This is a genomic window from Corynebacterium sp. 045007 (genome assembly GCF_040743205.1).
Taxonomy (GTDB): domain Bacteria; phylum Actinomycetota; class Actinomycetes; order Mycobacteriales; family Mycobacteriaceae; genus Corynebacterium; species Corynebacterium jeikeium_D.
Genome location: NZ_JBFLKW010000007.1, coordinates 57,672 through 103,360 on the forward strand (window position 1 = coordinate 57,672; position 45,689 = coordinate 103,360).

Below are 45,689 nucleotides of genomic sequence, written 5' to 3' on the forward strand. Positions count from 1 at the left end.
CTGCGTTGACCTTCTGGATAGCGCGAGCATTACCCTGTGCCTCAAGGTAGGTAGCGGCGCGAGTACCCTCAGCGCGCAGAATGGTTGCCTGACGCTCAGCCTCAGCAGCCAGAATTGCTGCGTGCTTGTTACCTTCGGCGGCCAGAATCTGTGCCTGCTTACGGCCCTCAGCAGTTTTAATATCGGCTTCGCGGGTACCTTCCGCAGTCAGAATCATGGCGCGCTTCTCGCGATCGGCCTTCATCTGCTTTTCCATCGACTGCTGAATCGACGGTGGCGGCTCAATGGCCTTCAGCTCCACACGAGCGATACGAAGACCCCACTTGGCAGTGGCCTCGTCCAGCTCGCCGCGCAGACGGCGGTTGATGTAGTCACGGGAAGTCAGTGTCTCTTCCAGTGTCAGGCCACCCACGACGTCGCGAAGCGTTGCGGTGGTGATCTGTTCGACGCCGAAGATGTAGTCATCGATACCGTAAATTGCCCGATCCGGTTCATTGACCTGGAAGGTCACGACGGTATCGATAGCCACAGTCAGGTTGTCTTCGGTGATCACTGCCTGTGGCGGGAAGGTAACCATACGCTCACGGGTATCGACCTTCTCGCGCACTCGGTCAATGATCGGGATGATGAAGTTCAGGCCGCTGTTCAGTGTCTGCGTGTATCGTCCCAGTCGCTCTACGATTGCCGCTTCACCCTGAGGAACCAGGACAATCGCTTTGAGAACCAAGGTAACAACCACGAGAATGAAAACGACGAGGATGATAAAGCCTTCCATGGGATTCCCTCGTAGCTAGAAACTGTGTGGTCAGTTATTTAATGGTCAGTAACTAAGAGTGCTCCGAGCGCCCTTTAAGTGAGTTGGCTGCTCAGAGCAGCTTGTCCACTACTGCGGTATTGCCCGAAATCTCTACAATCGTGACTCTTTCCTTCGCATCGAAGGTCTGCGCAGTCAGAAGACTGCGCGCGCTCCACAACTCGCCATTGACCTTAATCAGACCCGCTGACGAGGAAACTGGCTCGATGACCTCAGCATGACGGCCCGCTAGCAGTTCCGGACGCGACTCCAGTTCGGCGGACTTGTCCGGTTTTGCCATCTTTTTGCGCAACACAGGGCGAACTGTCAGCACAAGTGCGGCGGACACAACGGCGAAGATGACCACTGATAGCCAAAGCGGCGCTCCAAGCTGGCTCGCACCGGACGCTGCCAGTGCGCCACCTCCGAGCATTAACAGTGCTAAATCTCCGACTGCGAGTTCACCGAGAACCAGTAGGAGGCTTGCTCCGAGCCAAAGGAGAGGAATCACGCCCTCACCCTACCTACTTTGCAGAACAAATGTGGGGCGAGTGGAGCCAGTATTCCGGGGTCAGTACTGCATATGTGGCTCAGTTACGAAGTCGACCAGGCGCTCAACTGCGCCAATCAAATCTGACTCCAGATCACGGTAGGTGTGTACACCTGCGTAGACACGTCGCCAGCCCTCCTTGGGGTCGTCTCCCCAGCCCAAGCGACGGCAGATTCCTGTCTTCCAGTCCTCCCCGTAGGGAACTTCCGGCCATGCCTCGATGCCTACCGACGAGGGTTTGACCGCTTGCCAGACATCGATAAACGGGTGGCCTGTGACCATCACGTGCGGGCCGAGCTGCTGAGTCATGCGGCTTTCCTTACTGCCCTCCACCAAGTGGTCTGCCAGGACTCCGACGCGGCGCTTCGGACCCGGACCAAATTCGGCCAAGCGTTCTGGAAGGTTGTCCAAGCCCTCCAGATACTGCACGACTACGCCTTCGACACGCAAATCGTGGCCCCATACCTTCTCGACAATTGCCGCGTCATGAATACCCTCGACCCAAATACGGCTGGGGAGAGCAACTTTCGCCTTGACGTTGTGAACCTTGCGCGAGCCCGATGCCGATAGATCCTGTGAGGGCTTTTTGGGTTGTGCCTTCGGACGCACCAGAGTCACAGGTTTGCCGTCGATGAGAAATCCGCGCTCGTGCATGGGAAATAGCCGCGACTTGCCGTGGCGGTCCTCCAGCCGGACGCACCAGCCGTCGAAAGTTTTCTCCAACCCGATAATCGCACCGACGAATCCGTCATAGGACGCCTCGACGACAACACCATTTTCTGCTGTCACCTCGCGTGCCGGCTGTGGGATACGACGGCGGTGGCCACGTGCGCCAGCGAACACGTCCTGATTGCGGTACGGGTCTTGAAAGCTCATGGGTACTGAGATTAACAGCATCGGTTACGGGACCAACGACACGCTGCACTAGGATGAGCTGCACTATGCAGCGCAGTGTTCTCGACCAGGTCTGGAGTCCAACTCAGCACATCGCCCTTTGGCTGGGCGCGTGGTTGTCGGGTTTGGAAAACTACGATCATCTCCTCGACGCGCTAGACTCGCTCGGCGGGCCTACGTCAGTTCCGGGGACGTTCGTGCTTGCCGACGCCACGGTTCCGAATGTCATCGATTGCGACGCTGATCTCGATCGAAGCGACATGCTCCGCCTTCTTCGAGCGGTTACTGAAGCGGGAGATTGGCACAGTGACCACCGTCCCCTCGTCCGCCTCATTCTCTCCGGGCCCGGTGATGCACCTGCACTGCCTGCGGGAACCGACGCCGCTGAAGCTGCACGCGCAGCAGGCTCGGCCATTGTGATTGCGGATGCGGAGCCGGGCTGGAACCATGTGCTCATACCAGTGACAACGCCGGTGCCAGGCCTACAGCAGTGGCATTGGTACACACTGGAAGGCCACATTCCCGAGCCGGCCTATCTCTCCCCTGGCGAGGCGGATTTACAGCTGGCAGATGCGGCGCGGGTTGCGGCTGCCACGATTGCGGCGATGCCGCGTTCACCGCTGACGTCGTCAAGCAGTGGTGCCCCGAAGGTGGATCCCCGGCTGATGGTCGGCATGCTCGATGATCACCTGGACATGGCTTTTGTGCCGGATGATGTGCCGCGCCGTGCACTGGGAGTGCTCGCCAGAGCTGATCGGGTGTCGTCGATTCTGGCGGTGGCACAGGGCAGCGAGTCGGGGCACGGCAGCGCCGCGTTTGATGCGCAGCTCATCCCGCTGTGGCGAAAGATCCGGCAGGCGCGGATGAGCGCGGTGGAATACGCGATTCAGGAGTGGACCCGCTAGGGATTTGCCTTGCCCTGCGGCCCAATTGAAGCCAAAGGAATCAGTGTGGGCGGCGCTTTGCCGGGGTGCAACAGGCTGCGGCGCAGGGGGCGCCGTTGCAGGCCGAGCCGAGTAGCGGTTCACTTCCCAGGCGGCGGGGTTCGGCATCTGCGATGCGCTCTTCGATGAGCTCTACGAGCATGTCAGTGAAAGTAGCCGTCGGGCCAGGCGTTGCGACACGCTCGATGACGATGTCGTGATGAGCCATTTCATCCTGAAGCTCGGCATCCAGATCCCAGGCGACCTCAACATGGTCCGAGATGAAGCCAATCGGGCACACTACTGCGGATCGAAGGCCTTGGGTGACCTCCGCTTCAACGTGGTCGACGATGTCAGGCTCCAACCACGGCACGTGCTCCGGGCCAGAGCGGGACTGCCAGACGACGTCAAAGTCGGTGATACCCACTGCATCGGCGACGAGCCGTGCTGCTTCGTTGACCTGGCGGGAGTAAAGATTTCCGCCGAGCTCTACCGGCCCGGATGCCTTGTCCGCCGAGACCGGAATAGAGTGAGCGGTGAAAATAAGCCGGGCCTTGTCACGGCGGTCATCCGGCAGCTTGGCAAACGCCTCACGCACTGCGTCTGCATAGGCTTCTATAAAGAGCGGATGATCGTAGAAGCTCCGGATTTTCTCCATGTCAAAAGCACGGTCGCCCAGAGATTCGCGCATCCGAGCAATGTCTTCGTGATACTGGCGGCAGCCGGAATAGCCTCCCCAGGCGCTAGTGGCGAAAACGAGCGCTCGCTTAACGCCGTCATCAGCCATCTTCGCCGCGGTGTCTTCAGCCATCGGATGCCAATTGCGATTGCCGAAATAAACAGGCATGTCATAGCCACGGCGAGTCAGCTCAGCCTTAAGGTTGGAGACAATTTCGCGGTTTAAATCGTTGAGCGGGGACTTACCACCAAAGTGCGCGTAGTGAGCACCGACTTCGTCCAACCTCTCCGGCGGAATTCCGCGGCCGCGGGTGACATTCTCCAGGAAGGGACGCACATCGGCCATCTTTTCGGGACCGCCGAAAGACAACAGCAAAATAGCGTCAAAATTATCAGAAGACATAGGCAACCATGTTAGTAGCGCAGTCTGAGGACTCCATAAGACGACTGCTCAATGCCCCCGGCGTCTCCTGCCAATCGGGTTCCATACCAATCGCTTGACGACGGCACCCTAACCGCGCCCTACTGCGGAATTCGACGATTGGTTACAAGCAGTGAGCCCACGGTCACTAGCAGCATCGTGAAGGCTGCAATCAGATAGGGCCTCGGATTCTCGGCCCGCTTGAGTTCGTAACCGATGTCATCTTCCAGTGAGCCATAGGCATCGCGGAGCTGCTCGAGGGAACCAGCGCTGAAGAACTCACCTTTTGTTCGACGGGCGATCTCTCGCAGCGAATCGTCGTCGTTAGGCACTGGAATCAATTCGCCCTGAACCGTGATTGCGCCTTGCGCGGTACCGAACGAAATCGTGTTGACAGGCACCCCGGCCTTGGCGGCTTCGGCGGCGGCGGTATACGCGCCGCGGGGATCGTCGAGTTCTTGTGGGACGGTCTGTTTGCCGTCGGAAAGCAGCACAATTGTCGCTGGCGGGGCGCCTTCTCCCCCGCCCTGAACCGAATCGCTGAACTGATTGATGGCATCCAGCGCGGCAGCGATAGCATCACCGGTCGCAGTCGCCTGATCTAACTCAGCAGCCTGGAGCGCTCGATTCACGGTGTCATGGTTGGTAGTCGGGCTGACAGCAGTGCGAGCGCGACCAGAGAACGTCACCAGGCCGATATTGAGGTCGTCGGGAAGGTTCTCCACGAACTCTTGGCCGGCTTCTTTAGCTGCAGTGATGCGGTCTGGCGCAACATCTGTGGCCGACATGGACAGCGAAACGTCGACCACCAGCATAACCGTCGCTCGGTTGCGGGCGACTTTGGTCTCCGAAATCGGACCAGCCAATGAAATGATGACCAGAACAAGTGACAACAGCGCACTGATAGCTACGACATGGCGCAGGCGTGCCGACGACTTATTCCCCAGTGACCCAACGATGGTGAAGTTGCCAAAGGCAATGGCACGTTGCTTTCGCTGCTTAGTGCTGATCCAATAGGCCACGGCTGCCACGAGAGGCAGAGCGAGTGCGAGCAGCCACCCTGGGTGCGCAAAAGTTGAGTTTAGGAACGTCATCGCGGTATCAGTTTCCTCACATCCAGTCGCCTAAACAGTCGCGTATAAACCAGTGGCTATAGCCGGTTAGTCGGTGGCCCAAAAAAGATAGCACTAACAAGCGGTTACTCAGACGCTAATGTTGGCCAATTTGTCGAGCAAAATCCAGTACCCAATCTGAATCCGTACGCAAGGTAATAACGCGAGCACGGCATTTGCGCAGTTCATTGATTACACGCTCGTGGTGGGCACGAGCCTGAGCCGCATACTCGGCGCGGGTCTTGTCGTTGATGTTGAGTTCAATGGTCTCGCCGGTTGCTGAATCCGCCATGACCACCGGGCCTTCGCCGGGTAAGGCTTCATCGGCTGGATCTACCAGGCGAATCGCCATAATCTCTGTCGAGGCCGAGGCAACGCGCAGCGGGCGCGCCCAATCGAGTGATCCAAGGAAATCCGAGATGACAACCAACAGCCCAGCGCGCGGAGCCTGAGTCATTACTGTGTCAATATCCGCTGCGAGGTTATGCTCAGCAGTCGCGTCAGCCAACTGCTTGAGCAGCATCAAGCTGTGGGCACGGCCCTGGCCCGCGGGCACTGGAGTGCCACCGGCGATTAATCCAGTTCGGGACCCCGGGGCGTCGTTAAGCATCGTCACAGCGCCGGCAGCGGCGGTGAGCAGATGTCGTTTGGTGGTATCGGTCAATCCCGTGGACAGACGTGCGGCGGGTTCGGCGACGATCCAGCACTCCAGCTCACGCTCGGCCTCGGAGGTGCGAACGTGCGGCACTCCAGTGCGGGCTGTCACTGCCCAGTTCATCTGGCGAACATCATCGCCGATGACATATTCGCGGGAGCCAACCGGCTCAGAGCCATCTCCAGTAGCGGTGGAGAGAAAGCTGCCGCGCAAAAGTCCGTTGAGCTTACGCGTAACAGTTAGCTCTAAGTACGCCAGGACGCGTGCAAGATCGTCTTCACGAGCTGACATTAGGAGGCAGTGCCCTCATCGGAGCCAGTGCTCCCGCCTTGGGGAAGGCGCACGTGAGACAACACGATGTCAATAATCCGTTCGGGAGTAACGCCATCGGCCAGGCCCTCATAGGACAGGACCAAGCGATGACGCAGCACGTCGGGAAGCACGGAGACCACATCGTCCGGCACGACATAGTCGCGACCGGAAAACAGCGCGTGGGCGCGGGCGGCCGCGACAGCACCAAGAGTTGCACGCGGTGATGCGCCATAGGAAAGCCAGCGGTCGACATCCTTCAACTCCGCCCGCATCGGATTGCGGGTGAGTTCGATGACGGCCACGATGTAGTCAATCAGTGAGTGGTGGACAAAGACTTCGCGGGTAGCGCGCTGCAGTTCCCGAACACTCTCTGGGGTGAGAATCTGCTGCGCGACTGGAGGGGTGGCTCCCATGCGGTAGACAATCTCCCGCTCTTCCGCCGGAGTGGGGTAACCCACGAGGACCTTAAATAGGAAACGGTCCCGCTGGGCCTCCGGCAGTGGGTAGACACCCTGGTTTTCGATTGGGTTTTGCGTGGCCAGAACCAAAAACGGCTCCGGTACTGGCGTGGACTCCCCTGCGATGGACACCTGGTGCTCTGCCATGACTTCCAGCAGTGCCGACTGCACCTTCGCCGGTGCGCGGTTGATTTCATCAGCGAGCACGATATTTGACATGACCGGGCCGGGCTCGACAATGAACTCCGAGGTGTCCTGGCGGAAAATCCGGGTGCCGACAATATCTGATGGCACCAAATCCGGAGTGAACTGGATGCGGGAGTAGGACCCACCCATCACTGTGGCAAAAGTAGACACTGCCAGAGTTTTCGCAACACCCGGAACACCTTCGAGCAGGACATGACCTCCTGCGAGCATCGCGATGAAGAGCTGCTTAATCAGGTGCTCCTGGCCAACCACAACCTTCCCCAGCTCCGCGTATGCGCGCTCGAGGTCCGTGTGGTCAGTGGGCGTTGGGTAGGTCACAGAGAAACCCTTCTTTAGGTCGGTCGCCCGACCTGTAGAACACGTCGTTAGAAACTAGACGAGGCGGACAACGTTCGGTGTCATTCCGTTATAACGGACTGGCGAGATCTTAACCACAGAACCGGACTGCGGTGCCTCAATCATCTTGCCATCGCCCAGGTAGATAGCGACGTGGCCATGACCATTCGGGCCCCAGAACAGCAGGTCACCACGCTTCATCTGAGATGCCGGGTAGTGCTTTCCGCGCTGGTACTGGTAGCCGGTGTAGTGAGGCAGGTCAATGCCGACAGCGGCGTAGGCGTACAGAGTCAGGCCCGAGCAGTCGAAACCAATCTTGTTGTAGTCGCCGTGGGAGTCAGCTACTCCGCCGTCACGGATGCCCTTGGTCGGGCCGTTGGCGTTGCCACCGCCCCATGCGTATGGGACACCGAGCTGCCCCATCGCGCGTGCGATGACAGTCTCGACCTTCTGGCTGGAAGAACCCGAGGTGCTCTGACCGGTCTCCGGATTCGTCGGCGCCACAGTCTGTGCCGGGGTGCCGCTTGACGACGAGCTGCCGGTGCTAGACGAATCCGAGGTATCGGTGGACTCAGAGGAATCCGAAGATTCGGTCGTCTCAGAGGAACTGGTGGAGCCGGTGGAGCTGTCAGAGCCAGTGGAGCCGGTGGAGCTGTCAGAGCCAGTGGAGCCGGTGGAGCTGTCAGAGCCAGTGGAGGCCGTAGAACCAGTCGAGTCGGTAGAGCTAGTGGAATCAGTCGAGCCCGTAGAACCAGTGGTGCTAGAGCTTTCATCTGTGGACTCAGAAGAGGAATCCTCATCAGTCTGGTTCGACTGCGCCTCGGCGCGAGTCTTAGCTGCGGCTTCCTCAGCGGCCTTCTTGGCAGCGGCGTCTTCCGCTTCCTTGCGGGCCTGCTCGTTCTCATAATTCTGGCGCTGGGAGTTCAGCTCGTTGACCGCGTTTCGGGCTGCATCCAAAGATGCCTTTGCGGCATCGCGATCGACCTGAGCCTGCTGGTAATCAGCTTGCTCCTTCTGAAGCTCCTCGTTTGCCTCGGAGTACGCGTTCTGAGCATCGGTGTTTCGCTGATTTGCGGTGGCCTCCGCCTGCTGAGCCTCGTCACTCTTCTTGCGAAGCGTGGACTCCTGGTTAGCAGCCTCGGTGCGATTCTTATCCAGAGAGTCAACGGTCTGCTCTTGACGATCCGCTTCGCGACGCAAGGCGGACAGGCGGTTAATAGCCTCGGATGCATCTCGCGCACCCTCGAGAATCGAGCCACTGGAACGTCCCTGGCGCATGATGGTGCGGGCTAGCTCGTCGAACTGCTTCTGGGCACTAGCGAGCTCAGCGCGGGAACGGTCGAGTTGGGTTCGCGCCTCGTCGACCGCCTCGCGCGCACGGTTAGCGGCATCTCGAGCGTTCTCAAGGTCCACCATGGCCTTGTTGACATCCTCGCGGAGAGTGCCCATGCGTAGCTCGAGGTCAGATACCCGGCGCTCGCTGGAAGTTACCTCGGCGACCAGGGACTGCAAGTACGACTCGGCGTTAGAGGCCGCCTCACGCGCTTGACGGATCTGGGCGTCGCTCGGATTCAGTGGTTGTGCAGCTGCGACCTGAGTGTTCGTCGCCAGAAGACCCGCCGTGATAATACCGGCAATTGGACGAGTCCAATATGATGCACGGACTTTGCGATTACTCGGCACCGCGTTACTCCTACATTTCTCCTATGGGTGCGTTCACGCCTCAGAATCGACACCAGCGACTTCCCCATCGTTGGATATCTTCCCATTGTTGCCTCCAGGTCTTGAGTGGAACTTCGAAAAACGTCGAACCGAAACCAGAACCAAAAGCAACAGCGGCGCTCCCGCGAGTTTTCATTGGTCAATACTGGACCCTTGAGTCCACTATTGGCATCACGAAGCACTTTACGGGTCAAAAAGCTCTAAAAAAACATAAGTAACAAAATTACCAACTGTCCCCCACTTTGTAACCGTTTCGTTATATGCCGTGGCCTGCGGTTATGATGAGCCCCAGTTTTCTGTGTGAATTATGTCACTATGTGATGACTTATCGGCGTGCCGGACTGCCGCGGACCTTTACCTGGGGTACCGGACATAAGAAAAGGTCAAGCGCTCATGCTTGACCTTGGCGAAAATCGTTGACACGGTTACGGCGACTGCAACAGTGTTATCCAATTGAGATAGTGACTGAGTTCTCCACTGCTACCAGTTTTTGGGGCATTTACCCTGTCCCTTGCCGTGAGGTGGAAAACCGGGGACGGTGAATGTGTTCAGTGGGGCCGTTAACTCCAGCGTCCGTCGTAAAGCGAACTCTTAGGCGGTTGGGCGTGTGCGTAGCCAGTAGAACGTCAGCCCGACGAAGAGTGCGACGATAACGACGCCTGCGATGAGGCTGTAAAGAGTCCACGGGACGACGTAGTTAGTGAGCTCGTGCAAATAGGCATCGAGACCCGCCGGATAGTCTCGTGGAGTCTCCATCATTGCGTGGTCGGCGCGTTCAATGGCTGCGCGGGGGAAATCGGCAGATGCGGTGGCCACATTGCCCGGTGTGCGCACGACAGTGGTGCCGCCGACTTGGTCCGCTACTTGGCGGGCAAAGGAAAAGATGTCGGTGTTCTTTTGTTCGGCGACGGGGTAAATCTTCTCGCTATCTAGGTAGATGATATTGAAATTGGGCACCCCCCGATTTGCTGCATCGTCGACAATTGGCTTGACCGCTTCTCGGAGCTGTGGGTTATTTGTCACGATGTTGTCGGTGCGTAGCTGAGCGACCACCTTCTCGACGGTTTCTTTCGCTGCCTGTGAATCTGCTGGCGTATGCATTAATTGCCTTCCGTATCGTGCTCCTGTTTTGCGTGAGAATGGTTTCCACGCGCCCCAATTTGGCGGAGATGCTGCTTCGTTTGTCCTATCTATAATGGCCTGCTCTGGATGTGAACGGGGGTAGCGTGACTCGGCGCGCCGCGAGCAATCTACATACAGAACGTTCGTACTGTTATTGTTGATGCAAGGACGGTAACGCTTCCTTAAAAACGTGTGTGTGGGCTCGTGTGCCCCGCGTCGTGATTATTGCTTTAATTGGTTGATAAGGGGCGGCGTGATCGCACCTATGCCTTGTGGAGAGCCGAAATTCGAGTGCCGGACTCTTCAGTTAAGGCGACAATTCACCCGAATAGAAATGGAGCTGACTGTGGCTGAAAGCAAGAACTCTTTCAACGCCCTGCGCAAGCTTGAGGTCGGAGACAAGTCTTATGACTACTTCGCTCTTGACGCCGTGCCGGGTATGGAGAAGCTGCCTTACTCGTTGAAGGTTCTCGGTGAGAACCTGCTGCGCAACGAAGATGGCGCCAACATCACTGAGGAGCACATCAAGGCTGTCGCCAACTGGGTTCCTTCGGCTGATCCGTCGATCGAGATTCAGTTCACCCCTGCTCGCGTTATTATGCAGGACTTCACCGGCGTCGCCTGTGTTGTTGACCTGGCTACCATGCGTGAGGCTGTTAAGACTCTCGGCGGCGACCCGGATCAGGTTAACCCGCTGAACCCGGCAGAGATGGTCATCGACCACTCGGTCATCATCGAGGCCTTCGGTAGCGAAGACGCTCTGGCTAAGAACGTCGAAATTGAGTACCAGCGCAATGATGAGCGCTACAAGTTCCTCCGTTGGGGTACTGGCGCATTCTCCAACTTCCGCGTTGTTCCTCCGGGAACCGGTATTGTCCACCAGGTCAACATCGAGTACCTGGCTCGCGTTGTCTTCGAGAACAACGGCCTGGCATACCCGGACACCTGTGTTGGTACTGACTCTCACACGACCATGCAGAACGGCCTGGGCATCCTGGGCTGGGGTGTCGGTGGTATTGAGGCTGAGGCCGCAATGCTTGGCCAGCCAATCTCCATGCTCATTCCGCGCGTCGTTGGCTTCAAGCTGACTGGCGACATTCAGCCGGGTGTTACCGCAACCGACGTTGTGCTCACCGTCACCGATATGCTGCGCCAGCACGGCGTCGTCGGCAAGTTCGTAGAGTTCTACGGCGCTGGCGTCTCCAAGCTGCCGCTGGCCAACCGTGCGACCATCGGTAACATGTCGCCAGAGTTCGGTTCCACCGCCGCAATCTTCCCGATCGACGATGAGACCGTCAAGTACCTGGCCCTGACTGGCCGTGACAAGGAGACCCTGGAGCGCGTCGAGGCTTACGCCAAGGCTCAGGGTATGTGGTTGGACGAGAACACTCCGGAGGCTGAGTACTCCGAGTACCTCGAGCTGGACCTGTCCACCGTCGTTCCGTCCATCGCTGGCCCGAAGCGTCCGCAGGACCGCATCGAGTTGGCTTCCGCCAAGGAGCAGTTCCGCAAGGACCTGCACAACTACTCCGACGGCGAGATTAAGGGCGCTGTCAAGGCTTCCGCACCGACCTCCGAGCTGGCCGCAGACTACAACGAGTCCCGCGAGGGCCACGGCGAGTCCGCCGCTAACGGCGCTGAAGGTCGCCCGAGCTCCCCGATTACCGTCACTTCCCCGAAGGGCGGCGAGTACACGCTCGACCACGGTATGGTCGCTATCGCTTCCATCACCTCTTGTACCAACACCTCCAACCCGTCGGTCATGATTGGCGCTGGTCTGTTGGCACGCAAGGCTGTCGAGAAGGGCCTGCAGGCAAAGCCGTGGGTCAAGACCATTTGTGCTCCGGGCTCCCAGGTTGTTAACGGCTACTTCAAGCGCGCTGACCTGTGGAAGGACCTCGAGGCTCTGGGCTTCTACCTGTCCGGCTTCGGTTGTGCAACCTGTATCGGTAACTCCGGTCCGCTGCCGGCTGAGATTTCCTCCGCCATCAACGAGGCCGACCTGGCTGCTACCGCGGTTCTGTCCGGTAACCGTAACTTCGAAGGCCGCATCTCCCCTGACGTGAAGATGAACTACCTGGCTTCCCCGATCCTGGTTATCGCCTACTCGATCGCCGGTACCATGGACTTCGACTTCGAAACCGACGCCCTGGGTCAGGACGCAGAGGGCAACGATGTCTTCCTGCGCGACATTTGGCCGTCCACCGAAGAGATCGAAGCAACCATCGAGGCCTCCATCTCCTCCGAGCTGTACGACGAGGACTACAAGGATGTCTTCGCTGGTGACGAGCGCTGGCAGAACCTGCCGACCCCGGAGGGCAAGACCTTCGCTTGGGATGACAAGTCCTCCTACATCCGCAAGGCACCGTACTTCGACGAGATGGAAATGGAGCCGGCACCGGTTTCCGACATCAAGGGCGCTCGCGTCCTTGCTGCCCTGGGTGACTCGGTGACCACCGACCACATCTCCCCGGCTTCCTCCATTAAGCCGGGCACCCCGGCTGCTCAGTACCTCGACTCCATGGGCGTTGAGCGCAAGGACTACAACTCCCTGGGTTCCCGTCGTGGTAACCACGAGGTCATGGTGCGCGGCACTTTCGCTAACATCCGCCTGCAGAACCAGCTGCTTGACGGTGTTACCGGTGGCTACACCCGCGACTTCACCCAGGAGGGTGGCCCGCAGGCCTTCATCTACGACGCTGCCATGAACTACAAGGAGGCTGGCACTCCGCTGGTCGTCGTTGGTGGTAAGGAATACGGCACCGGTTCCTCCCGTGACTGGGCAGCTAAGGGCACCCTGCTGCTGGGCGTCAAGGCTGTTATCGCTGAGTCCTTCGAGCGTATCCACCGCTCGAACCTCATCGGCATGGGCGTTGTTCCGCTGCAGTTCCCGGAGGGTGAGTCCTGGAAGTCCCTGGGCATCGATGGCACTGAGACCTTCGACATCGCTGGTCTGGAGGAGCTGAACAACGGCTCCATCCCGAAGACCGTCAAGGTTACGGTTACCAAGGAAAACGGCGAGTCCTTCGACTTCGACGCTGTGGTCCGCATCGATACCCCTGGTGAGGCTGACTACTACCGCCACGGCGGTATTCTGCAGTACGTCCTGCGCAACATGATCAAGGGCAACTAGTTTCCCTTTGACTCGTGCGCGCTAGGGCTTGTTACAAGCAGCGCTTCTAGAGGCCGGTAGGTAGCGCTAGCCCGCGGATTCATACCCCACGGGCTAGCGCCCTGCCGGCCTCGGGTTTCTCTACCCCAACCAAAATGAGGCTTGGGAAGTATAGGAATGGCGCTGCCACGTCATGCAGTGAAACATGTCCCTGGGCGTCGCCGGCAAGAAAAGAGTTTCCTTATGCCAAAAGTGAGTAACCAGGATTTAGCTCAACGGCGGCACGAAATTCTCGACGGCGCTCGGCAGTGCTTTGCAGAATTCGGCTACGACGGCGCAACGGTCTCTCGTCTGGAGTCCGCTACCGGTAAGTCTCGCGGTGCTATTTTCCATCACTTCGGATCCAAAGAAGGTCTGTTCTTAGCATTGGCCGAAGAAGATGCCGCAAATATGGCGGAAGTCGCGGAGGCTTCCGGCTTAGTGGAAGTAATGCGTGATATCGTGGCGAACCCAGACAAGCATGGCTGGCTGGGAACTCGCCTTGAGATTGCCCGTCGCCTTCGCAGCGATCCGGAGTTTAAGGGCCAATGGTTGGGCCATCAGGATCAATTGGATGACGCTGTTGCCCACCGATTGACCCAGACATCCTCATCCGGCTCCCTACGGTCGGATTATTCGGTTCGCACGATGCAGCTTTTTCTCGAGCTGATGCTCGATGGCATCATCGTTCGTCTGGCATCTGGTCGCACTGTCGACGAATTGGATTCCGTGCTTGATTTAGTTGAAGACAGCTTACGGCGCAAGGACTAGCCACTCAGGCTAGGCCTGATAGCGTTACGTACCACCCGCTCCCCTAATACGGGAGCGGGTTTCGGCTTTCTGCCGTGCATTTACCCCGTTTGACCGGTGACAATGCATAGATTTCACCCAATATGGACTAAGCTGTCTATTTATGAGTGTGGGTAAGTTTTTGTTGGTGGCGCTCCGCCCCGCAGATGGTGCGGGGCAAGCCGAGTACCAGGACTTTCTGGATTCCACCGGGCTTGAGCCCAGCCAGTTGGATCTGTTTACCATCGACGCTGTCGGCGCTAAGTTGCCCGACCTGACCTCCTATGACGGCGTATTCGTCGGAGGCAGCCCATTTAACATCACCGACCTTGAGCATTCGGGGCTGCAGAAGTATTCGCACGATGTGCTTTACGACGTACTTAGGAGTCCTGTCCCCGCACTGCTTATCTGCTACGGCGCTAGCTACACGGCCTTTACTTCGGGCGGTTTGGTTAACCTGCGTCACGGCGAAGTAGCGGGTTCTACCCGGGTAGAGCTCACCGAAGCTGCCACTCAGGATCCAATAGCTTCGGTGTTGCCTCCGGTTTTTTATGCGTTGACTGGCCACAAGGAATCCGTTGCGGAACTTCCAAATCACGCGACTTTGCTTGCCACAGGCCCAACCTGTCCGGTGCAGATGTACTCGATCGGATCGAATAACTGGGTTACCCAATTTCATCCGGAGATGAATGCCAACGGACTGCTCCGCAGAATGTCTTTCTACACCGACGTCGGTTACTTTGACCCGGAGGAAGTCGATGCGATTCGACTAAAGGTATCTGATGTGGACCTCCAGGCCGTCTCGTCAATCATCCCCCGATTTATGCACGTATGTACGCATGCAGCCAATCCGAGCCTGCTAGTGGTGCAGTAGTCTCCGTCCCCCTCTAGCTCCCTTTTTCACGAAATTTGTTCCCGCAAATGTCTACCTCCGCCAAGCCCTTCCTCTTGCTTTCCACACGCGGCGAAGATGCCGCAGCTCACGCTGAACATCTCTCATTTGCCAGGAGGTGTGCATTGGCGCCGGCAAAGTTGCATCAAATTCGCCTGGAACAGTCTCGTCCGGGGAATCTGAATCTAGATAACTACTCGGGCGTAATCGTTGGCGGAGGTCCCTTTAACGCCTCTGATGACGATAAGAGCTATCTACAGAAGGAAGTCGAAACCTGGTTCGAGGATTTGTTGGCAGAAGTGCTCGAACGAGACTTCCCCTTCTTCGGAGCTTGTTATGGCGTCGGCCTGCTCGGTACTGCTGGCCATGGCCGTGTCTCCCGCAAGCACGGGGAGCAGGCAGCTGTAATCGAAGTAGCTGCAACTCCAGATGGCGAATCAGATCCAATTCTTGATGGTTTACCGGCCCACTTTCACGCCATCGTCGGCCACAAGGAGGCCATCGAAGAACTGCCTGGCGACGCTACGTTGTTGGCAACTGGAAAGGACTGCCCCGTACAGATGTTTCGGTTGGGCCGCAATGCATATGCGACGCAGTTTCACCCGGAATTACATGCCAACACGTTTGCCCAGCGTCTCCAGATTTACGCAAATGAGGGCTACTATTTACCAGGAACAGATCTTGAAGCGGTGTCGGCCGCGCGACAGTTGGATGTTGCTCGAAGTGGGCGTATTCTTCAGAATTTCGCTCGGCTTCATACCGAATGTAGAGACTAATTAGTTTTATCTAGTGGCAATAAGCAAAAGGAATGTGATTGTCGCATGGAGAGGTGGAATCCCGATTCGGCACTTGCCGGACAGTCACCATCAATTGAAATGTCTGTGCTGCGATCCGGCGCGATTATTATTGCCGTCACCGGCTTTTTGTGGCAGGTTGAATCGGCTGTTCGTTCTGTCCCCTTTGAAAACTTTCTGAGACACTGGTTCCCTTTTGCATCACTGCTCATATTCATTCTCAGCGATATGTTGCTGATTTGGGCTGTGATTAATAATACGCGGAGAGGCCTTATTACCGCACTGCGTGTGCCGATGTACATCATGTTGGTTTTCCTGATGTTGGTTTCAACCTATTGGGATCTCCCTCATAACCTCGTTGGAAATGCGCTCTGGTATAGCCCATTTTCAGGTTTAGCCCTCGCTGCATTTGCTCTGACAGTGCCACTCCACATCAGTTTGTCCGTGATGGTATTTGTTCCCGGACTTATTGCGGTCATTAATTCGTGGTTGCTGGGACACACTTTTTGGCTCGACATGTTGTCGGATGTTGGTTTCAATCTCATCAACACTTTTCCATTTGTGATTATTGCAGGCTCTGCACAACCCGTCGCAAGGCTTATTGACTTCACCTACGAGAACTCTCGGAAGGTCAATGAGAGAGCGGAGCGTATGCGTGTCCGCGGCGAGGCGATGAGCAGCTTCAACGCCTATGTCCATGACTATGTATTGGCCGCACTGTCTGCAATCGGTAAGGGCTCTAAGATTGACTTCTCGCTAGACGAGCAGACTGGGCTGTTTTTCTCGCCTCGGCAAACAGTAAGCGGTAGAACTTTTGCTGAGGCTGTACGGGCGCAATTGATGTCGGTGAGCCCCGACATTTCGGTAACGCTAGACACCAGCGAAGAAGGCGGTCCAGTTCGGCTGCCAGGAGAAGTTGCTAACACGTTCCTATTAGCCGCAACCGAGGTGGCAAATAATGCCAAGCGTCACGCAGGTGCCGCAGCGGAAAAGAAATGCCACATTCGTGTTGCCTCGGGAGAGGTGTCCATTGATTTTCGTGACGATGGCACCGGGTTCGACCCCGAGGGAATTGACCCGCATCGTGCAGGTATCCGGTTGAGCGTTAAAGGGCGAATGGAGGCCCTTCGCGGTGGAGATGCTCTCGTTAATTCAAAGCCTGGGAAAGGTACTCAGGTTATTCTCAAATGGCACGGTAATACCTCTCCTGTGGAAGAGGAAGATGTAGTCGATTCCTCCGCTCACACGACATCGCTGTATGACCTCATGGGAATGTCAATTGTTTTTTCCTGGCAGTTCTACGGCGCGATCGTCGGCGTGTTGTTCATGGTTCTAGTCAGTAATGGACAATTATTTACCGCGGCCGGGCAAATCAGTCTGGCATTAGCGATCGGCCTTCTCGGGCTGATTATGTATGGCCGCCATTCACAATTGCCGTTAGCCCGTGCAATCGTAACTGGTGTCGCGATCGTTGTATTAGCTGTGGTGGGGCTCTACCAGCCCATTCCAAATAATTTGGAATGGTCGTATTTCTGGCACTTTAGCTTAATTTCTTTTGCATCTGCATTGCTCGCCATCCGCGGCCGCCCCTGGGTTGCGCTGAATTCAGTGCTCGGTGGCGCGATCATGGTGGAGCTTCTCAAGTTCTTCCCCTTTGCCCCCTCGGATACGACCCACATCAGTATCTCTGGAGTTGACCTGTTAGTTCGCTCCGTGATGTTGGTCGCGGGAATTTTGACGTCCATCATGGTCCGCTTTTTTATGCGCACCGTTCCGCAGTCTATTCAGGATTATAATCGTGCGCTGTACGCTGCCGGGGCCGCAAAAGAGTACGAAATTAGCAGCCAGAGTAACTACGAATGGCTGCAGCGCCGGGTCGGCCCCATTTTTAGCGCCGCTGCAGTTTTGGAAGAACCGACCCCGCGACTGCAGTTGCGTGCGCGGCTTACAGAGCAGCTTCTCCGAGACGTCCTACGTTCGCCGCATCTAAATGTTGGGTCCCTTCACCAAGCTGTTTGGGATGCCCGCGCAAGAGGTGTTCATGTCCGGCTCCTCGATGACCGCAATCACACGCAGGCCGTTTCCGATAGCACCGATGTGCGCCGTATTCCGCTTGTCGACGACGATTCCGCGGTGGCCAAGTTGATGCCGAACTTCCTCGAAGCAATCGATAACGCCGAAGAAGGATCGGTAACAATTCGCCTATTGCCCCCGGGCAGACGTGCATTTGCATCTATTTCTGATGACAATGGAGTGCAAAGGTTTGATGAAGCCGGTGAGAGGATAGTGATGTCACGTGACTAGGGAGAATATTGCGGGAATGAGCAATGCTTCCATCGACGTCTCGGCTGCAATTGACTCCGACAACATCGGAGATTACAGCGTGCAGTCGGATCGTTTGCTTCGCGTTGCTGCGATTGATGATCATGCCTTGACTCTGCAGGGGCTCGAAACCCTGCTTTCTGCAGAGCCAGACTTTGAGCTCGTCGGCTGTTATCAAACTGTGCCGGAGCTACTGGCCGATGTGGGCACCGATGACCGCCTGGATGTGGTCGTGCTGGATCTACGGCTGGCGGATAATTCAGATCCAGCGCAGAACGTTCTGTCGCTGGAATTGGTTACCGATCACGTGCTCATCCTCTCGTCAGCTGAAAGCCCATACCTTGTCCGAAAGGCAGTGCGTACCGGAGTGATGGGGGTTGTGCAAAAATCGGAAACCCGGGAGACAATCGTGTCTGCAGTACGGCTGGCGGCACTTGGCAAGGGTGCGCTGACTACAGAATGGGCATCGGTAGTTGACTCTGATCCCCTGCTCGACTCTGTCGATTTGTCGGAACGCCAGCGTGAGGTACTGGAGCTTTACGCCTCCGGTGAGTCGACGAAGCGAGTCGCGTCGATGACAGGGCTGACACCGAACACCGTGTTGGACTACTTGGGTCGTATTCGAGCCAAGTATGCGGCAGCTGGCCGGGCCGAGAACAGCCTTAACAAGTCGGAGATGTATAGGCTCGCTCAGCAGGACGGTTACCTGCCAGGGCCAATGGATCCGTCTTAAGCCAGCTCGACGATTTCCATGTAGTCGTCGCTCCAGAGGTCTTCGGTGCCGTCGGGAAGCACGATGACGCGCTCGGGCTCTAGCGCCTTGACCGCACCTGGATCGTGGGTAACCAGAACGACGGCCCCGGTGTAAGTGCGAAGTGCATCGAGAACCTGTTCGCGGGACTGCGGGTCGAGGTTGTTAGTGGGCTCGTCGAGAAGCAGGACGTTTGCGCGGGAGCTAACCAGCGTCGCCAGCGCCAGACGTGTCTTCTCACCACCGGAGAGGGTTCCCGCTGGCTGCTGCAGCTTGTCGCCGGAGAACATAAAGGCACCGAGCAGGCTCCGCAGTTCCGGCTCGTTGACGTCAGGGCAGGCGTAGACCGTGTTTTCCCAGACAGTCTTGTCCGGGTCAATCGTGTCATGCTCCTGGGCGAAATAGCCGATGCGCAGGCCGTGGCCGGAGACAATGCCGCCTTCGCCATCGGTGCGCTCCACACCGGCGAGTAGCTTCAGCAGCGTCGTCTTACCAGCACCATTGAAGCCGAGGACAACCACGCGGGAACCCTTGTCAATCGCAAGATCAACACCGGCGAAGACCTCCAACGAGCCATACATCTTGGTCAGTCCCGTGGCGTTGAGCGGAGTCTTGCCACAGGGGGCCGGCTCTGGGAAGGAAATGTGGGCGACTTTATCCTCGACGCGGACCTCGTCGAGACTGTCCATCATGCGCTCAGCACGAGCCACCATCTGCTTGGCCGCACGAGCCTTCGTCGCCTTCGCGCCTAGCTTCTCGGCCTGCTTGCGCAGTGCGCTGGCCTTCTTCTCCGCGTTAGCGAATTCACGGCGACGTCGAGCCTCATCGGTCGCGCGTGCCGACAGGTAGTTCTTCCAGCCCATGTTGTACACATCAGCTTCGGCGCGCACCGCATCGAGGAACCAGACTTTGTTACACACGGCCTCGAGCAGCTCAACATCGTGCGAAATCATAATCAAGCCGCCCTCATGCTTACTGAGGAATTCGCGCAGCCAGGTAATCGAATCCGCATCGAGGTGGTTCGTCGGCTCGTCGAGAAGCAGCGTCGTGGCGGACTTGCCCGAGCCTTCGGTAGCGGCGAAGAGAATCTGAGCAAGCTCGACGCGGCGGCGCTGACCACCCGAAAGCGTCTTCAGCGGCTGGTCGAGTACGCGCTCCGGCAACCCCAGCGCGTCGCAAATGCGGGCTGCCTCGGCGTTCGCCTCGTAGCCGCCGAGGTCGTGGTAGCGCTCCTCGAGACGCGAAAACTTCCGAATCGCCGCATCGCGCTTCGTGTCAGTGGTCGCGGTCTCCATGATCTCCTGTTGGCGATCCATGCTGCGGCGGATTTGGTCAAGGCCTCGCGCCGACAGCACACGGTCACGGGCGGAGATGTCGATGTTGCCCTCGCGCGAGTCCTGTGGCAGGTAACCAATCGAGCCAGAGCGCACTACTGAGCCACCGTAGGGCTCAGTTTCACCGGAGAGAATACGCATAGTCGTCGTTTTGCCAGCACCATTTCGCCCGACGAGTCCAATCCGGTCTCCCGGCTGGACGCGCAGCTGCTCACCCGGCGCAGTGAGCAGGGTACGGGCGCCGACTCGGACTTCAAGGTCATGGGTCACAATCACGAACGAGTAGCCTACCAGTTATGGCTTCATTTCCCGTGACCGCCTCCGTCGTCGGCCTCGGGCCCGCCGGAAGAATCGCCGCCCACCGTGCATCCGCTCGCGGCTGGGATGTCACCGCTTATGACCCAGCCGGTGGCACACTGCCCTCGACGATTGGTCTCTGGTGCGACCAACTCCCCGACTGGTTGCCCAGCGACTTCCTCGCCGCCACTTTTCAACCCAGCGTCATTCTTGCCGACGGCACCGAACGTCAGCTCACCCGTAACTACGGCGTTGTTAACAAGGACTGCCTGCAAGAACTTGGCGGTTTCCACATCGAACGCCGCGCACTCACCGATTCCGAAACCACGGGTACTGACATCACAATTGTCACCACCGGGCGCACGCACGCCGCAGTCGGGCGAGGTGGGCAGGTACGGCAGCTCGCCATCGGGCACATCTTTTCGCTTGACGACGTCCCCAGCGCCCACCGCCGCGCAGTCCTCATGGACTTCACTCCGGCCGAACCGGTTGCCCCAGCGACAGAGCCGGCTAGTTTCTCCTATCGCATTTTCTTGGATGACAGGACCTTCCTCATTGAAGAGACTATCCTCGCTACTCCGACTCCTATGGTTGACGGGTATCGTGGCGAAGCCGGTGCGCCAGTCGGCAGCGGCGGTGAGGCCGATGACTCCGTACTTCTAGCGCTGTTGCGTAGACGCCAAAGTGTACGGTTGAAGTCCCTGGGGCTTTCGGAAGATCTGGCCATCGACGAAGAAGTGGTGTCCTTTCCCCTATTGGCAAACCTTCCCTCTCGCTGTGGCGCCTTGACGCACAGTGGACCATCCATGGGCACCCTCTTCGGCTTTGCTGGTGGTTGGATGCATCCTGCCACTGGTTACTCGGTGGGTTCGGTTATCGAAGATGTCGACCGCTTCTTGGCCGATATGGAAAAGAAGGGAAGCCGGACGCTGGGGACGTCGTTAAGCATGCGATTGCAGCGATGGCTACGCGAACGTGGGCTCGCGGCGTTGCTGGGGTTCGATGCACGACAGACGGGTGCGTTTTTTCGGGCGTTCTTTTCGTTGCCGGAAAAGGACGTGTTTGCCTATTTGATAGGGACATCCCCACTGACGACGCTTCGCGCTATGGCGAAAGTGGCCGTGCCTTTGCTGAAAATGAGTCCGCGTACGTGCGGAAAGCTCATCGCAGGGTTTGTGCGGGGACCTGGGAGATGGAGAACTCGTTGACCGGGAGTATATACATCAGCCGATTTGTGGGGTGATACCAACAATTAAAGCGGTGTGGTTTTTGCATTCACCGGAGTACAAACGCTTATGATAAATGAATGACTTCGACGCAATCTGAGGAGACTTCCTCACAAAACCATAAGCTTCAGCGCAGGCTGAGAGCTCGCCACCTGAACATGATTGCCATTGGTGGTGCCATTGGTACGGGCCTGTTTGTTGCCTCCGGTGCGACCATTTCGCAGGCCGGTCCAGGCGGTGCGCTTATCGCTTACGCTCTTATCGGCATCATGGTGTGGCTGGTTATGCAGTCTCTCGGCGAGATGGCCGCTTACCTGCCGGTGCCCGGTTCCTTCCAGGAGTACGGTCGCCGATACGTCTCAGAATCCTTCGGCTTTGCCATGGGCTGGAACTACTGGTTTAACTGGGCGATTACTGTGGCCGCAGAGCTCGTCGCTGCTGCGCTGGTGATGCGCTATTGGTTCCCGGATGTGCCTTCAATCATCTGGTCCGCGCTCTTCCTCGCGATTCTATTCGGGCTGAACGCCCTGTCCGCACGTGCATTCGGCGAGGGTGAGTTCTGGTTTGCGACCATCAAGGTCATTACCGTCATCGTCTTCCTCGTTCTTGGTGTCGGCATGATTTTCGGCATCTTGGGCGGCTCCTCCCCCGGCTTCGAAAACTGGACCACGGGCGACGCCCCATTCGTCAATGGCGGAATGGGACTGTTGGCTGTCTTCGTTGTAGCCGGATACTCCTTCCAGGGCACCGAGATGGTTGGCGTAGCAGCAGGTGAGGCTGAAGATCCTGAGCGTACGATTCCCCGCGCGATTCGCACTATCTTCTGGCGTATCCTGCTGTTCTACATCGGTGCCATCGCTGTTATTGGTTTCCTTATTGCGTACACGGACCCGAATCTTCTGAATGCCGCCGAGGACAATATTTCCATTTCACCGTTCACCCTGGTCTTTGAACGCGCAGGTATCGCGATTGCCGCTGGCCTGATGAACGCCGTTATTCTGACTTCGGTCTTGTCCGCGGGTAACTCCGGTATGTATGTGTCCACTCGTATGCTGTTTTCCCTGGCCCGTCAGGGACACGCTCCGCGTTACTTTGGCAAGCTTTCTGGGCATGGCGTTCCGCTGCGCGCTCTGATTGCCACCGCTGTCATCGGTATGGCTGGCTTCATTACCTCATTGGTAGGCGATGGTGTGGCGTACACCTTCTTGCTGACGCTGTCTGCGCTCGCGGGCTTTATCACCTGGTTTGGTATCTCTTTCAGCCACTACCGCTTCCGCAAGTGTCTGAAGGCCCAGAATATCCCGTTGGATTCGCTTCCCTACAAGGCGAACTTTTTCCCCGCCGGTGCTGTGCTGGCACTGATTATGTGCTTCTTTGTGGTGGCCGGACAGGCACTTGATCCGATTCGCACTGGCGAGAATATCTTCGCTATCCTCACTCCGTACCTGGGTATCCCGGTCTTCGTCCTGCTGTGGTTTATCCATAAGAAGGTCACGGGCTCCAAGCTCGTTGACCCGGCCACCGCAGACATGACTCGCGAATAGCTGCGAAGAGCTGTGAATAGATGCGAGTAGCTATGCATCTCGCATCTAACTCTCACAACTTGGATTAGCAGTCGAAGACAATAGCGACCCCGCTTGGCACTTTTCAGTGCCAGGTGGGGTCGTTTTTAACTCCGAGTCGGACAGCTTGAAAAAATTGCGGGGATGCTCGTGTGAATACGGGCTGCAGATGTGAAACTGTGCAAGTTTATGACGCTTTCAGGCCATTTTTTGAGCCATTTTTGACATAAATGCAGTCAGTAACTCGCATCGCCCTACCGATCCCGGCCATAAACGCAGTCAGCAACTCAAAAAAACAAACGAAAAAGTGCCTAGCTGAACGAGCCAGGAGCTCGTCGCCAAGCACTTTTAGCGTAGCGGTTCCCTAATCACCGCTGTCACTGATCATCTAGACCGAGAAACCGAGAGCGCGCATCTGCTCGCGGCCGTCCTCAGTGATCATGTGTGGGCCCCATGCCGGGGACCAGACCCAGTTGAGGCGGAAGTCGCGGATACCCTCGACCTTCATAACCTCGGAGGCAGTCTGGTCGGTGAGCATATCGGTCAGCGGGCAGGCCGGGGACGTGAGTGTCATGAAGATAGCGGCAATGTCGCCTTCTTCAATCCAGATGTCATATACCAGGCCCAGGTCCACGACGTTGACTCCGAGTTCCGGGTCAACAACCTCGTACATTGCCTCTTCAACCTGGATGGCCAGCTTGTTATCGGCTTCGGTCTGCTCCGGTGCCGGCGGGACGGTGATGGACTCGTACGCATCCCCCTCATCAATCGGAGCACCAGTGGTCATGGTGTCCTCGTCGACAGCATCAGGCTGTGCGGGCGAGGTGGCGTCATTAGCGATTGGTTCAGTCATGGCGATGGCCTTCCTCGTCATTGGTAACGGTTACAGTCGCGGTACCAACGCCGTTGCCTTCAGCGGCGTTGGCCAGAGCCTCAGCGGTCGCGGCCTGGAAAGCCTTCCAACCGAGAAGAGCGCACTTCACGCGGGCGGGGTACTTAGAAACTCCAGCGAAGGCAATCCCATCGCCGATAATGTCCTCATCGCCCTCAATCTTGCCTCGGGACGTTACCATCTTCTCGAACTCGGCAAGCTTGGCCATGGCCTCGTCGACAGTCTTGCCGACAATCTCCTCAGCCATAACTGAGGTGGAGGCTTGCGAGATAGAACAGCCCACGGCGTCATAGGAGACGTCATTGACGACGGTGAGGTCGTCGTTCAGAGTGACTCGAAGCGTGAGTTCATCGCCACACGACGGGTTGACGTGATGCACTTCCGTATTGAAAGGCTCCCGCAAACCCGCATGCTGCGGATGCTTGTAGTGATCCAGGATAACTTCCTGGTACATCTGCTCGAGCTTCATGTCCTTCTCCTTTCTTAAAGTTACGGGGTGACACCGAAGAACTTCTGTGCATGGCGCACTGCGTCGGCAAGCGCCTGAACGTCCTCTTCCGTGTTGTAGATGTAGAAGGATGCCCGGGCGGTCGACTGGGCGTTGAGGATTTGGTGAATTGGCCACGCGCAATGGTGACCGACGCGGATGCACACGCCCTGGTCGTCTAAAACCTGGCCAAGATCGTGCGGGTGAATGCCCTCGACCTTGAAGGAGACTGCAGAGCCACGCTGTTCTGGAGTAGTCGGACCGATGATGGTCACGCCATCAATTTCCTGCAGCTTCTCCAGTGCGAGCGCGGTCAGGTGGTGCTCATGAGCAGCTACCTTATCCATACCGATGGCATCCAGGTACTTCACCGCAGCACCCAGGCCGACGACCTGGGAGGTCATCATGGTACCCGCCTCGAAGCGCTGCGGAGGCGCCGCGAAGGTGGTCTTCTCCATTGTGACGACCTCAATCATCGAGCCACCAGTGAGGAACGGCGGCAGTGCCTCGAGCAGTTCCCGGCGACCGTAGAGCGCACCGACCCCGTTGGGGCCAAGCATTTTGTGGCCGGAGAACGCCAGGAAGTCCACATCGAGATCCTTGACGTCGACAGGCATATGCGGCACCGACTGGCAGGCATCGAGGACTACCAGCGCTCCGACCTCGCGAGCACGGCGCACCATTTCCTTCACATCGGTGACTGCACCGGTGACGTTTGACTGATGGGTAAAGGCCACAACTTTGGTCTTCTCGCTGAGCTCCAGCGAGTCCATGTCAATGCGGCCGTCTTCAGTTACGCCATACCAACGCAGTGTCGCACCAGTGCGGCGAGCCAGCTCCTGCCACGGCACCAAGTTCGCGTGATGCTCCAGCTCGGTGACGACAATCTCGTCACCTTCGCCGACCTGGTACTGACCTGCGCGGTCGTCGCCAAGCACGAATGCCACTGTGTTTAACGCTTCGGTGGCGTTTTTGGTGAAGACCAGCTCGTCGTAGTCGGCGCCGATGAAGGACGCAATCGCCTCACGGGCGTCCTCATATGCATCCGTGGCCTCCTCAGCGATCTCGTAAGCGCCGCGGTGCACCGGTGCATTGTGGTGGCTTAGGAACTCCACCTCAGCATCGATGACTTGCTTGGGGCGCTGCGAGGTCGCTCCGGAGTCCAGGTAGACCAGCCGCTTTCCGTCACGGACAGTGCGCGACAGAATCGGAAAGTCCTCGCGGAGTGATGGGCTGAGTAGTTCGGCGTTAGGCATTGATGTACTTCTCGTAGCCGTGCTCTTCCAGCTCGTCTGCAAGCTCCGGGCCACCGGAGGTGATGAAGCGACCATCGTGGAAGACGTGGACGAAGTCCGGCTTCACGTAGTTCAGGATGCGCTGGTAGTGAGTAATGATCAGGATGCCACCGTCGTTTTCGTCCTGGTAGCGGTTAATGCCGTCAGAGACAACGCGCAGAGCGTCGACGTCCAGGCCGGAGTCGGTCTCGTCCAGGATGGCGAACTTCGGCTTCAGCAGGTCGAGCTGCAGAATCTCGTGACGCTTCTTCTCGCCACCGGAGAAGCCCTCGTTGACGGAGCGCTCGGAGAACGACGAATCGATCTCCAGGTCAGCCATTGCCTCACGGACCTCCTTGACCCAGTGGCGCAGCTTCGGTGCCTCGCCACGGACAGCGGTCGCTGCAGAGCGCAGGAAGTTGGACATGGACACGCCGGTGACCTCGACCGGGTACTGCATTGCCAGGAAGAGGCCAGCGCGAGCACGCTCGTCGACGCTCATCTCCAGCACGTTTTCGCCGTCGAGGAGAATCTCGCCCTCGGTGACTTCGTAACGCGGGTGACCTGCGATGGTGTAGCTCAGGGTGGACTTACCAGAGCCGTTCGGCCCCATCACAGCGTGGGTTTCGCCGGAATTAATCGTCAGGTTGACGCCCTTCAAAATCTCCTTGGGCTCGGCGGACTCGTCGGTCGGCAGCACCTGCGCGTGGAGGTTACGGATTTCCAAAGTGCTCATAGTGAAATCTTTTCCTTTAATCGGTGTAAGTGGCCTGTCCCCCGGCACTTCCGGGGTGACAGGACGGAAAGGGTGAGAAAGAAGATAAGCGGTTAGAAGCCAGCGGTGTTGAGCTCTTCGTCAACGAGCTTTTCAAGCTTTTCGCGAACGGACTCGACCGGAATCAGGTTGATGACCTCGCTGAAGAAGCCGCGAACCACCAGACGGCGAGCTGCCAGCTCCGGAATACCACGCGAGAGCAGGTAGAAGAGCTGTTCCTCGTCGAAGCGGCCAACGGTGGCAGCGTGCCCAGCACCGGCAATCTCACCGGTTTCAATTTCCAGGTTCGGAACTGCGTCGGCACGCGCGCCTTCGGTGAGCAGCAGGTTGCGGTTGAGCTCGTAGGTGTCGGTGCCCGTAGCTTCTGCACGAATGAGCACGTCTCCCACCCACGCGGTGCGGGCCTCACGATGAGCGACATTCGGCTCGCCCTGCAGCGCGCCCTTGTACATCACGTTGGAGCGGCAGTTCGGCACAGCGTGGTCGACCAGCATGCGGTTTTCAAAGTACTGACCGGCATCGGCGAAGTACACGCCCAGCAGATCGACGTCGCCGCCGGGTGCCGTGAAAGCAACGCGCGGAACGATACGGACAACCTCGCCGCCAAACGTTGCGACAGTGTGGCGCAGCGTAGCATCCCGGCCGACACGAACGTGGTGCGCAGAGCCATGAACGGCATCTTCGTTCCAGTTCACCATGGTCACGACGCCCAGCTTGGCGCCGTCGCCGATTACGAACTCGATGTTGTCCGCGAACGTGCCACTGCCTCGGTAGTTAATGACGCAGACGGCCTCGGCATGGGACTGCACGTCAATGACAATGTGGCCGTAGGACACCTTGTCCTCGCCCGGACCGTCGATGTCGATGACGACAGGCTCCTTGGACACCGAGTTCTTCGCGAAGGTCACGATGTGCGCATCGTCGAAGTTGGAGTACGCCTGTGCTGCCACGCGGTCCGTTGGGGCGCCGGCGCGACCAAGGCGCTCGTCGTCACGCTTGACGACGTCCACAGCGACGCCATCCTGACCAGCAGTCTCGACCGAAATTGAGGCTGCAACCGGCTCTGCTGCGGTGCCGTTGTGGAGACCGCGGAGCTTACGCAGCGGCGTGAACTTCCACTCTTCATCCTTGCCATGCGGCACGGCGAAGTCCTCCACGTTGAAGGATGAGAAAACGTCGCCCTTGTTCGCCAGCACGCGGCGGCTATGAGCAGCCTGGTTTTCGTTGTTAATCGTCGTAGTCATTGGTATTAACCGACCGAACCTTCCATCTGCAGTTCAATGAGGCGGTTGAGCTCGAGGGCGTATTCCATCGGGAGCTCCTTGGCGATGGGCTCGACAAAGCCGCGCACGACCATGGCCATTGCATCTTCTTCCTCGATGCCGCGGCTCATCAGGTAGAAAAGCTGATCGTCAGAGACCTTGGAAACCGTTGCCTCGTGGCCGAGGGTGACGTCGTCCTCGCGGACATCCACGTATGGGTACGTGTCCGAACGTGAAATCGTGTCCACCAGGAGTGCGTCACACTCGACGTTGGAGTGCGAGTGCTTGGCACCCTTGTTGACCTGCACCAGACCGCGGTAGGCAGCGCGGCCACCGTTGCGGGCCACGGACTTGGACACGATGTTGGAGCTCGTGTGCGGAGCCATGTGCACCATCTTGGCACCGGTGTCCTGGAACTGGCCCTCGCCAGCCATAGCCACGGACAGCACCTCGCCCTTGGCATGCGGACCGGTCATCCACACTGCCGGGTACTTCATGGTGACCTTGGAACCGATGTTGCCGTCAATCCACTCCATGGTTGCGCCCTCTTCGCACTTGGTGCGCTTGGTAACCAGGTTGTAGACGTTGTTCGACCAGTTCTGGATCGTGGTGTAGCGGCAGCGGCCACCCTTCTTCACGATGATCTCCACAACAGCCGAGTGCAGCGAGTCGGACTTGTAAATCGGAGCGGTACAGCCCTCGACGTAGTGCACGTAGGCATCTTCGTCGACAATAATGAGCGTGCGCTCGAACTGTCCCATGTTTTCCGTGTTGATACGGAAGTATGCCTGCAGCGGGATGTCCACGTGGACGCCCTTCGGCACGTAAATGAAGGAGCCGCCGGACCAGACTGCGGTGTTAAGAGCGGAGAACTTGTTGTCACCGGACGGAATGACGGTGCCGAAGTACTCCTTAAACAGCTCCGGGTGCTCCTTGAGAGCGGTGTCGGTGTCCAGGAAGATAACGCCCTGGGCCTCCAGATCCTCGCGAATCTGGTGGTAGACAACCTCAGACTCGTACTGAGCGGCGACACCTGCGACTAGGCGCTGCTTCTCAGCCTCCGGAATGCCGAGCTTGTCGTAAGTGTTCTTAATATCCTCCGGCAGGTCTTCCCAGGTCTGGGCCTGCTTCTCGGTGGAGCGAACGAAGTACTTAATGTTGTCGAAGTCGATGCCCGACAAATCCGCGCCCCAGGTGGGCAGCGGCTTGCGGTCGAAGATTTCCAAAGCCTTCAAGCGACGTTCAAGCATCCACTCCGGCTCGTTCTTCTTAGCCGAAATATCGCGAACGACCGCTTCAGACAGGCCACGCTTCGCGGAAGCGCCAGCGGTATCCGGGTCGTGCCAACCGAACTGGTAGGCACCAATGGACTCGATAATCTCTTCGTCAGTCTGCGGAGTGGCAGCCTTCGTGGATTCAGCCACGTCGGTGGAGTTCTCATGGGCGAGGGTCATTCTCCGCTCCTTTCTTGTGGCGATTCAGTAAGTGTCTTTGTTACGGGAGTGAGTGGGATATTCGTGGTGCAGATACCGTTTCCATCAGCGATAGTCGCCAACGGTTGAGTGTGCTGACCTAATAATTTACTAACGGCTTCATGCTCCGCCGCGCAGAGCTCCGGAAACTCGGAGGCTACGTGGCTAATTGGGCAATGGTGCTGGCAAATTTGCACGCCGCCAGTGTTCTGGTTGATAGTTGCCGCGTACCCGGCCCGTCGGAAAGCATCGACGACGGCCTCTACGACCTCTTCCTTCTCTGCGTCCTGCCCCACTGGGGTGACGCCGAGCAGAATGTCATCAATGCGCTGACGGGCAAACTGGGCAACTGCCTGCTCACCACCGGCCTTGCGCAGTGCGGTCAGAGCTGCACTGGCAAGATCGTCGTAAGCGTGCCCGAATCTAGCGCGGCCCCGATCTGTCAGGCGATAGGACTTTGCTGGCCTGCCTCGGCCCCGGGGGCCGGTGCTGGGTGCCGGAGCGGTTTCGGCAAGACCTTCGTCCACCAGAATGTCAATATGACGGCGGACGCCTGCAGCGGATAGTCCCAGGGTGTCTGCGATAAAAGTCGCGGACGCCGGGTTGTGTTCCAGAAGCAATTGGAGAATGCGCTTGCGCGTATCACCATCATTGACTGTCGGCTTCCGATCTGCCATGACTGGTGAGTCACCTCCTGCGATTGGACTGCTGGATAATAATGGGTGTCTAGGTGGCTCAGCGAGGCAAGTATCCCACTTGCGCCGCTGGTGTATTAGACAACATAATTGTGTCGTAATTGGGTCACAATGTCCAACGCATTTAAATATCAATGCAACGTCGCTGATTAGAACGCCCTTTCGGCGTGTCGAATCGTCTACTATGTGACCTTGTGAAAACTAACCGACCTACCTCGCGCCGCTCGTCCACCTTCGACGACGCTCTCGGGGTGCGTGACGCCATTCCGAAAATTGGTCTGGCCGGTTCTAGGTCGGCAACCCTCCACCAGGGCTCAGAACAGCCGCTCCAACACCGCATCAATTACCGCGAACTCCGACGCTTCACCTGGCTGCGTTGGCTGGGTGCTCTCGGGGCGGTCTTTATTATGGTCGCCGGGATTGGCGCAGGCGCGACACCGGTGGTTGGAAATGAGTTTTGGGGTACACCACTTGGGCTAATCCTCGGTCGAATGTTGGTGGCAACGACAATCGTTACCTTCGTGGGCATTGGCATGTTAGTCACAGCCTGGTTGGGTGTCGGCGCTTTCGTTCTGGCCGGTGCGCGGACTCGCGTCACCGCAGTGACTACTCCGATGCTCATACGCACCTACGCGGCATGGGTATTGCCCTTGATGTTTACCGCTCCCCTGTTTACGCAGGATATCTATTCCTATTTGGCGCAGGCTGCAATTGTGGAGCGGGGTATGGATCCCTACCTCGCAGGGCCTGTTGACCTATTGGGAGCCAACGACCCACTTGCCCGATCGGTGCCATTGATTTGGTCGCACTCTCCGAGCCCATACGGCCCCACAGCCCTCGCAGTGGCATGGGGTATCGCCAAGATAACCAGCGACGGGGTGATCGCTTCCGTCTTTCTGCATCGACTCGTCGCCATTGTTTCGCTTCTCGTGGTGTCCTGGGCGCTGGTGCAGCTTGGCCGCCGCTGCGGCGTTAGCTCACAGTTCACCCTCTGGCTGGGCACGCTCAATCCGCTGGTATTGCTACACCTCGTGGGCGGTATCCACAATGAGGCCCTGCTGCTGGCACTCCTGCTCGTTGGTCTCGAACTGTGTCTGCGCGCTATCCACGGCCCTGCGCAATCGATGGTGCCCGATGAGCTGCCAGAACCCGGACCGATCGGACACGAGAACCAAAGCCGAGGTCGATCGTGGGCAATGTATGCAGGCGGTATTGTGCTCATCAGTCTCGCCGGAATGGTCAAAGTCACTGGTTTCGTGGCGCTCGGCTTCGCCGGCATGTGGCTGGCTCGAAAGTTTGGCAGTACCTGGAAGGCCGTTGCTCTTTCCGCAGTAGTGACGGGCGCAATAACCGTCGTCACGGCAGTCGTTGTCTCCTTAGGAACTGGTCTGGGCTTTGGTTGGATTACCGCGCAGGGTGGCGCCGCAACGGTGCGCAGTTGGATGTCGCTGACTACCCTGCTCGGGATTATCGCTGGTTTCTTCGGCAGGCTTCTGGGTCTCGGCGATATCAGCGACAGTGCTTTGCTGTTTACCCGCGGCATTGGCGTAGTGCTGGTGGCTGCCTGGCTCCTGCGCATGCTGTTAGCGACGTTCCGTGGGCGCATTCACCCGCTCGGCGGCTACGGCCTGGCGATGTTCGCTCTAGTAATCCTCTTCCCCGTCGTGCACCCCTGGTACCTGCTATGGGCCATCGTGCCCCTGTCCGCTTGGGCCAACCGGGTACAATTTCGCATTGCCGTGGTTCTGTACTCGGCAATTTTCAGTTTTGTAGTACTACCACGCGGCCTGGGGTTGCCTCCGGGCACCGTCGCTCAGATTTACCTACTGGCGTTGGTATTCTTCGTCGCAGTCATGTTCGTCATCTTGGCGTACTCGACGCGATCTAAGGTATTTCGCCTTCATTAAAACTGTGAGATTAGACTGACTAACCGTGAATAACGCTGCCAATTCTCCTGCTCTGCGCCTTGAGAACGTAACGAAGAAATTCGATGACGTTGAGGCTGTATCAGACCTTTCGCTTTCCCTGGATCGAGGTAGGGTTCTTGCGCTCCTCGGCCCCAACGGTGCTGGTAAGACCACAACCGTTGAAATGTGTGAGGGCTTCATCAAGCCGGATGAAGGGCGAATTCGCATTCTCGATCTCGACCCGGTCACTCAAACCACAACACTGCGCAGTCGCATTGGCATCATGCTCCAGGGCGGAGGTGCCTACCCCGGTGTTCGCGTTGGCGAAATGCTGAACCTCGTTGCCAGTTACTCCGCAAACCCGCTGGACACTGATTGGCTTCTTGAAGTCGTTGGCCTAGAACGCCATCGTAAGACGAACTACCGCAGGCTCTCTGGCGGTCAGCAGCAGCGACTGTCGCTCGCATGTGCCCTGGTCGGACGCCCGGAGCTTGTGTTCCTCGACGAGCCGACAGCAGGCCTCGATGCTCAGTCCCGTCTAGCCGTCTGGGATCTCATCTCGTCGCTGCGCCGTGATGGGGTCACCGTGGTCCTGACAACGCACCTCATGGACGAGGCCGAATCGCTTGCCGACGACGTTGCGATTATCGACCGGGGCCATTTAGTTGTGGCCGGTACCACCGAGGAGATCACTAGCGCAGGCGCATCGGCTCTCCAGGGAACGTCGTCAAGCATTGCTATGAAGATCAGCGTTCGAGGCAGCCTTGACTTCGAAGAGGTCAACCGCAGCTTTAGCGAGTCCGGTCTTTCACAGCGTCTGCAGCGTTCTGGCGGTGGAGAGTTTTCCCTGATTGGTGAGGCTTCACCGCGCGCCTTGACTGTCTTGGCGCAGAGTTGCGAGCAGCAAGAGGTGCTGATCACCTCGATGAATAGGGCGACGCAATCGCTTGAAGATGTCTTCTTGCAGATCACTGGAACGGAGATGAGGAGCTAATGACTACCGCACGGAGGTCTGATGCCTCCCGCTTTGCAAAGGGCACTTTCGCCCCGGCGCCACAGCGTTCGGACATGGCGAAGTTGGTCATGTCGCAGGCGTGGTTGGAAACGAAGCTCTTCTGGCGACATGGTGAGCAAATGCTCCTCACCATCATTATCCCGTTGGCGATGCTCATCGGCCTGGTGATGGTGCCGGTGTTGGAGCTCGATGATCCGCTCGAGCGTATCTTCCCCATGGTGCTGGCGATTTCCGTCATGTCTGCAGGGTTTACCGGACAGGCAATTGCCGTGGGCTTTGACCGCCGTTACGGAGCCCTGAAGCGCATCGGCGCCTCAGGCGTGCCACCCTGGGGCATTATCGCAGGCAAGATTGTGTCGGTCTGCACCACCGTCACGTTGCAGTACATACTGTTTAGTCTCGTGGGGCTCGCCCTTGGCGCAGAGCTGTCGATTGGCGGCTGGCTGCTGGCTTATGTGGGGATGCTTCTGGGAACGTTCGTCTTTACCTCATTGGGCTTGCTCATGGGCGGTACGTTGGGAGCCGAGCTAATCCTAGGTCTGGCCAACCTGATCTGGTTCATCCTCATTGGTGCTACTACGTATGTGGCCGTTGCGCCATCGTTAGATGACATCAGCTCTGTACTGCTACACCTATTGCCGTCCGTCGCGCTTACCGACGTGATCTCCGCGGCATTGGCCATGTCCGTCCATTGGCCAGCTGTCGGGGTGCTGATTGTGTGGGGTGTCCTTGGCGCTGCACTGGCGGCTCGCTGGTTCCGTTTTGATATGCCGAATGACTAGGAATCTATCGGGGAGTCTGCATAGAAAAGCGCAGCCCAACGCAGGGGTTTCGCTTATTACCATTTTCCGCCAGCATGGGTAGAATTTCTTAATGTGAATACTGCAGATCGAAGTTTGCCCCTATCGTTTTTGCCGCTGACACCAATCGGGCGCCAGAAGCTCTATGCCCTGCTGGTTTTGATTGCACAGGCGGCAATTGCGGTAACCGGTTCTATCGTCCGTGTTACTGGTTCAGGTCTTGGTTGTGCTTCGTGGCCTGAATGTCACCCAGGCAGCTTCGTTCCTGTCGCGGGGGAAGCAGAAATGCTCCATCAGATTATTGAGTTTGGCAACCGGCTGCTCACCTTTGTGCTGGTTGCTCTGACACTTCTGCTCTTCCTTTCGGTTATGCGTGTCGGTCGCCGTCAGGAAATCAAGTTGCTGGCCTTCCTCAATGGTCTCGGCGTTATCGTCCAGGCTGTTATCGGCGGTATCTCCGTTTGGGTTGACCTGAAGTGGTACGCCGTAGCGTTGCACTTCCTGCCTTCGATGATTCTGGTCTGGCTCGCTGGCATGCTTTTCGTCAAGATTTCTGAGCCTGACGACGGCACTGCTACCCGCATGTACCCGCGCTATCTGCGCTATCTGGCTGCCGCCTCCGGCCTGGCCCTGACGATGACGCTGATTACCGGAACTATGGTCACCGGTGCCGGACCACACGCTGGAGATGCTTCGGTGCTCCCGGAGGATCGCCTCCAGCTACCGATTGTTGACCTGGCACATATCCACGCTGGTTTTATGTACCTCTACCTTGGCCTGGTTATCGGCCTCATTTTCGGTCTGCTGGCCTCGGAAGCCTTTGCACCTGTGCGTAAGGTTGCGATCGCACTCGTTGTGTTCATTTTGGCTCAGGGCGTAGTTGGAATGATTCAGTACTGGTCCGGTGTACCGGAGGCATTGGTGCCGGTTCACGTTGCCGGATCTGGTATCTGCACCGCTTTGACTGCAGTACTTTTCCAGCACGGTTACCGCACTGTCGGTGGGAGCGCAGAAGTCACTGGCTCGCTTGAAGGCGATGCGGCTGCCGCCACTGTTGCTTCGGAGAAGAACGTCGAGGTTACCGCGTAGCTAGCTGCCGGTCAGCGGCTGTATTAACCACTGTGGTTACCGGCTGTTGATTCCTGCTCGAACCGCCTAAACACGCGCCTTGGTTGTGCGTGTTTAGGCGGTTCTGCTGTCTGCTCGGCTCCGTGCGCTCGGATGTGCGTTTCCCTGTGGCTAGCGGGCTGCGCCGGCTGCACGGGCGGTGGGGGCTGCACGGGCGGTGCAAGGGGGCGGTCTGCCCACTTATCGATCTGAGTTACTGACTATGTTTATGACAGAAATGGCGCGAAAAATTGCCTGAAAGTGTCATAAACTCGCACAGTTTCACATTTGCAGCCCGTGCCCATCTCCACACACAAAAAGAGGCCCTTCCCGCAACCGGAAAGGGCCTCTTCAAAGGAGCTCAGCAGCTGCCCTAGAACATGCTCGAAATTGTCTGCAATCCGAGTACGGCATCGAGAGAAAGCGCCACACAGACGATAGACAAGTAGTTGTTCGACATGAAGAACAGCTTCATCGGCTTGATTTTGCCACCGGTCTTAACGTGGCGGTGCAGGTCAATGGCGCCCCACAGGAACCAGGCACCAGCGCCAACGGCGCCAATCAGATAGATCCAACCCGCGTACGGAACCAACAGCAGAGTGGTAATCACGGTCGCGGCGGTGTAGTAAATAATGCGCTTGGAAACGACGATTGCCGGCTTGACCACTGGCATCATCGGCACGCCAGCGGCCTTGTAGTCCTCCTTGTAGCGCAGGCCCAATGCCCAGGTGTGCGGCGGAGTCCAGAAGAAGATAAGCAGGAACAGGATGAATGCCTGCCACCAGTGAGCCAGCCCCGTAATCTCCGGGTTGTTGTCAGTGATCACGGCCCAGCCGACCATCACCGGCATACACCCCGCAGCGCCACCCCAAATTACGTTCTGATCAGTACGGCGCTTCAGCCACAACGTGTAGACGAAGATGTAGAAGGCAATCGTAATCAGAATGAAAACGGCGGCCAGCAGCGAGTTACACAGCAACCACAGCCATAGGAACGACGCAATCATCAAGACAGTGCCGAAAATCGCTGCCGCTCGACGGCTAACCTGGTTGCGCGCGAGCGGGCGACGGCGAGTACGGCGCATCTTCTGGTCAATGTCGTAATCCATGACCATGTTGAAGGTGTGCGCAGCCGCTGCACCCAGCCAACCACCGAACAAGGTGAGAAGAATCAGTCCAACGTGAACATGACCGCGATCAGCCTGAAGCATTGCGGGAATGGCCGCGACGAGCAGGAGCTCGATAATTCTTGGCTTAGTCAGTGCAATATACGCCTTGACTGTTTCCAACAAAGCAATGTCCCTTTCACGCGCCATAAACAAACCCCCCGTTTACAGATAGTCGGATGTAACGGTCGGAAAGTTCCCGACGAGTTTTTCCGCAAAATTAAATGAGGGGCAGGCAATCAGTTTACCGGTAATCATAACGGTTCCAATAATGACCGTCGTAAAGCATGTGCGGCGCGCCCTCTGAGACTTATCTCTCAGCTATTCGGCCTGGTTTGAACCCGGAGCGCGCAATCCTAGCTAGTATGGAGGAGAATTTTACTAATCCATTTGGATACTAGGAGTCATTCACGTGACACTGTCGACTGAGCATGAAGCACGGGTTGTGCGCAACTACCCCTCGGACTGGTCTGACTTGGATACGAAGGCCGTTGATACGGCCCGTGTGCTGGCCGCAGACGCCGTTGAAAAGGCAGGTTCGGGGCACCCCGGCACTGCGATGAGCCTCGCACCGCTGGCTTACTCTCTTTACCAGCGCGTTATGCGCCATGACCCGAAGGATACGAAGTGGATCGGCCGTGACCGTTTCATTCTCTCCTGTGGTCACACCTCTCTGACGCAGTACGTCCAGCTCTACCTCGGTGGTTTCGGCCTGGAGCTCGATGACCTGAAGGCGCTGCGTACGTGGGACGCTCTCACCCCGGGTCACCCGGAGTACGGCCACACTGACGGCGTGGAAATCACCACTGGCCCGCTGGGTCAGGGGCTGGCGTCGGCCGTCGGTTTTGCCATGGCTTCGCGACGGGAACGTGGACTGTTCGACCCGGAAGCTGCTCCGGGTGAGTCTCCGTTTGATCACTACGTGTACGTCATCGCTTCTGATGGTGACATTCAGGAGGGTGTCACTGCCGAGGCCGGCTCGCTGGCCGGCACTCAGCAGCTGGGCAACCTGATTGTCTTCTGGGATGACAACGGCATCTCCATCGAGGACGACACCACTATTGCTTTCACCGAGAATGTCGCGGACCGCTACCGTGCTTATGGCTGGCAGGTCATTGAGGTTGACGGCGGCGAGGACGTCGCAGCACTCGAGGCTGCTGTCGAGGAGGCCAAGAAGGATACGGAGCGTCCGACCTTCATTCGCGTTCGCACTGTGATCGCTTACCCGGCTCCGACGAAGATGAACACCGGCGCATCGCACGGTGCTGCTCTTGGTGGCGAGGAGATTGTCGGCATCAAGGAAGCTCTCGGCTTCGATACCGACAAGAGCTTTGACGTCGCTGACGAGGTCATTGAGCACACCCGCAAGCTGGTTGAGCGTGGTGCTGAGGCTCACGCACAGTGGCAGGTCAAGTTCGACGAGTGGGCTGCGGCTAACCCGGAGCGCAAGGCTCTGCTGGACCGTCTGACCGCTGGCGAGCTGCCGGAGGGCTTTGACGCTGAGTTGCCGACTTGGGAGCCGGACGAGAAGGGTGTTGCCACCCGTAAGGCTTCTGAGGCTGCGCTGCAGGCACTGGGCAAGACCCTGCCGGAACTGTGGGGTGGCTCGGCTGACCTGGCTGGCTCCAACAACACCGTCCTGAAGGGCGAGCCGTCCTTCGGTCCGAAGTCCATCACCACCGGTACCTGGACCACCGACCCGTACGGCCGCAACCTGCACTTCGGTATCCGTGAGCACGCCATGGGCTCGATCCTCAACGGCATTCTGCTCCACGGTGGTACCCGTCCGTACGGCGGCACCTTCCTTATCTTCTCGGACTACATGCGTCCGGCTGTCCGCCTGGCATCGCTGATGGGCATCTCCCCTATTTATGTCTGGACCCACGACTCCATTGGTCTGGGCGAAGACGGTCCGACGCACCAGCCGGTTGAGCAGCTGGCTTCGCTGCGCGCTATCCCGGGTGTGTCCACTGTCCGCCCGGCTGACGCGAACGAGACCGCTCAGGCTTGGGCCGCTGTTCTTCAGGGCGAGGCAGGCCCGAAGGCTCTGGCTCTGACCCGCCAGAACGTTCCGGTCCTGGAAGGCACCAAGGAGAAGGCCGCTGAGGGCGTCCGTCGTGGTGCGTACGTGCTTGTCGACGGCGCCAAGGAGACCCCGGACGTCATCCTGATGGCTACCGGTTCGGAAGTTCACCTCGCTGTCGAAGCTGCTGACAAGCTGGCTGAGGAAGGCGTCAGCGCCCGCGTTGTCTCCGTTCCGTGTCTTGACTGGTTCGAGCAGCAGGACGATGCCTACCGCGAGCAGGTTCTGCCGAAGTCCGTCCGCGCTCGTGTCTCGGTTGAGGCCGGTATTGCAATGCCGTGGTACCGCCACCTGGGTGATGCTGGTCGCGCTGTCTCCCTGGAGCACTTCGGTGCATCGGCTCCGTACAAGGAGCTGTTCGAGAAGTTCGGCATCACAGCAGAGGCTGTTGTCGATGCCGCCAAGGAGTCCATCGAGGCTGCTAAGTAAGTTTGTTAAAACCTGGCGCTATCGGCCGTTGTCGGGACGGGATTTGTGAAAACCGTACCGCGCTCCGGTAGCGCCAGTATTGTTTGTGACGCACAGTAGTTTAAGGACATACAACTTTTAGCGAAGTCTTTAGGCAACGAAGCGGTATTGACAGAAAGGCGTTAAACACTATGGGAAACACCACGATGGAAGCGCTCGCCAAGGTAGGGACTTCGGCGTGGCTCGACGATCTTTCGCGCCAGCGCCTCACCTCGGGCGATTTGAAAAATCTTATTGAAGAGCTTCGGGTTGTCGGTGTCACTACTAACCCGGCAATCTTCTCTTCGGCGATGACCGCCGGTGAGGATTACGACTCTCAGCTGGCGCAGCTCACTGCAGAGGGTGCGAACCCGGCAGATGCTGTGTTCGCGATGGCAATCGACGACGTCCGCGATGCCTGTGACCTTTTCGCTGGTGTATCCGAAGAAACCGACGGTGTCTATGGCCGTGTGTCCATCGAGGTCGATCCTCGCTACGCCGACAACTACGAGGCCACGATTGCGCAGGCCCGTAAGCTCTGGGAGCGCGTCGGCAAGCAGAACGCGATGATTAAGATTCCGGCGACCGATGCTTCCCTGCCGGCTGTCACCCAGGCTCTGTCCGAGGGAATCTCGGTAAACGTCACCCTGATTTTCTCGGTGGAGCGCTACCTGCAGGTCATTGATGCGTTCATCGAGGGCATTGAGCGTGCGAAGGACAACGGCGTAGACCTGGCTTCGGTTCACTCTGTTGCGTCGCTGTTTGTTTCCCGCGTTGACACCGAAATCGATGCTCGCCTGGACAAGATCGGCTCCGAGGAGGCCCTGGCTCTGCGCGGCAAGGCTGGTCTGGCCAATGCCCGTGCAGCTTACGCCAAGTTCGAGGAGACTTTCTCGGCGCAGAATATTCGCTGGGCACAGCTGGAAAACGCCGGTGCTAAGCCGCAGCGCCTGCTGTGGGCTTCGACCGGTGTGAAGAACCCGGCTTACCCGGACACTCTCTACGTCACTGAGCTGGCTGCACCGCAGACTGTGAATACCATGCCGGAGAAGACGCTGCGTGCTGCCGCGGGCTTCGAGGGCGAGGTTCGCGACGCCGTCAGCGGCCAGGGTGACGCAGCCAACGCCGTTATGATTCAGCTCAGCGAGATTGGCATCGACCTCGATGACGTCTTCGCTGTCCTGGAGCGCGAGGGCGTGGAGAAGTTCGTGGACTCCTGGCAGTCCTTGCTCGAGTCGATTGCACAGCGCATGGAGCAGCTGAAGTAAGCCTGCTGATTATCTAGGTGCCTGTTGGTAGTGGCTGCGTTTCTGGCTGGCGCCAGCAGGTCGCCTGGCGATCCGAGTTACTGACTGCGTTTATGTCAAAAACGGCCCGAAAAATAGCCTGAAGGTGTCATAAACTTGCACAGTTTCACATCTGCAGCCCGTAACTTTTGGGGTTGTCAGTTTCGGTTCGCCTGTTGTGTTACTTAACCCGCATGTTCAACGTTGGACATGAAAAAGCTCCCCGCGCAGGGGAGCTTTTTTAATGGAGCTAGGACGCGGCGAAGGCGGGGCGCACAGTGGGCAGCGGGCGTTTCTCTTCCTTTAATGCCCAGGCCGTCACGAACGCAGAGATTACGGTGATGATTGAGGCAAAGATCGGCACAGCCGGCCAGGGGGCGCCCGGTACGGAGTCGGTCACGTCCAGCAGATAGCTAAAGAGGAAGAGCGTGACCAGGGCCAGGCCAATGGTGATCGATCCTGCACGAGTGCCCTTCGCGCCGGCGACGGTGCCGACTGCGGTGCTCGCCACGGTAGCCATGAGGAAGCTCAAGAAGACGCACAGCGCGGTGAGCAGAACTGTGGTGTAGTTCTGCCCGGAATCCTCAATCATGTACAGCTCCCCGTTAGTGTCCGGAAACAGGGCCGGTCCGGAGGTGACAATGAAGCTATCGAATCCGCGGTAGTAACCGGACTTGTTCTGTTCGATGACCATCGCCGTGACGATGAAGGCGGTAGCCACCAACGATGTGCCCAAGATTGCGATGATTGCGGAGCGTACCCAGCGGGAGGTGCTCACGCCGTAGTCGCGCAGGGTGACCGAACGCCGGGCTGTGATGAGGAAGAGGATGCCCAGCGCGATAATGCCAAGCAAGGTGTTACCGGTTCCGCTGCCTACGAGCATGCGCCCGAAGGCCGAGTACAGGATGGCCACGGCGGCAACACCGAGGAAGGTTTTCTTGTTGGTCGCGATGAAAGCTCCGGTGCTCATTTCTTGCTCCGTTCGATGTAGGAGGAGGTGCTTGCGAGGTCGATGAGGGCCGCGGGGTCGAGGTAGCTCACCTCAACGCCGAGGGCGCGGGCATGCGCAGCGGCAGACGAACTGAGCTCTGTAGCCAGGATTGCCTCGCAGCGCTCGCCGAGGGTTTTCTTAGCGAGCACTGGGCCGGCCACCTGCGCCACGAGATCCGTAGGGCCGCGCAGCACCGGATGGCTAGCGCGCAGCTTATCGACGTCATAGGGCCCGTACGCATCCTGCTTGTGGATGACAATCAAGGTGTCCACTAGGCCGGCTAGATCCTGGGAGTGCTGCGAGGTGACCACAATGTCGGCCGATTCGGCCGAGTCGATAAGCATGCCGCGCAATGTGGCGCGGTGCTCGACATCGAGGCCGTTGAAGGGCTCGTCGAAAAGCAATGCTTCCTTGCCCGATGCCAGGGTGGCAGCGGCGATGAGCAGCTGGCGCTGGCCCAGGCTGAGCTTTTTGATAGGGGTGTCAGCGGGGAAATCGAGGAGGGACTCCGCGTGGGGCACATCGAGCTGATCCCAGCCGGTGCGCAGGATCTGGAAATATTCGCGCGGGGTGGCACCGAAGACCTGGGTGTCGGGTGCAGCCTTCGCCAGGGCCGCCGTAGGCATCTGCGCGAGGGTACGCAGGTAGTAAGTCTTGCCGGCGCCGTTGGGGCCAATCACGCCGTAGATGCTCATTTCTCCTCCTCCAGCATGGCGATGATGTCGTGGAGCGTGAGGCCGAGAATGCCGGCCTCCGCTTTTAATGGCTCGATGTAGGTGCGCTGGAACGCTTCACGACGCTCAGCGCGAATGCGGTTACGGGCGTCTGGAGTGACAAACATGCCGAGTCCTCTTTTCTTCTCCACAAGCCCCACCATCGACAGTTCCGTCATGGCCTTGGCGGCCGTGGTTGGGTTGACCTGATAGAACTCCGAGAGCTCCTTGGTTGAAGGGGCACGATCCTCAGCCGAGAGCTCCCCGGACAAAATCATTGATTTCAGATCCTCGGCGATCTGGACGTAGATGGGCCGAGGGTCCGCCTCCTTCGCCTGCATATCCACCTCCGTGGTTTATGGGTATACCACCTAGGTCATAAACCTATGGCAGAAGAAAGGGGCCCGTCAAGGCCCCATCGGAGGAATCGGAAACGATTCCACCGGACTTTTCTCGATATGACATTATGTAAACCGTGAGTGATTCTCTGCAACGCAACGATTCGAACTCCCCTACTGCCAGCTCTCCGCACAACGGAGACGACAGCACCAACCACGACGGATACATCAACCCGCTGCGCGACCCGCAGGATAAACGCCTGCCGCGTATTGCCGGCCCGGGTGGCATGGTGATTTTCGGAGTGACGGGCGATCTGGCCCGAAAGAAGCTTCTGCCTGCCATCTATGATCTGGCCAACCGCGGTCTACTGCCTGCCTCCTTCGCGTTGGTTGGCTACGGTCGTCGCGAATGGTCGAAACAGGACTTTGAGGATTATGTGCGCACCGCAGTGGAACAGGGCGCCCGCACAGACTTCCGTGAGAGTGTCTGGCAGCGCCTGGCTGAGGGCATTCACTTTGTCACCGGTACCTTTACCGATGACGAGGCCTTCGATCGCCTGGCCGCACAACTTGAGGAGCTCGATCGCTCCCGCGGCACCGCTGGCAACTGGGCCTACTACCTGTCCATTCCGCCAGCTAACTTCCCCGACGTCTGTCATCAGCTCGATCGTTCGGGGCTGGCGCAATCGGGCGAGGATTATTGGCGTCGCGTGATTATTGAGAAGCCATTCGGACACGACCTAGCCTCCGCTCAGGAACTCAACCGGATTGTGAACTCGGTCTTCCCAGAAGACGCTGTGTTCCGCATCGACCACTACCTGGGCAAGGAAACCGTCCAGAACATTCTGGCCATGCGTTTTGCCAACCAGTTGTTCGATCCGATGTGGAATTCTCACTACATTGACCACGTCCAAATCACCATGGCCGAGGACATTGGTTTGGGCGGTCGCGCTGGTTACTACGACGGTATTGGTGCAGCTCGTGACGTGATTCAGAACCACCTACTCCAGCTCCTGGCGCTGGTGGCAATGGAAGAGCCCATCGCCTTTACCCCGGAAGAGCTGCAAGCGGAAAAGATCAAGGTTCTGCGTGCCGTCGAGCCAGTGCGTCCGTTTTCGAAATACACCGCTCGTGGCCAGTACACGGCGGATTGGCAGGGCAGCAACTTCGTGCCGGGGCTGCGCGATGAGGAAGGCTTCGACCCCGAATCCACGACCGAGACCTACGCCGCCTGTACGCTGCAGATCAACTCCCGTCGTTGGGCCGGTGTCCCCTTCTACCTGCGCACCGGCAAGCGCCTCGGCCGCCGCGTCACTGAAATTGCGCTGGTCTTTAAGTCCGCACCTCACCTGCCCTTCGCAGAGACAATGACTGCCGCACTCGGCCAGAACGCAATGGTCATCCGTGTTCAGCCAGACGAGGGCGTGCTCATGCGCTTCGGCTCGAAGGTCCCGGGCTCGGCCATGGAGGTGCGCGATGTCAACATGGACTTCTCCTACTCCGAGGTGTTTACCGAGCAGTCGCCAGAGGCCTACGAGCGCCTAATTCTGGATGCGCTTCTCGACGAGGCCAGCCTCTTCCCCACCAACGAGGAAGTCGAGCTGTCCTGGAAGATTCTTGATCCCATCATCGAGTACTGGGCCAAGCGCGGTCGTCCCGAGGGCTACCCCGCAGGTTCGTGGGGGCCTTCCTCCGCCGACCACATGCTCGAGCGCGACGGTCGCGCTTGGCGACGGCCATAGGTTGCCGACCTCTCAGTTCTTAAGAATTTTCTGACAGAAAGAACACTTTCATGATTGTCAATTTGCCAGACACTGACACCGCGAGCATTGCTCGTCAGTTGGTGCAGCTTCGAGAGCAGGGCGGCATCGTCACCACGGGCCGTGTCCTCACCCTGATTGTTTTGGCCAAAAGCGAAGACGACCTGGAAAACATTATTTCCACGGTCAACTCCGTTTCCCGCGAGCACCCATCCCGTGTGCTGGTATTGGTCTCCGATGATCCACGCCTGGACAATCGCCTTGACGCGGAGCTCCGCGTCGGTGGTGATGCCGGTGCCGCTGAGATCGTCGTTATGCACATGTCCGGAGAGATTGGTCAGCACCACAGCTCTGTGGTGACTCCTCTGTTGCTACCGGATACGCCGGTCGTGGCGTGGTGGCCGTCTGAGGCGCCGCAGGTCCCAGCGGCGACACCAATCGGCCGAATTGCCCAGCGCCGTATCACCGATTCACTCTGTGACCCGAATAGCAACGCTATCTACACGCGCCGTACGGGCTACACGCCCGGCGATTCCGACCTGAGCTGGTCGCGGCTGACGAACTGGCGCGGTGTGTTGGCATCCGCTTTCGACTTGCCGCCGCACTCGCCGGTGACCTCCGTGTCCATCTACGGCCCACAGGACTCGCCATCGGTCGAGGTCGCCGCCGGATGGTTGGCAGATCGCCTGGGGCTGCCGGTCAACCGTTACTCCACCGGTGAGAAGAAGATTCCGGTGGACGAAAAGGGCCGCGCCAAGCCACCGGTGACCTCCGTCGCCTTTGAGCGTGAAAATGGCCAGACTTTGCGCATCGATATTGAAAGCGCCACCACTGCATCGGTCACCAACGGAGAAAAGCCCCCGTTCAAGGTTGCAGTATCGCGTCCAACACGCTCCGAATGTTTGGCAGAGGAGCTGCGTCACCTCGACCACGATACTGCCTACGGACGTGCCCTGCGTGGCCTCAGCCAGATTCACACGGTGGGAATGCAACCTCCGACGTCCACAACAACTAGCTTCGCTAACGAACCAGGAGTCTCTGACAAGTGACCACCGATAACGCGTCGAATACCGTCCCTGCCCCTCAGTTCCACCGCGCCGCTGACCAGGCGGGTATCGTCGAAGCTGCACGTCAGCGCTTCATCGATGCGGTTGTCGCCGTCCTACATGGCAACGCCTCTCCGGTCACCGATGACGGTTTCGTACGCGTCGTTCTCACCGGTGGCGGCGCGGGTACCGCTTTGCTCAGTGCGCTTGCCGACGATTCCGGAGACATCGACTGGAACCGAGTCCTGGTGTTCTTCGGAGATGAACGTTTTGTCGCTGCCGACTCGGCAGATCGCAATGCGTTGGCTGCTCGTAAGCGTCTCTTGTCCCCTGTCGGCGTGCCGGAGGAAAACATCTTCGAGTTTGCCGCTGCCGACAGCGGCGTGACCACCACGGAGGCCGCCGAAAGCTACGAAGCTATCGTTCGGGAGATGGCTCCAAATGGCTTTGACCTTCACCTTCTTGGTATGGGCGGAGAGGGACACATCAACTCGATTTTCCCACATACCGCAGCGCTAGCTGAGCAGGAACGCTTGGTCGTGGACGTGCATAACTGCCCGAAGCCACCGCCGACCCGCATCACGTTGACGATGCCGGCCATCGCCAGCTCTCAGCGTGTGTGGCTACTTGTAGCGGGCGGCGAAAAGGCTGAGGCAATTGCAGCTATCGCTCAGCAGGACGACCCAGCGCAGTGGCCAGCGGCCGGGGTTCGCGGTGTTCAGGAAACCGTTGTCTTTGTTGACGATGCTGCGGCTGCGCAGCTCTAGGCTTCCGCTTCGGGTTAAGTAGCAAAAAGTGTGTCTGACTTTCAGCATTACTGCTGATTAGGCTGGGTAAATCGGGCGGATATAAGCATCAAGACCTTATATCCGC

General features: G+C 58.2%; 39 protein-coding genes (1 of these 39 only partly in view). 18 read left to right on the forward strand and 21 right to left on the reverse strand.

Going from position 1 to position 45,689, the window contains the following annotated elements; translation table 11 throughout:
• The 3 genes from AB1Z34_RS05350 to AB1Z34_RS05360 all read right to left on the reverse strand — a co-directional run.
• Positions 1–775, reverse strand: the 5' portion of a protein-coding gene (locus tag AB1Z34_RS05350; protein WP_016422774.1) for an SPFH domain-containing protein. The gene continues 626 nt to the left of window position 1, outside the view; only the first 775 of its 1,401 coding nucleotides appear in the window; the start codon lies at positions 773–775; its stop codon lies beyond the left edge, outside the window.
• A gap of 91 nt (positions 776–866) precedes the next feature.
• Positions 867–1,304 carry an NfeD family protein gene (locus tag AB1Z34_RS05355; protein ID WP_042388696.1) on the reverse strand — a complete coding sequence of 146 codons (438 nt, stop codon included), beginning with the start codon at positions 1,302–1,304 and terminating at the stop codon, positions 867–869.
• A gap of 60 nt (positions 1,305–1,364) precedes the next feature.
• Positions 1,365–2,219: a DUF3097 domain-containing protein gene (locus AB1Z34_RS05360; RefSeq protein WP_016422772.1), complete on the reverse strand. Its 855-nt coding sequence runs from the start codon at positions 2,217–2,219 to the stop codon at positions 1,365–1,367.
• A 65-nt stretch (positions 2,220–2,284) separates the two neighbouring features.
• Here AB1Z34_RS05360 and AB1Z34_RS05365 point away from each other — a divergent pair, with 65 nt between their 5' ends.
• Entirely contained in the window at positions 2,285–3,142 is an 858-nt protein-coding gene (locus AB1Z34_RS05365) for a hypothetical protein (protein WP_187404619.1), read from the forward strand.
• A 40-nt stretch (positions 3,143–3,182) separates the two neighbouring features.
• On the opposite strand, the gene AB1Z34_RS05370 is transcribed toward AB1Z34_RS05365, so the two are convergent.
• From AB1Z34_RS05370 to AB1Z34_RS05395, 6 genes are all read right to left on the reverse strand, one after another.
• Positions 3,183–4,241, reverse strand: coding sequence for a ferrochelatase (locus AB1Z34_RS05370; RefSeq protein ID WP_187404618.1), 1,059 nt, complete (start codon positions 4,239–4,241; stop codon positions 3,183–3,185).
• A 119-nt stretch (positions 4,242–4,360) separates the two neighbouring features.
• A complete protein-coding gene (locus AB1Z34_RS05375; RefSeq protein WP_016422769.1) occupies positions 4,361–5,353 on the reverse strand; it encodes a VWA domain-containing protein in 993 nt (330 codons plus the stop codon).
• Between the two features lie 115 nt (positions 5,354–5,468).
• Positions 5,469–6,317, reverse strand: coding sequence for a DUF58 domain-containing protein (locus AB1Z34_RS05380; RefSeq protein ID WP_069359554.1), 849 nt, complete (start codon positions 6,315–6,317; stop codon positions 5,469–5,471).
• Positions 6,317–7,321, reverse strand: a complete 1,005-nt coding sequence (locus AB1Z34_RS05385; protein WP_367158018.1) for an AAA family ATPase — start codon at positions 7,319–7,321, stop codon at positions 6,317–6,319. Before AB1Z34_RS05385 ends, AB1Z34_RS05380 begins: the two co-directional genes overlap by 1 nt.
• A 54-nt stretch (positions 7,322–7,375) precedes the next feature.
• The gene (locus AB1Z34_RS05390) at positions 7,376–9,022 is read right to left on the reverse strand and encodes a DIP1281 family NlpC/P60 protein (RefSeq protein WP_187404616.1); all 1,647 of its coding nucleotides are present in this window, start codon (positions 9,020–9,022) and stop codon (positions 7,376–7,378) included.
• A 630-nt stretch (positions 9,023–9,652) separates the two neighbouring features.
• Positions 9,653–10,162 (reverse strand): DUF6676 family protein, encoded by a 510-nt coding sequence (locus AB1Z34_RS05395; protein ID WP_367158019.1) that lies wholly within the window; start codon positions 10,160–10,162, stop codon positions 9,653–9,655.
• 367 nt (positions 10,163–10,529) lie between these two features.
• On the opposite strand from AB1Z34_RS05395, the gene acnA reads away from it, so the two are divergent.
• From acnA to AB1Z34_RS05425, 6 genes are all read left to right on the forward strand, one after another.
• A complete protein-coding gene (gene acnA, locus AB1Z34_RS05400) occupies positions 10,530–13,316 on the forward strand; it encodes an aconitate hydratase AcnA (RefSeq protein ID WP_080971469.1) in 2,787 nt (928 codons plus the stop codon).
• Between the two features lie 222 nt (positions 13,317–13,538).
• The gene (locus AB1Z34_RS05405) at positions 13,539–14,105 is read left to right on the forward strand and encodes a TetR/AcrR family transcriptional regulator (RefSeq protein ID WP_016422763.1); all 567 of its coding nucleotides are present in this window, start codon (positions 13,539–13,541) and stop codon (positions 14,103–14,105) included.
• Positions 14,106–14,247: 142 nt separating this feature from the next.
• Positions 14,248–14,997, forward strand: a complete 750-nt coding sequence (locus tag AB1Z34_RS05410; RefSeq protein ID WP_070438429.1) for a glutamine amidotransferase — start codon at positions 14,248–14,250, stop codon at positions 14,995–14,997.
• 47 nt (positions 14,998–15,044) lie between these two features.
• Positions 15,045–15,791, forward strand: coding sequence for a glutamine amidotransferase (locus tag AB1Z34_RS05415; RefSeq protein ID WP_367158020.1), 747 nt, complete (start codon positions 15,045–15,047; stop codon positions 15,789–15,791).
• A gap of 45 nt (positions 15,792–15,836) precedes the next feature.
• The gene (locus AB1Z34_RS05420) at positions 15,837–18,113 is read left to right on the forward strand and encodes a sensor histidine kinase (protein WP_367158021.1); all 2,277 of its coding nucleotides are present in this window, start codon (positions 15,837–15,839) and stop codon (positions 18,111–18,113) included.
• Positions 18,106–18,864: a response regulator transcription factor gene (locus AB1Z34_RS05425; RefSeq protein ID WP_239660007.1), complete on the forward strand. Its 759-nt coding sequence runs from the start codon at positions 18,106–18,108 to the stop codon at positions 18,862–18,864. The genes AB1Z34_RS05420 and AB1Z34_RS05425 overlap by 8 nt, the downstream gene beginning before the upstream one ends.
• On the opposite strand, the gene AB1Z34_RS05430 is transcribed toward AB1Z34_RS05425, so the two are convergent.
• Positions 18,861–20,492, reverse strand: coding sequence for an ABC-F family ATP-binding cassette domain-containing protein (locus AB1Z34_RS05430; protein WP_038625400.1), 1,632 nt, complete (start codon positions 20,490–20,492; stop codon positions 18,861–18,863). The two genes, AB1Z34_RS05425 and AB1Z34_RS05430, sit on opposite strands and share 4 nt — an antisense overlap.
• Positions 20,493–20,512: 20 nt before the next feature.
• Here AB1Z34_RS05430 and AB1Z34_RS05435 point away from each other — a divergent pair, with 20 nt between their 5' ends.
• Both AB1Z34_RS05435 and AB1Z34_RS05440 read left to right on the forward strand, forming a co-directional pair.
• Positions 20,513–21,721, forward strand: a complete 1,209-nt coding sequence (locus AB1Z34_RS05435; RefSeq protein WP_367158022.1) for a lycopene cyclase family protein — start codon at positions 20,513–20,515, stop codon at positions 21,719–21,721.
• Positions 21,722–21,819: 98 nt separating this feature from the next.
• Entirely contained in the window at positions 21,820–23,283 is a 1,464-nt protein-coding gene (locus tag AB1Z34_RS05440) for an amino acid permease (RefSeq protein ID WP_049190722.1), read from the forward strand.
• A 406-nt stretch (positions 23,284–23,689) separates the two neighbouring features.
• Here AB1Z34_RS05440 and AB1Z34_RS05445 read toward each other — a convergent pair whose 3' ends face one another.
• From AB1Z34_RS05445 to AB1Z34_RS05475, 7 genes are all read right to left on the reverse strand, one after another.
• On the reverse strand, positions 23,690–24,154 hold the full coding sequence (locus AB1Z34_RS05445; RefSeq protein WP_016422755.1) for a metal-sulfur cluster assembly factor: 465 nt from the start codon (positions 24,152–24,154) through the stop codon (positions 23,690–23,692).
• Entirely contained in the window at positions 24,147–24,662 is a 516-nt protein-coding gene (gene sufU, locus AB1Z34_RS05450; RefSeq protein ID WP_016422754.1) for a Fe-S cluster assembly sulfur transfer protein SufU, read from the reverse strand. Before sufU ends, AB1Z34_RS05445 begins: the two co-directional genes overlap by 8 nt.
• 20 nt (positions 24,663–24,682) lie before the next feature.
• The gene (locus tag AB1Z34_RS05455) at positions 24,683–25,936 is read right to left on the reverse strand and encodes a cysteine desulfurase (RefSeq protein WP_367158023.1); all 1,254 of its coding nucleotides are present in this window, start codon (positions 25,934–25,936) and stop codon (positions 24,683–24,685) included.
• A complete protein-coding gene (gene sufC / locus AB1Z34_RS05460) occupies positions 25,929–26,690 on the reverse strand; it encodes a Fe-S cluster assembly ATPase SufC (protein WP_016422752.1) in 762 nt (253 codons plus the stop codon). Before sufC ends, AB1Z34_RS05455 begins: the two co-directional genes overlap by 8 nt.
• A gap of 92 nt (positions 26,691–26,782) precedes the next feature.
• Entirely contained in the window at positions 26,783–27,973 is a 1,191-nt protein-coding gene (gene sufD, locus AB1Z34_RS05465) for a Fe-S cluster assembly protein SufD (protein ID WP_016422751.1), read from the reverse strand.
• Positions 27,974–27,978: 5 nt separating this feature from the next.
• Positions 27,979–29,445 (reverse strand): Fe-S cluster assembly protein SufB, encoded by a 1,467-nt coding sequence (gene sufB, locus AB1Z34_RS05470; RefSeq protein ID WP_016422750.1) that lies wholly within the window; start codon positions 29,443–29,445, stop codon positions 27,979–27,981.
• On the reverse strand, positions 29,442–30,140 hold the full coding sequence (locus tag AB1Z34_RS05475; protein ID WP_048734176.1) for a metalloregulator ArsR/SmtB family transcription factor: 699 nt from the start codon (positions 30,138–30,140) through the stop codon (positions 29,442–29,444). The genes sufB and AB1Z34_RS05475 overlap by 4 nt, the downstream gene beginning before the upstream one ends.
• 212 nt (positions 30,141–30,352) lie before the next feature.
• Between AB1Z34_RS05475 and mptB the strand changes: the two genes are divergently transcribed.
• The 4 genes from mptB (at position 30,353) to AB1Z34_RS05495 (ending at position 34,969) form a co-directional block, all read left to right on the forward strand.
• Positions 30,353–32,065: a polyprenol phosphomannose-dependent alpha 1,6 mannosyltransferase MptB gene (mptB, locus tag AB1Z34_RS05480; protein WP_224433500.1), complete on the forward strand. Its 1,713-nt coding sequence runs from the start codon at positions 30,353–30,355 to the stop codon at positions 32,063–32,065.
• Positions 32,066–32,090: 25 nt separating this feature from the next.
• A complete protein-coding gene (locus tag AB1Z34_RS05485) occupies positions 32,091–33,059 on the forward strand; it encodes an ABC transporter ATP-binding protein (RefSeq protein WP_284797268.1) in 969 nt (322 codons plus the stop codon).
• On the forward strand, positions 33,059–33,862 hold the full coding sequence (locus AB1Z34_RS05490; RefSeq protein ID WP_187400444.1) for an ABC transporter permease: 804 nt from the start codon (positions 33,059–33,061) through the stop codon (positions 33,860–33,862). The genes AB1Z34_RS05485 and AB1Z34_RS05490 overlap by 1 nt, the downstream gene beginning before the upstream one ends.
• Before the next feature lie 93 nt (positions 33,863–33,955).
• The gene (locus AB1Z34_RS05495; RefSeq protein ID WP_016422745.1) at positions 33,956–34,969 is read left to right on the forward strand and encodes a COX15/CtaA family protein; all 1,014 of its coding nucleotides are present in this window, start codon (positions 33,956–33,958) and stop codon (positions 34,967–34,969) included.
• Positions 34,970–35,360: 391 nt separating this feature from the next.
• Here AB1Z34_RS05495 and AB1Z34_RS05500 read toward each other — a convergent pair whose 3' ends face one another.
• Positions 35,361–36,275 carry a heme o synthase gene (locus AB1Z34_RS05500; RefSeq protein ID WP_172954651.1) on the reverse strand — a complete coding sequence of 305 codons (915 nt, stop codon included), beginning with the start codon at positions 36,273–36,275 and terminating at the stop codon, positions 35,361–35,363.
• A gap of 289 nt (positions 36,276–36,564) precedes the next feature.
• Here AB1Z34_RS05500 and tkt point away from each other — a divergent pair, with 289 nt between their 5' ends.
• Positions 36,565–38,664, forward strand: a complete 2,100-nt coding sequence (gene tkt / locus AB1Z34_RS05505) for a transketolase (RefSeq protein ID WP_149420726.1) — start codon at positions 36,565–36,567, stop codon at positions 38,662–38,664.
• A gap of 170 nt (positions 38,665–38,834) precedes the next feature.
• The gene (gene tal / locus AB1Z34_RS05510; RefSeq protein ID WP_367158024.1) at positions 38,835–39,950 is read left to right on the forward strand and encodes a transaldolase; all 1,116 of its coding nucleotides are present in this window, start codon (positions 38,835–38,837) and stop codon (positions 39,948–39,950) included.
• 268 nt (positions 39,951–40,218) lie between these two features.
• Here the strand turns inward: tal and AB1Z34_RS05515 are convergent, their stop codons facing one another.
• Genes AB1Z34_RS05515 through AB1Z34_RS05525 form a run of 3 tightly spaced genes read right to left on the reverse strand, consistent with a single transcriptional unit; the run spans position 40,219 to position 42,013 of the window.
• Positions 40,219–40,938 (reverse strand): hypothetical protein, encoded by a 720-nt coding sequence (locus AB1Z34_RS05515; RefSeq protein WP_367158025.1) that lies wholly within the window; start codon positions 40,936–40,938, stop codon positions 40,219–40,221.
• Positions 40,935–41,654, reverse strand: a complete 720-nt coding sequence (locus AB1Z34_RS05520) for an ABC transporter ATPase (RefSeq protein WP_048731886.1) — start codon at positions 41,652–41,654, stop codon at positions 40,935–40,937. Before AB1Z34_RS05520 ends, AB1Z34_RS05515 begins: the two co-directional genes overlap by 4 nt.
• Complete coding sequence (locus AB1Z34_RS05525) at positions 41,651–42,013, reverse strand: GntR family transcriptional regulator (protein ID WP_049190738.1); 363 nt, start codon at positions 42,011–42,013, stop codon at positions 41,651–41,653. The genes AB1Z34_RS05520 and AB1Z34_RS05525 overlap by 4 nt, the downstream gene beginning before the upstream one ends.
• A 224-nt stretch (positions 42,014–42,237) precedes the next feature.
• Between AB1Z34_RS05525 and zwf the strand changes: the two genes are divergently transcribed.
• From zwf to pgl, 3 genes are read left to right on the forward strand one after another with little or no spacing between them, the layout of a single operon-like run.
• A complete protein-coding gene (gene zwf / locus AB1Z34_RS05530) occupies positions 42,238–43,752 on the forward strand; it encodes a glucose-6-phosphate dehydrogenase (RefSeq protein WP_224433710.1) in 1,515 nt (504 codons plus the stop codon).
• 50 nt (positions 43,753–43,802) lie between these two features.
• On the forward strand, positions 43,803–44,819 hold the full coding sequence (locus AB1Z34_RS05535; protein ID WP_016422736.1) for a glucose-6-phosphate dehydrogenase assembly protein OpcA: 1,017 nt from the start codon (positions 43,803–43,805) through the stop codon (positions 44,817–44,819).
• Positions 44,816–45,583 (forward strand): 6-phosphogluconolactonase, encoded by a 768-nt coding sequence (gene pgl, locus AB1Z34_RS05540; RefSeq protein ID WP_049172945.1) that lies wholly within the window; start codon positions 44,816–44,818, stop codon positions 45,581–45,583. Before AB1Z34_RS05535 ends, pgl begins: the two co-directional genes overlap by 4 nt.
• The last annotated feature ends 106 nt before the right edge of the window (positions 45,584–45,689 follow it).

Excerpts from the sequence above, each read along its gene's own strand:
- AB1Z34_RS05455 (WP_367158023.1), bottom strand. The coding sequence starts at position 25,936 with ATGCCTAACGCCGAACTACTCAGCCCATCACTCCGCGAGGACTTTCCG.
- AB1Z34_RS05475 (WP_048734176.1), bottom strand. The coding sequence starts at position 30,140 with ATGGCAGATCGGAAGCCGACAGTCAATGATGGTGATACGCGCAAGCGC.
- AB1Z34_RS05370 (WP_187404618.1), bottom strand. The coding sequence starts at position 4,241 with ATGTCTTCTGATAATTTTGACGCTATTTTGCTGTTGTCTTTCGGCGGT.
- AB1Z34_RS05420 (WP_367158021.1), top strand. The coding sequence starts at position 15,837 with ATGGAGAGGTGGAATCCCGATTCGGCACTTGCCGGACAGTCACCATCA.
- AB1Z34_RS05525 (WP_049190738.1), bottom strand. The coding sequence starts at position 42,013 with ATGCAGGCGAAGGAGGCGGACCCTCGGCCCATCTACGTCCAGATCGCC.
- sufC (WP_016422752.1), bottom strand. The coding sequence starts at position 26,690 with ATGAGCACTTTGGAAATCCGTAACCTCCACGCGCAGGTGCTGCCGACC.
- AB1Z34_RS05405 (WP_016422763.1), top strand. The coding sequence starts at position 13,539 with ATGCCAAAAGTGAGTAACCAGGATTTAGCTCAACGGCGGCACGAAATT.
- sufU (WP_016422754.1), bottom strand. The coding sequence starts at position 24,662 with ATGAAGCTCGAGCAGATGTACCAGGAAGTTATCCTGGATCACTACAAG.
- sufB (WP_016422750.1), bottom strand. The coding sequence starts at position 29,445 with ATGACCCTCGCCCATGAGAACTCCACCGACGTGGCTGAATCCACGAAG.
- AB1Z34_RS05375 (WP_016422769.1), bottom strand. The coding sequence starts at position 5,353 with ATGACGTTCCTAAACTCAACTTTTGCGCACCCAGGGTGGCTGCTCGCA.
- AB1Z34_RS05490 (WP_187400444.1), top strand. The coding sequence starts at position 33,059 with ATGACTACCGCACGGAGGTCTGATGCCTCCCGCTTTGCAAAGGGCACT.
- AB1Z34_RS05415 (WP_367158020.1), top strand. The coding sequence starts at position 15,045 with ATGTCTACCTCCGCCAAGCCCTTCCTCTTGCTTTCCACACGCGGCGAA.
- AB1Z34_RS05515 (WP_367158025.1), bottom strand. The coding sequence starts at position 40,938 with ATGAGCACCGGAGCTTTCATCGCGACCAACAAGAAAACCTTCCTCGGT.
- tal (WP_367158024.1), top strand. The coding sequence starts at position 38,835 with ATGGGAAACACCACGATGGAAGCGCTCGCCAAGGTAGGGACTTCGGCG.
- AB1Z34_RS05440 (WP_049190722.1), top strand. The coding sequence starts at position 21,820 with ATGACTTCGACGCAATCTGAGGAGACTTCCTCACAAAACCATAAGCTT.
- AB1Z34_RS05365 (WP_187404619.1), top strand. The coding sequence starts at position 2,285 with ATGCAGCGCAGTGTTCTCGACCAGGTCTGGAGTCCAACTCAGCACATC.
- AB1Z34_RS05395 (WP_367158019.1), bottom strand. The coding sequence starts at position 10,162 with ATGCATACGCCAGCAGATTCACAGGCAGCGAAAGAAACCGTCGAGAAG.
- AB1Z34_RS05380 (WP_069359554.1), bottom strand. The coding sequence starts at position 6,317 with ATGTCAGCTCGTGAAGACGATCTTGCACGCGTCCTGGCGTACTTAGAG.
- AB1Z34_RS05445 (WP_016422755.1), bottom strand. The coding sequence starts at position 24,154 with ATGACTGAACCAATCGCTAATGACGCCACCTCGCCCGCACAGCCTGAT.
- AB1Z34_RS05520 (WP_048731886.1), bottom strand. The coding sequence starts at position 41,654 with ATGAGCATCTACGGCGTGATTGGCCCCAACGGCGCCGGCAAGACTTAC.
- AB1Z34_RS05435 (WP_367158022.1), top strand. The coding sequence starts at position 20,513 with ATGGCTTCATTTCCCGTGACCGCCTCCGTCGTCGGCCTCGGGCCCGCC.
- AB1Z34_RS05410 (WP_070438429.1), top strand. The coding sequence starts at position 14,248 with ATGAGTGTGGGTAAGTTTTTGTTGGTGGCGCTCCGCCCCGCAGATGGT.
- AB1Z34_RS05535 (WP_016422736.1), top strand. The coding sequence starts at position 43,803 with ATGATTGTCAATTTGCCAGACACTGACACCGCGAGCATTGCTCGTCAG.
- sufD (WP_016422751.1), bottom strand. The coding sequence starts at position 27,973 with ATGACTACGACGATTAACAACGAAAACCAGGCTGCTCATAGCCGCCGC.
- AB1Z34_RS05360 (WP_016422772.1), bottom strand. The coding sequence starts at position 2,219 with ATGAGCTTTCAAGACCCGTACCGCAATCAGGACGTGTTCGCTGGCGCA.